Below are 57,671 nucleotides of genomic sequence, written 5' to 3'. Positions count from 1 at the left end.
TACCTGGGGTGACACCGCTTATGAAAGTTATCTGAATACGCTGGAAGTGATTGAAACTTGTGCGGAGTATATTGAGCAGCACCTCGGTAAAAAGGGACCGGTATTTGGCGGAGAAAAGTTGGCTGCCTTGCCGGCAGATGAACGGTTAAAAAAAGCTGCGGAACTGGCGCCGGTATTGCGGGGCTTTTGTTCTTCATATACGAAAATGGTAGGACATTTTACCGACGATGAACGGGTGTTGCAATTCATTAATTCCAACGACCTGGATCGACTGGCCCCGCTGGGCACTTCTTGTCCGGACCATTTCCTGCGTACCAAGATCAGTCCGCTGGTATTGAACCTTGCTCCGGATGAAGATCTGGAAAATGTATCTGCCGTTAAAGAAAAAATAGCTCCGTTGTTTGAAGCATATCGCAATATGTATGCGGACTACTATAATGCCTGCAAGCATCCCAACAGCCCGGCAATGCGCGATCCTAACCCTGTGGTGATTATTTATCCGGGCGTGGGTATGTTTACCTTTTCAAAGGATAAACAAACAGCACGGGTGGCTGCAGAATTCTATACCAATGCCATCAACGTAATGCGCGGGGCTGAAGCCATTTCCGAATATACCTCGCTGCCCCGGCAGGAAGCATTCAATATCGAATATTGGTTGCTGGAAGAGGCTAAACTGCAGCGGATGCCGAAGCCAAAGCCATTAAGCGGCCGTATTGCACTGGTTACCGGAAGTGGTGGTGGTATTGGTAAAGCCATCGCCCGCAAGTTTGCGGAAGAAGGGGCCTGTGTGATTATTAACGACATTAACCAGGAGCGGGTGCAGGAAACAACTGCCGAATTTCAAAAAGCATTCGGCCGCGATGCCGCAGCCTCGGTAATACTGGATGTAACCAGCAATGATTCCATCAAAACGGCGATCGATGAAGCTACCTGCGCATTCGGTGGTTTAGACATTATCGTAAACAATGCCGGTATTAGCATTTCAAAGTCCATCACGGATCATACCATTGAAGAATGGGATCGGTTATATAATATCCTGGTAAAAGGGCAGTTTATGGTTTCCAAACAAGCGGTTGCCGTAATGCGCAAACAGGATATCGGTGGAGATATTATCAATATCGTTTCAAAAAATTCGATTGTATCGGGTCCTAATAATGCTGGCTATGGCTCGGCGAAGGCCGCTCAGGCTCATCTGTCGCGGTTACTGGCCGCGGAACTGGGAGCTGATAAAATTCGTGTCAATTCAGTAAACCCGGATGCCGTTATTGCCAATTCTAATATCTGGGCCGGAGGTTGGGCCGAAGGCCGCGCCAAGGCATATGGTATCACGGTGGAGGAATTGCCGGCATATTATGCAAAACGCACGTTGATGAATGAAATGATCCTTCCTGAGGATATTGCCAACGCCTGCTTTATCTTTGTAAGCGGCCTGCTGAACAAATCCACAGGAAATGTGCTGAATGTAGATGGTGGCGTAGCAGCGGCATTCTTACGATAAAAACGTCTTCATATAACAAGCAATACAAGAGTTGATGATTTTCTAATCGGTCAACTCGTTTTTTTAAGATCTTTAAACGACAAGGGCATTATGAAAATTCGTAGTGCCTGAAAGTCTAAACCGATATAAAGTATTTTTTATGTTACTGACAAAGGCTCAGATTGAGCAGCATAACGACGCCTTGCTGACACAACATCAACGGAATTTTCAATTCATTTCCGGTAATGTTCCGGGAGTGGAGCAGATTATTAAAAAGTTGACCGACTTCCAGGTGGCGATCCCCTCATGGGCGCTTGGAAATGGTGGCACGCGCTTCGGCCGCTTTGCCGGCAGGGGAGAACCGGCTACATTGGAACAGAAGCTGGAAGATGTGGGATTATTGCACCAGTTTAACCGGTCCAGCGGCGCTATTTCACTGCATATTCCCTGGGATATTCCCAAAGATGCCGCAGCTTTGAAGCAACTGGCGGCACAGCTTGACCTGAAGTTTGATGCAATGAACTCCAATACCTTCCAGGACCAGGCCGGACAGGCGCATAGCTATAAGTATGGTTCTTTGCAGCATGTAGATCGTGCGGTACGGAAACAGGCGATCGATCACAATATAGAGGTGATCAAATATGGCGAGGAACTGGGCTCCGAATCGTTAACCATCTGGCTGGCGGACGGTTCCTGCTTCCCGGGGCAACTCAATTTCCGAAAGGCCTTTAATAATACCCTGGAAAGCCTCGGCGAAATTTATGAGGCGTTGCCCGAACAATGGAAGGTATTTGTAGAGTACAAGGCTTTTGAACCGAATTTTTACTCTACCACTGTAGGCGATTGGGGACAGTCGTTCCTGTTTGCCAGCAAGCTGGGAGAAAAGGCCTACACCCTGGTGGACCTGGGACATCACCTGCCCAATGCCAATATTGAACAGATCGTAGCTTTGTTGTTGAATGAGAAAAAACTGGGAGGTTTCCATTTTAATGATAGCAAGTACGGCGATGATGATCTGACTGTTGGGAGCATCAAGCCCTACCAGCTGTTCCTGATCTTTAAAGAGCTGGTAGACGGAATGGATGTGCGGGGCATGGATCATGCTACGGGCCTGGGATGGATGATTGATGCCAGTCATAATGTAAAAGACCCGCTGGAAGACCTGCTCCAAAGCGTGGAAGCCATTAAGATTGCCTATGCCCAGGCCTTGCTGGTAAATGCGGCTCAACTTGAAACCGCACAGGAAAATAACGATGTAGCGCTGGCCCAGGAGTTACTCCAGGCAGCATACCGGACGGATGTGCGTCCGATCCTTGCAGAGGCCCGTTTGCGTGCCGGTGCGGTCCTGGATCCAATTGGTCTGTTCCGTCAGTTAAAAGTACGGGATCAACTGGTGAAAGAGCGGGGGGAAAAGGCCGTAGCGACGGGGTTATAGCAAAGTTTTTTAGCCATCAGCTTTTAGCCTTTAGCCGTTATCTGAGAACAAAGATCTGATAACTGATAGCCAACAGCTGACTACTGATCACTAATATCTGACATAATAAATGAGTGCCATTCCGGGAATAGCGGTATTTGATATCGGAAAGACTAATAAAAAATTCTTCTTCTTCGATGAAGATTATCAGATCGTGGAAGAGGAGGTGCAAAATTTTTACGAGACAAGAGATGAGGACGGATTTCCCTGTGATGATATAAATGCCATTGGCAATTGGGTAAAAAATAAACTGGCAGAAAAACTAAAGGATCCCGCTATAAAATTGCGGGCAGTTAATTTTTCCACTTATGGGGCCAGCTTTGTACACCTGGACGCCTCCGGCCGGCCGGTAGCGCCCTTATACAATTATCTGAAACCGTTCCCCGAAGACCTGGGTGATCTGTTTTATTACCGTTACGGGGGAAGAGAGCAGTTTGCCACTGAAACAGCATCTCCCATTTTAGGAAACCTGAATTCAGGCCTGCAGCTTTATCGCATTAAGGAACAACAACCGCAATTATTTGGGGAAATACGTCAATCGCTGCACCTGCCTCAGTACCTGGGCTTTCTTGTGCACAGGCAGTTATTTTCGGATATTACCAGCATCGGTTGCCACACTGCTTTATGGGATTTCCGGAAGAATGATTACCATCGCTGGGTTGCGGAAGAGGGCATCGGTAGCAGATTGGCGCCTTTGTTTCCTTCAGACGGATCCGTGGATACGGCTATGGAAGGTCAACCGCTAAAATGTGGCGTGGGGCTGCACGACAGCTCAGCGGCTTTTATCCCGTACATGTGTATGATTAAAGATCCCTTTGTGCTTCTGTCTACCGGTACCTGGAGCATTTCCATGAACCCGTTTAATAAAACCCCGTTAACAACAAAGGAACTGCAGCAGGATTGTTTGTCATATCTTACCTACCAGGGAATGCCTCTGAAATCCTCTCGTTTGTTTGCTGGCAACGAGCATGAAGAAGCAGTAAAAAAACTGGCCGCCTTCTATCATTTAAACCCCAGATATTTTCATGGTATCCGTTTTGCCCCGGATCTGGCAGCACCGGCGGATGATGCACCAGTGACCCCGCATTTCGTGTTCTCAGGCGAACAAACGGTAGAAAAGACCTACCACGATTTAATACGACACCTGGTAAAAAAGCAGAAGCATTCTACGGAACTGGTGCTGAATGATACGGGTGTAAAGCAACTTTACATCGACGGAGGCTTTGCACGGAACGAAATTTTTATGAACCTGATGGCAAGGGCTTTCCCGGAATTGGAAGTATATGCGGCATCAGTATCCCAGGCTACCGCCACAGGGGCCGCCCTGGCCATTCATTCAGACTGGAACACAAAAGAAGATGCGGTTCACTTACTGGAGGTAAAGCGTTATACGGTTTAGTATCCGGGGCATTGGATTGTTGCTCCTCTTTGCTCCATTTCTGCCAGTGCCTGTTCTTTTATCAGTTGCTTATCATCCGCTGAGCCAAGCAGGTCCGGACAAACGGTAACCCTGAAGCCCCTTGAAAGCGCGTCAAGCGCGGTGGCTTTTACACAATATTCGGTAAGAAAACCACAAAGCATAAGCCGGTCTATCTGCGTTGCTTGTAAGTGAGCAGAAAAATCTTTTGAAGAAAAACAGCTGTGGTTTGTTTTCTCAAAACGCCGGAACACTTCAATGTTTCCCAGGCTGCTTTGGTGGCCTTCCGTTCCCCGAACACAGGCAGAAAAGCCCGGGCCAAACTGGTTGGGAAGATAGCTGGAATCAACAAGGATAACCCGCCCGGGCTGCGTTTGTTCCAGCAGGATATTAAGCTTTTGAACGACGGTCCAGATATTTTTTAGCAACGGGTGATGTTGTCCGTAAGCGAAGCCCGGTTCTGTAAAGTCTTTCTGGGCATCAATGATAATAATCCGGTCTTTTAACATAGGGCTGCACGGCTTCTGATAAAAGGAATCTATAGCGGTCTTGGGAAAAATATACTTTTTTTAATGGGGCAGTTTATTCCGGAACCGTCCATAGACCCAGGTGCCGGCAATGGCACTCAGGAGCGTGATCATTACCACGGTAGCACCGGTGCCGATCTGCGCAAAGAGCGGACCGGGACAGGCGCCGGTCAGTGCCCAGCCAATACCGAAGATCAATCCTCCAAACACCTGTCCCTTATTGAACTGCTTGGGCTGAATTTCTATCTTTTCGCCATTGATGGTTTTCATATTGAATTTTTTGATCAGCCAGATAGAGACCATGCCCACAACTACGGCGCTGCCGATAACGCCATACATATGGAAGGATTGAAGCCGGAACATTTCCTGTATGCGGAACCAGCTGATCACTTCCGCCTTGGTAAATGCAATTCCAAAAACGATACCTGCAATAAGGAAGCGGACCTGCGATCCATTCTTTGTTGCATCCGAATCCGGAGTTACTGTAAATTCATCCTGTATGGGTTTGGAAAAACCGTTCTTAAGATCTTCTTTAATCATTGCGAAAAAAAATTGAAGTTAGAGGGCCAGAATCCAGGGCAACAATAAATTGGCCGCCAGGAAGCCGCCGATCATAAAGCAAACAGTGGCAACCAGGGAGGGCCATTGAAGGTTGGATAAACCCATAATGGCGTGTCCGCTCGTACATCCGCCAGCATATCGTGTTCCAAAGCCTACAAGAAATCCGCCGGCAATCATCAGGATTGCTCCCTTGACTGTGGGCAGGGAATGCCAGTTAAAAAGATCGGCCGGAACGAGGTTATGATAATCAGTAATACCCCGCTTTGCCAGGTCGGCCGCCAGTTGAGGGGCGATCTTTATTGGCTCCGGATCAGAAAGGAACCGCGCAGCAATCATCCCTCCGAAGAAAATTCCTAGCACAAAAAGCAGGTTCCATCGTTCTTTTTTCCAGTTATACCGGAAAAAAGGAATGCCGGAAGGAATACAGGCGGCACAAATATGCCGTAACGAGGAACTGATGCCAAAGGGCTTGTTTCCGAGTAATAATAGTGCCGGTACAATCAACCCGATCAGTGGCCCGGCCACATACCAGGGCCAGGGTTGTTTTATAAAATCTAACATTTTCAATCCGGATTTAATACGCTAAACTATCAAATATTTTCGAATCGGTTCGTTCGGCGTTTTCCGCAATAAAAGCCCGGTTCAGCTAAACGGATGCTTTTTGGATTGCTGCATTTGACAGATCTGCAACGGCATAAGGGAAATGCAGGTAAAAAAAGCGGGTAACTCCTTGCGTATTCCAGCGTTAAAAAGTTGAACCGCAAAGGGCGCGACGCCTGCGCAAGAGCGCGATGAATAGTTGCACGTATCTCCTTATGTGCATTGCATGGTCCCTTGCATATTCCCGCCTTAAAAAATTGAACCGTAAAGGTCACGAAGCTCGGGCGAAGGGGACGATGAATACAATAAGCGGCAGGGTAACAGCGAATGACGGGCCCGGGAATAAAAAACCATCAAAGCATTCAGCCTGTATCTGATGAACAACAAAGCATCGATTATTGTTATTTTTGTATTTTGCCGGGCCCCGGTGACACAGCACAATTACGACCTGTTTTTTGTGAAATATAAAAGAAACGGCGGATTTGGTTTTAAACAAATATAATGAAACACTTTTTAAAGACCGGGCTCCTGGTCCTGTTGGTAAACGTATCCGGGCTTTGTCGGGGGCAGATCGAAAGCTCCGCGTTTAAATCGATTTATTATGCCATCGGGCAGAAAGATTTTTTTAAGGCCCGCAGCCTTTACGATGAGTATCGTCAGCAACTTTCAGCGGCACACCGGCAGTTTACAGAAGCTGTACTTTGCAACGCCTTTAATCAGCCCCAGGTGTCCAATCAAAAGATCGGTTCGCTTTTAAAAATAAAGCCTGGTTTACCCGATTCGTTGCAACTTCGGTTATACCGGATCCGGGAAGACAATCACATAAAACTGCATCAATATAAGGAGGCGAAGCGCACCTTGCAGGCACTGTTCGCGCAGTATGGGACGATATTGAAGGAAGCCGAGAAAAGTGACCTGGAAAATAATCTGAAGATATGGAAGGCACTGGAAAACGTACCGGCGCAACGGGTGCGGATGCGAAACGGCAGCCGTATAAAAATGGAAAAAGATAAAGCTGGTCTGAATAATCTGAATGTTACCACTGAAAATGACACCTTGAGTTGCATTTTCGATACAGGCGCCAATCTGTCCACGATTATCCGCTCAGCGGCGCAACGGCTGAAGCTGGACGTAATCCCCGCCGGCATAGAAGTAGGCGCCCTTACTGGCAATACCGTAAAAGCAGACCTTGGCGTTTGTAAAGAATTGCGTATCGGCGGCAACATTATCGAAAATGTGATTTTTTTAGTGCTGCCCGATGAGGCATTGGCATTTCCGCAGATTGGTTACCAGATTAATGGAATCCTGGGCTTCCCGGTCATTGAGGCCTTGCGGGAAGTACAGCTAACGCAGGATGGATATTTTATAGTACCCGAAAAAGAAACGGATATGCATGCTATGTCCAATATGGCCATCGACGGTCTGTCGCCTTTAATCCAGATCGATGGCAGGCATTTCACATTTGATACAGGAGCGGATCATACAATCCTGTATCGGCCATTTTTTTTAGAACACCAACAGCAGATTATCCGTACCTGGCAGCCGGTTAAGATCGGCCTGGGGGGGGCCGGCGGCAAAAAGGAATATGAAGGATATAAGATTACACATACCTTTCGTGTCCTGGAAAAAGATGTGCGGCTGGACAGTGTTTCTTTATTAAAAGAATCGATTGGCAAAGAAACGGTTTATGGGAACATCGGCCAGGATCTGATCCGGAGATTTAAAAAAATGACGCTGAATTTTGACCGGATGTTTATTAAATTCGACTAAGACCAATCGGCTACAATAGCGGCCCGACAAAAACATATACAAATGGCACAACGGAAAAATGTTCTAGTAATCATCGGTAGTGCAAGTGCTGATTCCAGCAGCGAAAAACTGGCGTTAAATTTTGCCAGGCAAACAGAAGCTGTATTTACAACCACCGTATACAATGTGTTAAAAACCCTGCCCCATTTTGATCCGGGCCTTTCCGTTGCTAATCCGCCGGAGGCAATTGTTGCGTTGCGGCAGGAAATTGCACAAGCTGATGGGGTATTGATCTGCACGCCGGAATACATCTTCAGTATGCCCAGCGGATTGAAAAATGCGATCGAGTGGTGTGTGGCAACAACGGTCTTTTCAGAAAAGCCGGTTGGACTCATTACGGCATCTGCAAGCGGTGTAAAGGGGCACGAGGAATTAAAGCGGATCATGCAAACAGTAGGCGCTTTGTTTACAGATGCAACTACTTTGCTCATCCAGGGAATAAAAGGTAAACTGAACGGTGAAGGGCATATTACAGATCAAGACACAGAAATGCGGTTCAATCACTTTGTTGATGCTTTTAAAAAGCTTGTAACAGGACAATAAATACCTGCTATGGTTAAAGATCAATCTGTACTAGCCTCCTGGGTTAAGGGGTGGGCCCTGGCTCGCGGGGTTACTGCACCCGTTGCGATACCTGGCGGAGGCTTCCGGGTGAAAGTGGGGTGGACTGAACAAAAGGAACGCTACATTTTTCCGGAAATTACAGAGGCATACATAACGCTGGCGGAAACCGTTACCGAGCCCTGGATTTTTCTGAAGGTTTGTGACCACCCTGATCGTGTAAAGGCCGTACTAAACAAGCACTGGGAGATCCAGCCCCTGGGATATATGATGATATGTACAGATCCCGTTCCGGAAAACAATATTTCCCTGCCTGGGGGGTACCATCTTGAAGTAAAGCCGGATTTTCCGGTGCCGGTGGTAAACGTGCTTACGGATAATGGCACGGTTGCCGCCTGCGGACGGATTGCCCTGACAGATGATGTTGCAATTTACGATCGTATTGTAACCTCGGAGGGACATCGGCGCAAAGGATTAGCTACCGCCGTTATGAAGTATCTTACCGCTATAGCCTGTTCCCGTGGTATTGCAAAAGGCGTTTTGGTAGCAACAGATGAAGGCAGCGTTCTATATGAAACACTGGGATGGAAATTGTTGTCACTGTATACCAGTGCCGTCATTCCCGGAAATAGGTCGTTGAGATCCGGTTAACAAAGCTCTGTTTCAGCATAGAAGGACGAAGGCAAAGACATTGTTTGACTAAAGCCGGTGATGAATGCTGCACGGTTCTGAGTTGTACCTTTGATGTATGAACGAATCACTAGTAAGGCAAATTGAATTTGTTAAAGAGATTGACAAGCTTAAATATGTGTTGCGCCGTACCCGGCTTCTTCATAGTGACCGGCGGGAGAATGATGCGGAACATAGCTGGCATCTGGCTGTGATGGCCATTGTGCTGGCCGAACATGCCAATGAACCGGTAGACCTGTTAAAGGTGTTGAAAATGGTGCTGATACATGATATTGTTGAAATTGATTCGGGGGATGTATTCATTTATGACACACAACAAAACCATACCAATACAGTTGAAGAATTAAAAGCAGCCCGAAGGATCTTTGGTATATTGCCGCAGGCACAGGCGGAAGCGCTGATTGAAGTATGGAAGGAGTTTGAAGCAGGGCAAACAGCAGAGGCAAGGTTTGCCAGGGCGCTTGACCGGCTGGAACCCTTACTGCAGAATACTTCCAATGATGGGGGCACCTGGAAGGAGTTTGATGTACGTTATGATCAGGTGGTTGCTAAAAAGAAAGTCATCGCTAAAGGCTCAGATCAAATTTGGGCCTTTGCCGAAGATCTGCTGAAGCAAAACCTGGAAAAGGGGATCTTAAAAAAATAGCTAGACTTAACCGTAGAAACCGGAAATATGACAACGGCTGTTATGGCTTTATTTCAGGAATAGAGGTGGAGCCTGTTGATATTGTAACGGAAGATGATTATAGAAAAAAGCATACTTATAAACGCCGGCCGGGAACGGGTGTGGGCGGTGCTTACAGCACCCGCACTGATGTTGCAATGGATGGGCGAAGCGGAAATGAAACTGGAGGTAGTTACTCAATGGAAGGTTGGGCTACCATTGGTCATAAAGGGAGTGCATCATCTGCCGTTTGAAAATAAAGGCATTGTTCTGGCCGTTGATACCGGTCGGCGGTTGCAATACAGCCAGATCAGTTCGCTGTCGCGGCTTGAAGAAAAAGAGGTTAATTATTCGGTATTTGAATTTTTGTTAACTTCTGATGGTACACAAACCCGGTTATCGCTTACCATTAAAGGATTCCCCACGGATACGATCTACAAACACCTGGCTTTTTACTGGAATGCAACAGTATTCAAAATAAAGCAGGTGGCCGAAAACGAAGTATCCTGATTTGCCGGGGTTTGTTAATAAGTGTCGTCTTATTTTGTCAGCCACCGTTGCAATAACCCCGGTTTGTGGATCCTGCTGTTCTGAAAGGAAGCAATCTTAAAGTCTCCATTATGCATACAGATGAATACACGGGTATTGATGGATAGCCGGTTTTCGGCAGCTTTTTTGCCAGCGGAATTTTATCCCGCCGGTGGCGATGACAATAGCGGTATCCGGGCTGGCAAATTTAAATTGTACCGGTTTGTAGTGCAGCGTGGCCCGCGGAAGATTTTCAGTTGCGAGCGCCACTGATGCGTGGTGAAATTTTCCTCAACGCCCTTGAGAGCTGACCGTTAAAAGTGATATAATCGCAATCTTCTGTAAAAAATCCGTAAATACTTCGCGGGAGGGGCTTTGGAATACTGCTCCCATTGTTGCAGGTTGCCTTTAATGATCTGCTTTCTCGTTATCTTTTAAACACAGCTAACCGGTAGCTCCGGGGCCTGGAGCCGGTTCTGATAATCTGCAAAACTGTCGGCAAAAGGCGCAATGCACCGCAAGTGGGGGTTACCACACAGGACCAGACGGCTCTTTCCAGTCGTAAGGCAGGAGCTCAGAAAGTGGTACCCGGATGCCATCCTTTACTTCAATAATGGTATGCAAATTGGAACTGGATAGCTGACTGATCAGCTCCCGGCATCTGCCACAGGGCGGAATGGCCTGGCCGTTATCGTTTACGGCAACTATTGCTTTGATCTTATATTCACCGTGCTTCAGCATTTCGGCAATAGCGCTATGTTCCGCGCAAAAGCCCATCGAGCAGGCTGTGTCAATGCTGATACCGGTATAAATGTTTCCATCTGCTGTTTCCAGGGCAGCACCCACACCGGCAATCTGCACAAAGTCATTGAGTCGTTTTTCACCGGTGATGTTCCGGGCCATCTGTTTAAGTTTTTCTATATGCATGTGGTTTGAAGTGGGAAAGAAGAAGCGGAAATGCCAGGAATAACGGGGCCTCTGGCGCTGTGATCACGAAGCCGGGCGGTTTTGCAGGTACCAGTTTACGGCATTGCGTTCTTCTGTTTTAAGAAATGTATCCTTGGCCTCATTGTAAGCATTGCCATCATTCCATTCGCGGGCTGCCAGTTGCTCCTTCAGTTGCTGGTAGGCTGCTTTTACATCCGGATGTGTACGGAGGTAATCCCTGAACGCAATATGCCGGGTCCAGTGTTCCGAAGAAAGGGGCAATATGTGGATATGCGCCAGCCGGTGACGGTGTTCGTTGAGTGCAACGGGAATGGGATCATCTTTCCGGATCAGAACAGGAAGCGATAAAAGGGCCGGATCGGTTTGCAATTTTACGAAGAAGCGGCGATAGGGCATATCCGTATTATACCTTTCGTAATAGATATATCCCTGGTCCATTAGCACATGGGGTATTTGATCAAGATCGTCTGCATGCTTTACACCTATTAGCACATCAATAATTGGTTTGGCGGCAAGTCCTTCCACAGATGTGCTACCGATATGTTCAATTTGAGGGCACCATGATCCGGTAAGACCTGCCAGTTCTTTTTTCAGCGATTCGAAATCTGCCTTCCATCCAGGATTATATAGAACCATATCAATCTTCATGTTGTATATATATGGTTCAAAGGTAACGGTTCTTTAAAAAGAGAATGTCCTGTACAAACAGCGAACGAAGGCAGTTACCAGGAGGGTGCGGAGCTGCGTTTGGGTAACGATGCAAGGGAAGAGCGATGGTTTGCTGACTCAGATAACTATTGTTTGGTTAGATGTGATCATTTGATAATCATCATCTGCTTTGTCGGGAGGTTGTTGCTGATGCGGTATCGCATCCTTTTGCTTTAGCTATGCGATCGGCAATTGCAATGCTGACTAGTTTGCGAATTGTACTTACCTGTAAATACTTTTATATCAGGATTCGATGAGGGAAGAGGAATAGGAATTGGCGCTATCATAATTACAGGCCGGAAAAAAGATTAAAAAAAACAAAATAAATTTGCCTGTTTCAAAATCATCCCTATCTTTGCACTCCCAAATCAAACGGTACATTAAAAATTACCGATAAGTTCTTAGAATACAATTAGTTAGATCAAAAAAAGTTAAAAATAAAGTTTTGATTTTTTTTGGCAGTTTGAAAAGAGATTGTATCTTTGCAACCCGATTAAAAACGGACAGTTCTTAGAAGAGTGTTGAAGAAAAAGAAAAAATAAATTTGGCGGTTTGGAAAGAAGTTCGCAGTTTTGCAACCCCAAAACGTTGACTGATAAAATAGGAAACGGATTTATAAGTTCTTCACACATAATTGGTTATATCGAAAAAAGATTAAAATTTTTTTTGGTAGTTTGGAAAAGAGAAAGTATCTTTGCAACCCCGAAACGGAGTATAAATGAAGAAGAGGGGTTGGTTGATAAGAGTTCTTTTAAGATGATACGGCGTTTAAGGCGCGTAGCTGGTTCAAGTCCGGTGGTATCGGCAAGTTTGTAAGGGTGTCTTTAGGGCATTAATTACAAAAAGATCTTTGAAAGTTTGGAAGCAATAGCACAATTCAGTCACATTAAGTTGTGACAACGAAAAGGTAAGTCAAAGCGAAAATAAAAATCGATTTGACACGTTTAATTTACTTTAGAGAAAATTAGATGTCAGAATCAAAAACTCATTTACAACGGAGAGTTTGATCCTGGCTCAGGATGAACGCTAGCGGCAGGCTTAATACATGCAAGTCGTGGGGTAGAGAGGAGCTTGCTCTTCTTGAGACCGGCAAACGGGTGCGGAACACGTACACAACCTTCCTTTTAGAGGGGGATAGCCCAGGGAAACTTGGATTAATACCCCGTAAGATGTTGGTGAGGCATCTCACTGATATTATAGCAGCGATGCGCTAGAAGACGGGTGTGCGTATGATTAGGTAGTTGGCGGGGTAACGGCCCACCAAGCCTACGATCATTAACTGGTGTGAGAGCACGACCAGTCACACGGGCACTGAGACACGGGCCCGACTCCTACGGGAGGCAGCAGTAAGGAATATTGGTCAATGGACGCAAGTCTGAACCAGCCATGCCGCGTGGAGGATGAAGGTCCTCTGGATTGTAAACTTCTTTTATCTGGGGCGAAAAAGGGCCTTTCTAGGTCAACTGACGGTACCAGATGAATAAGCACCGGCTAACTCCGTGCCAGCAGCCGCGGTAATACGGAGGGTGCAAGCGTTATCCGGATTCACTGGGTTTAAAGGGAGCGTAGGTGGGCTAGTAAGTCAGTGGTGAAATCTCCGAGCTTAACTTGGAAACTGCCATTGATACTATTGGTCTTGAATATTGTGGAGGTTAGCGGAATATGTCATGTAGCGGTGAAATGCATAGATATGACATAGAACACCAATTGCGAAGGCAGCTGGCTACACATATATTGACACTGAGGCTCGAAAGCGTGGGGATCAAACAGGATTAGATACCCTGGTAGTCCACGCCCTAAACTATGGATACTCGACATTTGTGATACACAATAAGTGTCTGAGCGAAAGCATTAAGTATCCCACCTGGGAAGTACGATCGCAAGATTGAAACTCAAAGGAATTGGCGGGGGTCCGCACAAGCGGTGGAGCATGTGGTTTAATTCGATGATACGCGAGGAACCTTACCTGGGCTAGAATGCTGGGAGATCGGTGGTGAAAGCCACTTTTGTAGCAATACACTGCCAGTAAGGTGCTGCATGGCTGTCGTCAGCTCGTGCCGTGAGGTGTTGGGTTAAGTCCCGCAACGAGCGCAACCCCCATCACTAGTTGCCATCAGGTAACGCTGGGAACTCTAGTGAAACTGCCGTCGTAAGACGCGAGGAAGGAGGGGATGATGTCAAGTCATCATGGCCTTTATGCCCAGGGCTACACACGTGCTACAATGGGGAGGACAAAGGGTTGCGACCTGGTGACAGGAAGCTAATCCCAAAAACCTCTTCTCAGTTCGGATCGCAGTCTGCAACTCGACTGCGTGAAGCTGGAATCGCTAGTAATCGTATATCAGCAATGATACGGTGAATACGTTCCCGGACCTTGCACACACCGCCCGTCAAGCCATGAAAGCCGGGTGTACCTGAAGTCGGTAACCGTAAGGAGCTGCCTAGGGTAAAACTGGTAATTGGGGCTAAGTCGTAACAAGGTAGCCGTATCGGAAGGTGCGGCTGGAATACCTCCTTTTTAGAGCAAGCACTTACCGGTGCTATTGTTTCCTGCTTTTAATGTTATTCAGTTCTTTAAATAAGATTTGATGGCCAATTTGGAGTACGGCAATCTAAAGCCAAGGCTGATTATCCGATTATCAGATTGGTTTATTAGAAATAGATCCGTAGCTCAGCCTGGTTAGAGCACTACACTGATAATGTAGGGGTCACCAGTTCAAATCTGGTCGGGTCTACTTAGTGAGGTTGAAAAGTTGATAAGTTTAAAAGTTAATAAGGTTTTATACTTGTTAGCGTGTCAGCTTGTTAACTCATCCACTAAAGATGGGGGGTTAGCTCAGTTGGCTAGAGCATCTGCCTTGCACGCAGAGGGTCATCGGTTCGACTCCGATATCCTCCACAAAAAAATAGTTCTTTTAAGATGAGATAATGACTTAGGGTCTATAGGTTCGTAGCCGGATTATCTACAAATGGTTTTCCTGATTTTCCTTTTGGGAGATGAAAGTAGCCGCAAGTTCTTTGACATATTGGAAAAATAACAAACTGTTAGGAGAGTACCTAACAGCCCCGCGCGAGCGGGGTTCGATCACAATTTTGTAACATCACACTATAATAATTTATGGTTGGTCTGAAGAAATGTGGTCGGGTAACAAAATCTACAACAAACCTAAAAAATAAGTCCAGCAGTGATGCTGGCCTCATTAAAAGAGTTTAATAACTTTTTTAAAGCAATTAAGGGCGTATGGTGGATGCCTTGGGTCTGAGAGGCGATGAAGGACGTGGTAAGCTGCGATAAGCTCGGGGGAGCTGCACACAAGCATTATATCCCGAGATTTCCGAATGGGACAACCTGTTATACTGAAGGTATAACACTCGAAAGAGAGCCAACCCGGAGAACTGAAACATCTAAGTACCCGGAGGAAAAGAAAATAAGACAATGATTCCCTAAGTAGTGGCGAGCGAACAGGGAAGAGCCTAAACCAGCTTCGCGTGCGGAGCTGGGGTTGTAGGACTACTTTTAGAAAGCGTCATCAAGCAGAATTTTCTGGAAAGTTAAGCCATAGCGGGTGATAGCCCCGTAAGCGGAAATTGACGTAGACGTGTAGTATCCTGAGTAGGGCGGGACCGGAGGAATCCTGCTTGAATCTGCCAGCACCATCTGGTAAGGCTAAATACTCCTCAGACACCGATAGTGAACCAGTACCGTAAGGGAAAGGTGAAAAGCACCCTGAATAAGGGAGTGAAATAGTACCTGAAACCGTACGCCTACAAGCGGTCGGAGCAACGTAAGTTGTGACGGCGTGCCTTTTGCATAATGAGCCTACGAGTTACTCCTCACTGGCGAGGTTAAGTTTTTTAAAACGGAGCCGTAGCGAAAGCGAGTCCGAATAGGGCGCTTAGTCAGTGGGGGTAGACGCGAAACTTTGTGATCTATCCATGGTCAGGTTGAAGGTGTGGTAACACACACTGGAGGACCGAACCCGTTGACGTTGAAAAGTCTTGGGATGAACTGTGGATAGGGGTGAAAGGCCAATCAAACTGAGAGATAGCTCGTTCTCCCCGAAATGTTTTTAGGAACAGCCTCGGATTTTAGAAGTGTACTAGAGGTAGAGCTACTGATTGGGCTAGGGGGCTTCACCGCCTACCAAACCCTGACAAACTCCGAATGCTAGTACATATCTCCGGGAGTGAGGCTGTGGGCGCTAAGGTCCATGGCCGAGAGGGAAATAACCCAGAATAGCAGCTAAGGTCCCCAATACATGGTTAAGTTAGACAAACGATGTGAAATTTCTATAACAGCCAGGATGTTTGCTTGGAAGCAGCAATTCATTTAAAGAGTGCGTAACAGCTCACTGGTCGAGAGATTCTGCGCGGAAAATAATCGGGTATTAAACCATGAACCGAAGCTCTATGATTGCCACTAGGTGGTACATCGGTAGGGGAGCATTCTAACGGCATCGAAGGTGTACGGCGACGTATGCTGGAGCGGTTAGAAAAGAAAATGTAGGCATAAGTAACGATAAATAAGGTGAAAAACCTTATCGCCGAAAGTCTAAGGGTTCCTGATCAACGTTAATCGGATCAGGGTTAGCCCGGTCCTTAGTCAAACCCGAAAGGGGTAGACGATGGAAAGCAGGTTAATATTCCTGCGCCTGCTATGCAATAAAAGTGACGGAGCATGTTAGCTGCCTAGTCTGACGGATTAGACGAGTGGAACCTTCGGGTGAAGCGCAGCAGTGAGAGTGCTTCCAAGAAAAGCGAGTATAGCAGCCGGTACCGCAAACCGACACAGGTAGACGGGATGAGTATTCTAAGGCGCTCGGGTGAGCCGTGGAGAAGGAACTAGGCAAATTGACGCTGTAACTTCGGGATAAAGCGTACCACAGCGATGTGGTCTCAGTAAAATGGTTCAACCAACTGTTTAACAAAAACATAGGGCCCTGCAAAATCGAAAGATGACGTATAGAGCCTGATACCTGCCCGGTGCTGGAAGGTTAAGGAAGGATGTTCGGAGTAATCCAAAGCTTCTGACTGAAGCCCCAGTAAACGGCGGCCGTAACTATAACGGTCCTAAGGTAGCGAAATTCCTTGTCGGGTAAGTTCCGACCTGCACGAATGGTCTAATGAGTTGAACGCTGTCTCCTCCACGAGCCCGGTGAAATTGTAGTATCGGTGAAGATGCCGGTTACCCGCCACGGGACGGAAAGACCCCGTGAACCTTCACTACAACTTTGCATTGATTTTGAATTACGGATGTGTAGCATAGTTGGGACGCTATGAAGCGGTGGCGCCAGCCATTGTGGAGCGGTCGTTGAAATACCAACCTTCTTTGATTTAGAATCTAATGACGCGAGTCACACAGTGCATGGTGGGTAGTTTGACTGGGGTGGTCGCCTCCTAAAGAGTAACGGAGGCTTGCAAAGGTTCCCTCAGTACGGTTGGTAATCGTACGCAGAGCGCATTAGTATAAGGGAGCTTGACTGTGAGGCAAACAGGCCGAGCAGGGACGAAAGTCGGCTAAAGTGATCCGGCGGTTCTGTATGGAAGGGCCGTCGCTCAAAGGATAAAAGGTACTCCGGGGATAACAGGCTGATCTCCCCCAAGAGCTCATATCGACGGGGAGGTTTGGCACCTCGATGTCGGTTCGTCACATCCTGGGGCTGGAGAAGGTCCCAAGGGTTCGGCTGTTCGCCGATTAAAGTGGCACGTGAACTGGGTTCAGAACGTCGCAAGACAGTTCGGTCCCTATCTGTGGTGGGCGTTAGTAAATTGCGAGGACATGACCTTAGTACGAGAGGACCGGGTCGTACGTGCCGCTGGTGTATCTGTTGTGCCGCCAGGTGCAGTGCAGAGTAGCTAAGCACGGACAGGATAAACGCTGAAAGCATCTAAGCGTGAAACCTGCCTCAAGATGAGTTTACTTTTAAGGGCCGTCAGAGACTATGACGTTGATAGGCTACAGGTGTAAAGGTGGTAACATCAAAGCCGAGTAGTACTAATTGCCCGTAAGCTTTAATTTTTTTTAGATCTCTTCTGACAGTTTTTTCCAATATGTTAACTTATTAAGTTCTGGGTTGGTCCTTAGTTTTTAGGATTTAAGATTTAGAATTTTTAATTTTTTATGGTGGTTATACCAAGGGTGTTCACCTCTTCCCATACCGAACAGAGAAGTTAAGCCCCTTATGGCCGATGGTACTGCACCACAATGCGGGAGAGTAGGTAGCTGCCATTCTTATTGAGAGCCTCACAGTAATGTGAGGCTTTTTTTTGTGAGTATAGGGGCATGGGCGTGTCCGCCATCCGGCGGATGAATCCCCGCAACATGGCGTACCGGAATCCTACGCCATCCTTATGGACCGGGTATATGCGTAGACCACAATAACGAGAGCGACTCCCCCGCTATTTAACCAAACAGGAACAGCGTGGCAGAGTGGGCGTGCAGAATTTTTTAGGAACAACAGCATGAATGTTTTATATTTGAGTAAGCTTTAATTGTATTTATGACAATTAAATAGACAGGTATCTGCAGATGCCTGGCAGTCAAAAAAAGTATAGTCTTTTAACAAAAAACGATAATATGAAACGCAGCTTGCTTATTGTAGCTCTTCTTTGTTTGCCGCTTCTTTCGAATGCGCAAAAACAGGGAACCCTTACCCTGTCTTTAAGGGATACAGGAACCACCATCAGCCGCCATATCTATGGCCATTTTTCAGAGCACCTTGGTCGCTGTATTTACGACGGCTTTTGGGTGGATCCGGCAATGAACGTTCCAAAAAAAGACAGGATCCGCCTGGATGTAGTGGAGGCATTGAAAAAGATACACATTCCCAATTTACGCTGGCCCGGGGGGTGCTTTGCAGATGAATACCATTGGCGGGATGGCATTGGGCCCAGAAATAACCGGCCGAAGATCATCAATACGCACTGGGGTGGGGTAACTGAAGATAATAGTTTTGGCACACATGAATTCCTGGAGCTTTGCGCACTGCTGGATACAGAGCCGTATATAGCCGGAAATGTGGGAAGCGGAACCGTGGAGGAAATGTCGAAGTGGATCGAATACCTGAATGCCTCCGGGGAAACGCCAATGACCCGGTTACGGAAAAACAATGGAAGAGACCGGCCCTGGAATGTAAGCTTCTGGGGGGTGGGAAATGAAAGCTGGGGCTGTGGTGGTAATATGACGCCGGAATACTATGCCAACGAGTACCGGCGCTATGCAACCTTTGCCCGCAACTATCCCAATGCATCCCTGAGAAAGATAGCGGCGGGGGCCAATTCAGCAGATTATAACTGGACGGAAGTAGTGATGAAGAATATTCCCCCGCACATGATGTGGGGGCTCAGCCTGCATCATTATACCATTCCAACCGGAAAATGGAACCAAAAGGGATCCGCTACAGCTTTTGATGAAAAGGAATATTTCAATACGATGAAGAACTGCCTTTTTATGGATGAGCTGATAACCCGGCATGCAGCTATCATGGATCGGTTTGATCCTGAAAAGCGTGTGGCACTGGTGGTAGATGAATGGGGGATCTGGACTGATGTGGAGCCGGGCACCAACCCGGGATTCCTGTACCAGCAGAACAGCCTGCGGGACGCGCTGATTGCTGCTACCACCCTGAATATTTTCAACAATCATGCAGACCGGGTTCGGATGGCTAACCTGGCACAAACTGTAAACGTGCTGCAGTCGCTGATTCTTACAAAAGGACCGGATATGCTGCTAACGCCCACTTATTACGTGTTTGACCTGTATCAGCAACATATGGATGCCAAACAGGTACCACTAAAGATAGAAGCACCGGAATATGCAAACGGAGGGCAGCAGCTTCCTTCAATAAATGCTTCAGCCTCTGTGGACGCAAAAGGACGTCTTTGCATTACGTTGGTAAATATTGATCCGGCAAACGATCGTATCATCCGGGCTCCGTTGCCAGGATCGAATTATAAAAAAATAAGCGGTTCCATACTCACCGGCACCGCATTTACAGATATCAATACCTTCGAAAATAAAAGAAAAGTGGTTCCAGCGCCATTTACCGGGGCACAATTAAAAGGACAGGAACTTAGCATAAAGCTTCCCCGGCTTTCTGTGGTACAGCTATTGCTGGATTAGCAGCAGGAAGCACCGTTTAAAAATATAGAAGGGCGCTTTGTCCGGAAGGCTGAGTGGTAAAGTTTGGAAATAAATTCAGCAGATCCATCCATAATTTCAAAACTTATTTTATATTGCGCCCCCTTTCGGGATGTAGCGCAGCCCGGTAGCGCGCTTCGTTCGGGACGAAGAGGCCGCTGGTTCGAATCCAGTCATCCCGACAAATTGTTACAACGCAATGGATACTAATCTGTTGCGTTGTGTCATTTTATAGTTTTCTAAACTACTTGTGCATGCTGTATCAAAAAAAAATGATCATGAATACACAAGAAAAAAAATTTTTTGTCGCTTGCATCAAGACCTATGACGACGATCTCTCAAAGCGCTGGCCATTGAACAGGAGGAGCCAGCGGCAAACGGATTGAGCTCCGAAAGGATCGTTGGGTATGGGAACATCCAAATGATAACAAAAAAAAGCGATAACGCCTCGGGACCTTTCTTACCAATTCAATTTTCTAAAACATCCTTGCCATCTCCCCAAAACTTCTTTCATCAATTCGCTTGGCATGTTGGGTTGCTTTTCCCTCTGGATCATAGTCGAACAAGATTTCGGACACGGTTTCGTGCGAATATACTTTTACAAACTTTGTAAGTCTGTTTTTGGGATCATATTCATAACGGGCATAAGCAATCTTAGTCCAATGAAAGGCAGTATCAGTAGATTGATGGCCCTGTTGAAATTTATTATCACAAGACTGTTCCCAAATCTCTTCATAATCTGGATTGCCATTTTATTGAAGCAGGTAATAGTAGTGTTTCCGGAATAGATTCGTGCAGTATTATTTACTGTTGAAGGCATGCTATTTTCATACTTACGTTTTACTTTTTTTAATAGGTTGCCGTTATTGTCAACAAAATAAAGGAGTAACGAGTCGTTGCCATACGGTACACTATCAATTTTTCTGAGATTTTTATATACATGCAATTCCTTTTCTAGGACCCTGAAAGCGGGCTTCCATTTACGATGTGAAATGACACTGATCTGTTACTGCACGTTGCGTGACCTGAACCTGTTTACCGGTTTCGAACGTTTTCAAATCAAAATCCGTTTGAATCTGCGCCCAATGAATTACTGTATTCTGTAATCCTTTTCGGCTACCTCCGATAACCGGAAGTATCCGTAAGCAAAGTTTGTAAAATGGGTCTGATTGATAATATTTCCTTTCACCGAACCGGGTGTTGTTTGAAACGGCCCGGTTCCGGCACCGGATGCCGCTAATAATTTTCTGAAATAATCACAATAGCTCCTGGAAATTCCATACAGCCTGATGTTAAGCACATCTCCGGTCTTCAGCTCCTCGTCTGAAAAATATTCCTGCATCAGGTTGCCATTACTGCGCTCGTCGTCCTTGGCTTTGTAATCCGGGAACGTTGATGCAGGTGATCGAACCTGGTGCAGATAGTAATTCTTTTCGTTTCCATTGTCCTGATAGTAGTAAGTGATCTCAACTTCATCTCCTCCCAACCCTCCGTTGTCATTCTGCGTAATATTTTTCTCTATGTTCGGCACGCCAATGCAGGTTTCGGTTGCGGTATAAATTTCTCCGTTTAAAGCTATTTTTAACGTATAGGTTTCACCGATAACCGGATGAAAATCGGCGCAGATATAGGTGCCCGTTCCGGGGTTTTCTATAAAATGAAAGGCAATGTTTGCTGAATTAGTTATAGTGATTTCCGCTCCGGAAACTGTTGGGAATGCCGCACTATAGTATCCGGTTGTAGTGGAGAGCCTGATTTTTTGTTCATTGCCTGTCGTTCCCTTTACCCAGTCAATCGATGCATCAACGACCAATTTGGGTGCTGCCGTTTCTAAATCTACATCTACTACTTTTGTGCAAGACAATAAAAGGATACCGCATGAAATCATCGGGTATTTAAGTATATTTTTCATTTTTATAATTTAGAATTAAAACCTGAAATTGTACGCCACACCCGGAACAATGCCAAAGATCGATATTCTTTTTGCCTCGCTTAACCCTGTTTCTCTGTTTTGCTCAAACATCATAGATGCAGCGTTGCTTCTGTTATACACATTATAAATACTAAATACCCATTCACTTTTCCACCTTTTTTTGCTATTGGGTTTTGGTGTATAGGTTGCCGATAAATCCAGGTGGTGATAAGCCGGAAGCGAATTGGCATTCCGCACTCCGTAATTCGCAATCGTAATTCCCTGATACTGGTATTTACCGATGGGATAGGTTGCCGCTTTCCCTGTTTGATAGGTAAAAAGGCCTCCCAAATTCCATTTTTTTGTCAATTGATAGGTAGCCGTAAATGAGAGGTTATGCGTCTTATCGTGGTTGGCACGGTACCATTCGCCGTTGTTAATACCCGGCTCTTCTGCAGTTCTTCCCGGTGTTCGCTGCTCTGCCCTGGAAAGTGTGTAGGAAAACCAGCCCGTCAGGTTTCCGGTATGCTTCTTCAGCATCACCTCCAGTCCGTATGCCCTTGCCGCACCGTTTAGCAACACCTGTTCTATGGCTTTACGGGCAATGAGTTCGGCGCCGTCAATATAATCTGCTTTGTTTTTGGTCTTTTTGTAAAAAGCTTCAGTTTCCAAAGAATATTTCCCGTTTTTCAAATTCCAGAAATAACCCAATGCCACCTGGTCGAGGATTTCTGGTTTTAAATATTGGTCACTCGGCGCCCAAATATCGAGCGGGGAGACGGAGGCTGTGTTGGAAATTAAATGGATATACTGACTCATCCGGTTATAACTTGCCTTAATGGACTGGTTGTTATTGATGGCATAGGAAATTGCCAGGCGCGGCTCTAAATTTCCAAAGCCAGTTATCTTTTTGTTTTTCTTATAATAGGTGATCCCTGTGGGCGTTCCCTCTTCATAGATTTGCAACTCGGGATTGAAATACACCGCCTGGTTATCGGCATAATTATTTACATGCTGTTCTCCCAGCTGTTGAAAATTGCTATATCGTAATCCATAAGTCAATGCTATTTTATTTGAAAGCTTTTGTTCGGCGCTGATGTACAGCGCATTTTCCCAGGCGTATTTTTTTTCAATCTGTTCGGCATTGATCGGGGATATAGCATACATAGGCTTTATGCTACCGGGGTTGAATTGGTAATAAATGGAATTAATACCATAATTCAATACCAGCTTATCAGACAGATGATGGCTGAAATTGTACTTTAGGTTATAATTGCGGATATCAGAAGTCCAATCAATGCCGGCATATTTTATTTTGAGGCCATAATTGTACTTGCTGTAAATGATCGATGCATTGGAGAAAAGTTTATCGGAAAAAACATGATTCCAGCGAAGATTAAAAAATGAGTTTCCATAGTTGTTGCTGAAAAAATTGCTAAAATCCATTTTATCCTTTCCAAAATATCCTGAAAGAAAGATCCGGTTATACTCGTTGATCTTGTAATTCAGTTTGGCGTTTAAATCATAAAACGAAACGGCATTGGGGTTGTCTGCCAGCTTTAGAAACAAATGCGCATAAGAAGCACGCCCGGCAACCACAAACGAACTTCTGTCTTTTACAATAGGACCTTCTGCCAGTAATCTGCTTGAAATGGCCCCGATTCCTCCCGCTATATGGTATTCTTTATTATTTCCTTCTTTTTGATAAATATCCAAAACCGAGGAGGTGCGTCCGCCAAAATTAGCAGGGATGCCCCCTTTATATAGTTTCAGATCTTTAATCACATCGGCATTGAAAACAGAGAAAAAACCGAATAAATGCGAAGTATTATAAACAACAGCCTCGTCTAACAGGATCAAATTGCCGTCGACCGAACCTCCTCTAACGTTAAAACCTGTGGCTCCTTCCTGTGCATTGGAAACGCCCGGGAGCTGCAGAATAGCTTTCAAAATATCAACCTCGCCCATAACCGCCGGCATTTTTTTGACAGTAGAGATCGAGAGCTTGTTTACACTCATTTCCGGTACCCGTATATTGCCAACAGAGCTATTGTATTTTATCTGAACTTCATCTAAGGTTTTGCTTTTTTCAGGCATTGCAAAGTCTTTCCTGGTATTTTCCTGCAGGGTAACCTGCTCTTCAACAGGATCAAATCCCACATAGCTGACAACGATTGTATACGTTCCCCTGGGCAGCGTGATCGAATAATAACCATACGCATTGGTTACTGTTGAAATGTTAGCTTCAGGAATGAAAATAGTTGCACCGATTATTGTTTCGGTGTTTGCTTTTACGGTGATTATGCCACTTAATGTAACCTTCTCTTGGGAATAGACGCCGTACGAAATGGCTATCAACAACAGCGTATAAATGATTCTGTATCTCATCTTTTGAAAAATCGATTAAAGAATTGCAATCCGGAAACAAAACTATTTCTTTGGGCGACCGTCTTTTTTTTAATTATAGCAAATGCTGTATCTTTTATAGCAAAATATGCCGGTATGCTACAAAATATAATTTTGATTTTTCGTTTTTGTATTGCCTTCTGATTTCGTATAAAAAGTGCGCATTTTCGTATAAAAGCAGACCTGACCAGGGCTTTAAATGTTAAATTTGTTCTATATAGTTTATAAATGAATGATTTGACCCGGCAACAACTTGTCAGCGAGAACGTGCTTTTTCGTTTCCTGATTTCCCCTGACCGAAGGATCTTCCGGCATCTGCTGCTCATCGCTTTTATAGGCGCTGTATTGTACAACAGTACTTCTGTAATAGCAAACCCTATCATAATATTTCTCTATTTTATTATATTATTCTATGTGAATATGTATGTGCTGGTGCCAAAGCTTTTGTTCAGGAACAGAAATATCGAGTACTGCTTATCCGTGCTCAGCATCCTTGTTATCGTGGCTATTGGGGGGCATTTTTTTAATCCATTTAAAAGAGAAAACGGGTTGAATATTCCGCTTTTTTCCTTTCTTACCGTCCTGTTGTTGGCGGCCTCCGCTTCTATTAAACTGTTTCAGAAGGGAATGATGGATAAGCAATTGATCTATGAGCTGGAGCAGTCGAAAACTTATGCGGAATTGAAACAATTGAAAAACCAAATCAACCCGCACTTCTTGTTCAATATGCTAAATAATGCCAATGTTCTAACCAGGAAAGATCCCGGAAAAGCATCGCAGGTTCTAATGAAGTTGAGCGATTTGTTGCGCTACCAGCTTTATGACAGCGCAAGAGATAAAGTGTTGCTGACTTCAGATATTCATTTCCTAGAAGATTTTTTGAACCTGGAAAAAGTACGGCGCGATAGTTTTGATTTTCTGATTTCAAAGGAGGGCGATTTGAGCGGTGTGCAAATTCCTCCGCTGCTATTCATTCCATTTGTTGAAAATGCAGTAAAGCACAACAATGATGCAACAAAAACGTCCTTTGTAAACCTGTATTTTGATGTCAGAAATGACGCGCTTTTCTTTAAATGCGTCAACTCCAAACCTGTGCACAGGTCTGCTAATAACACGGGCGGATTAGGGTTGGCAAATGTCAAACGAAGGCTGGAGCTTTTGTTTCCCGGAACACACCGCTTACATATTGAAGATGATTCAGATTGCTATTGCGTTACCTTAATTATAGAGCTATGACTTGTGTTGTAATCAATGAAGAGCTGACAACCGAAAACGTAATAAAAATGTTAATTAGCGCAACAAATGATCTGATATTGCTGGCGTCGTTTAACAATACATCCGGGGCTTCAGCATTCCTGTCCAAAAACACTGTAGATTTGGTGTTCTTAAATATTCAAATGGATGCGTCAAAAAGCTACCGGTTTATCAGGACAATTCCGCGGGAAACGTTTGTGATCTTTATTTCCGTGTTTCCTGCAGCCGCCGTTGCTACGTATAGGCCCGATGCTGCGGTTGCATCAAAATCAGCGCGGTTTCAAAAAGGAGTTGATATGGCAAGAATTTATTCCGGGATGGCGGGAAAAGGAAATTCAAATATCGCAGACGATTATTTCGTTCTATAATAAAGGTGTAGCGTTATGAACTGTATTATTATCGATGATGAGCCGTTGGCAAGAGAAGCCATAGAGATGTTGATCGATCAAACAGATGGATTAGATCTGATTGGCTCGTTCGGCAGTCCTGAGACCGTTACAGGTTTTTTGGAAAACAATACTGTTGAATTAATTTTTCTTGATATACAGATGCCCGGCGTTAACGGGATTGAATTTGCACGAACGATTCCAAAAGAGACTTTTGTGATTTTTACAACCGCCTATTCTGAATTTGCTACGGACAGCTACGAAGTTGATGCGATTGACTATCTTATAAAGCCCGTGAAATTAGAACGTTTTCAAAAGGCTGTTGAAAAAGCGCATACGTATTCCAAACTGTTCAAGGCGGATTATGCCAATAACAATATCGAACAGGTAGCAGACGATTTTTTCTTTGTAAAGGCTGACCGGAGAATTTTTAAAGTCTATTTCAATAATATACTTTTTATTCAGGGTTTAAAGGATTATGTGGTGATGCACAGCGAAAATCAGCGAATCATTACGGCGATGAATATCAAAACGATCCATGATCAATTACCAAAGGATATGTTTGTCAGAGTCAGCAAGTCCTATATCATTAATGTTAAGCATATCGGTTCCGTGGATAATAATACGGTGTACATAGGTTCAAATGAAATTCCCATCGGGAATATTTACAGGGATTTCTTTTTCAGCGAATTTATCACAAAAAAAATGGTGAGCAGGTAGCGCTGCTGGGAATACAAACTATTTCATTTTATATAATGTTCCCGTTTTGGAGCACTGTGAGCTTCATTGGCTTCCAAAGCGATATTCAGCTCGGAATGTATAGAGGGCCCATCTCATAGCGATACTACTAACTTCAGGAACCCATCCGACACCATACCTGGTCGTCAAAATAATCCGCCTTAAATCATTAAACCCGGTCGGTTCCCTGGTTGGTTCTATTTTATATTATTTGAGCCGGCTTTTAATGTCCGTAACTGACAAGCCCGTTCCGGTTCTGTTCGGCCGTTTCAAGCAAGGGCAGTAATTTTATTACGTCATGGTCGGCTTGCAGATGGTTTCTAAATATATACTGAAGGATCTGTTGAATCGATCCTGTATCTAGCCTGAAGTCAGAGTAAAAAGCATATTGCTTGTCCAGAATGCCTTTGTTTTTCAGGTTATTAAATGTCCGGTCATCTAGTGCTCCAGCAGATTCCAATCCCGCCTGTTCGGGATCTTCCGGCTGAACTTGCCCATCTTTTATAATGTAAAAATCTAACATCTTTATTTTATGTAAAGGAGTCTTTTTCATAACGAAGATAGTTTGAAACGCTTTATGAATTGCCGGTTAGGTTAGGCCGCCAGCCGGTTTGATGGCAGCGGCTACGGGGTCCTGAACTGTCATATTTTCTTTAAAAATGTCAATTTGTATTTTCAAAAAGTCATTTTCTTCTGCTGGCATTTCATTTGAATGCACACTTTCAGAACTTAAAAACGAAAGATCGTTACCGGTTGTTCACCGGTTTTAAATTGTATAACAGTTTAAATTTTAGTAAAATGATTTATCGTTTATTGTCAGGCACCCCCGTTTCGTTGGTGGGCATCAGGGCTTCACCTGACCCCGGTACCATACGGTACACCGTTTCAAATCAAGCGTAGATAATCCCTGTCAGCGGGATACGAAAATAGATTGTGTAAAACATTAAAATCGGAGGTTTATTATGACACCTGCAAGAAGAAATCGCAATTTAATACCTTTCTTCCCTTTTTTAGATGATTTGTTCAGCCGGGAATTGTTTAACTGGGGAAACAGCAATTTTTCGTCAACCCTCACCACCGTTCCATCTGTAAATATTAAAGAGTCTGCAGACAGCTACGAAGTGGAGGTGGCTGCTCCTGGTATGGAAAAGAAAGATTTCCAGGTTGCCCTGGAAGGGAATACGCTCACAATATCTTCATCCAAGGACCAGCAGCAGGAGGAAAGCAACGACAATTACGCGCGGAAAGAGTTCAGCTATCAGTCGTTTCAGCGGACCTTTGAGCTGCCCAAGGATGTGGTGGACCAGGAAAAGATCGAAGCCCGCTATGAGAATGGCCTGCTTCGTTTAACCATTCCTAAATCTGAAAGCGCCAAAAAGAAGGCGCCCCGGGTTATAGAAATACAATAACAGGAAGCGGCTGCCTCTAAATTGAGACAGCCGCTTTTTATTTAATAGAGACCAAACCTGTGATTCAGCGCTGCAGGATCTGCCGGGGAGTTTTTAGTTTCTTATTTTCTCAGGCAGCGAACACTGCGGCAGGCCGTGCCCGGGGGCATGCTTCGGTTTTGTACCTACAAACAGTGATCCTGTTTCAAATGCTCATCATACATTCATACACGAACAATGGGTACCGGTTGGTTCTTAAAAAGAAGCCCGGGGATTGCCCCGGGCTTCCTTTTATTGATCCTGTTGAAGATGATACCAGAAGTTTTATTAAACAGTGCTTCCGGCTATGTATTTATTGGCCTTGTCTTCCTTAAACCGGGCCAGTTTGCCATCCCAGTGTAATGTTTCATTCGGGAATCGCGCGGCGATCACACCCAGGAGAATCACCTCAGTCAGTTTTGCTGAGTAGGAGAAGGGCGCGCTGCATTTGGCTTTACCCAGGCAGGCATCCACAAACTCGTGGTAATGCTTGGGCGTTTCTGCGTCGTAGCTGGTAGTGGGTTTGCCTGCTGCTCCGTTCGGATCATATTTTTTAAGATCAATTGGTTCGAATTTGCCATTTACGATCAGTTTGGGTAGCTGCATAAAGTGGGGTAATAACAGGCGCTGCCCGTTTTCACCGATAAACATGGCGCCCTGGTCGGGTAATGCCTCACCGCCCGGCAGTTCCAGTTCTGCTTGCATTTCCGGGGCTCCCTTGCCGTCATACCATACCCATTCAAGGGTTTTAGCGGTATAAGGGGTTCCGGGGAATACGTAGGTTACGTGGTTTTTTTCCGGATGCCCAAATGCATTAGGTGCCCGGCATTCATTTTTAACGGTCAGTGGTACGCCTAATTTTAGCGCATTGTAGGGGGTGTCAAAAATATGAACGCCCATGTCGCCCAGGGTGCCGCAGCCATAATCGATGCATTTCCGCCAATTGCCGGGATGATAGTATCCCTGTTTGTAGGGGCGTTTTTTTGCAGAACCCAGCCAGAGATCCCAATTCAGTCCTGCCGGCACCGGATCGCTTCCCTGGGGTTCTTCACCGTCATAGCCCCATACTTTAGGCGACCAGGCAATAACTTTTTTTACTTTCCCGATAATTCCCTTCTGGATTAATATGGTGGCTAGTTTATAGTCGTAGAAGGAGTGTACCTGGATGCCCATTTGTGTTACCAGTTTCTTTTGAGCAGCTACGGCATCCATTTTCCGCGATTCCGCGATATAATGGGTTAATGGTTTCTGACAGTATACGTGTTTATTCAGTTCCATCGCCATTAACGAAACAGGTGCGTGGGCATGGTCGGTGGTAGATACCACCACTGCGTCAATATCTTTACCCATTGTTTTAAACAACTCCTTGTAGTCGGTAAATGTTTTTGCATTCGCATGTGCTGCTTTTGCTTTATTCAGGGCGGTTTCATCTACATCACAAAGCGCTACAATTTCTACCAGGGGATGGGAGGCAATCGCTAACAGATCATTGGTGCCCATTGAACCCAATCCGACCTGAGCCACTCTTAATTTTTTTCCCGCATTGAATGCGGATCCGGGAAACGGAAGCATAAAAGCGATTGTTCCGGCAGCAGTAGCCTTTATAAAACTCCTTCTTTTCATATGTATATTTTTTTATAGTTATTCACAATGATTATTGCAACGGTTTAACGCGGATGTTTTTAAACCACAAAGAGCTTCCATGGTATTGAAGGCCGATATAACCTGTTTTGAACGTTCCGTACTTGTCGCTCTTGGCCCATTTCCCCGCTTTTTTACGGGCATACCAGTCCTCCGACCAAGGTTCAAAACTCAACAGTTTTACGCCGTTCAGCCAATGCTCGGTCCGGCCGGGCGCCACTACGATCTTTGTGGTGTTCCATTGGCCCACGGGATGCAGTAGTTTATGGGCTTCGTCGGTTGTATGCATGGCATAATCGGCACCGGTCTTTTGCCAGTCTTGTAATTGTTCCGGATGCTCGGCACCAAATTGGGCATTGTAGTCTTTCAGGTCGGGGTGCATGCTTGCAAAATTCTCATCGTCGATCAGCTGGTATTCCGGGCTGATGCTGGATGGGGAACCATGTCCCTCTTTTACATGGTAGAAGATCCCGCTATTGCCGCCCCGCGCAATTTTCCAGTCGATGGTCAGTTCAAAATATTCAAACTCCTGGCCGGTGAAGATTACGTCGCGACCGCCTTTATAAGAGGGGTCCGGTTGGGCATCATTGTTCATCCACAGCATGCCGTCACTGATCGTCCAGCCCGGAGGGAGCCGGTTGCCGTCGTAGCCCCGCCATTTAGAGGCATTATTTTTATCCAGCAGGTTGATCGTTTTTTGACGGCGCTCGAAAGAAACGGGCGCCGGTTCTCCGGTAGAGCGCCCCGGAGCCTTAGTTCCCAGTATTACAAAAGCGGGAAGCAGGAATAGATATAATGACGGAAATAATTTCATAAAAGCGAATGATAGGCAAGAAATGAATAAATACTTAGTTTTTTTCGAAACAGTCGCTAAAATAGTAAAATAACTTATAAAACCGGCAGATAAATTGTTGTACAAACGTTTGAAAGGGATGTCTGGTGCTGCGGGAACGGATTTCCGGCAATCCGGGCAGGTCGGCGGTTGTAGAAAGGGATGGATGCCATGTGCAGGCTATGGATTGTGCGCCTCGTTGCTGAAGGTTGATACCTGCCATAAAAAAAGCCGCATCCTGGCAGGGATGCGGCTTGGGAATATTAAAAAGGTGATTAATATCTGTACAGCTCCGGTTTGAACGGACCTTCGGCCGGGATGCCCAGGTATGCAGACTGTGCAGGAGTAAGTGTGTCCAGTTCCACACCGATCTTCGCCAGGTGTAACCGTGCTACTTTCTCATCCAGGTGTTTGGGAAGCACATATACCTTGTTCTCATATTGATCATTGTTGGTCCACAATTCTATCTGAGCCAGGGTTTGGTTGGAGAAAGAGTTGCTCATTACAAAGCTGGGGTGCCCCGTGGCGCAACCCAGGTTTACCAGGCGGCCTTCGGCCAGTAAAATAATGTCTTTGCCATCAATATTGTAAAGATCCACCTGGGGTTTAATCGTATCCTTGGTTTGACCGTAGTGCTGATTTAACCAGGCTACGTCGATCTCAATATCAAAATGCCCGATATTGCAAACAATGGCTTTATCTTTCATGGCTTTAAAATGCTCTCCGGTGATCAGGTCGCGGCATCCGCTGGCTGTAACCACGATATCGGCTTCTTTCACTGCGTCGATCATCTTCTTTACTTCATAGCCGTCCATTGCAGCCTGAAGTGCGCAGATTGGGTCAATTTCGGTTACGATCACACGGCATCCGGCACCGCTTAAAGAAGCTGCAGATCCTTTACCCACATCCCCGTAACCACCCACAACAGCCACCTTTCCTGCCAGCATTATGTCTGTAGCGCGGCGGATGGCATCTACCAGTGATTCTTTACAGCCATATTTGTTATCAAATTTGGATTTTGTAACCGAATCGTTCACATTAATCGCGGGCATAGGAAGCGTGCCTTTTGCTACTCGTTCATATAAACGGTGTACGCCGGTGGTGGTTTCTTCGCTGATCCCTTTTACATGCTGTACCAGTTCGGGGTAGGTATCCAGTACCATATTGGTAAGGTCGCCTCCGTCATCCAGGATCATGTTCAACGGACGGTCTGCACCGCCAAAGAACAGGGTTTGTTCAATACACCAGTCAGCTTCCTGCTGGGTTTGTCCCTTCCAGGCAAATACGCCGATTCCTGCAGCAGCAATAGCGGCAGCGGCATGATCTTGTGTAGAGAAAATATTACAGGAACTCCATTTTACTTCAGCACCCAGGGCTACCAGTGTTTCAATCAACACCGCAGTTTGAATGGTCATATGCAGGCAACCGGCAATACGTGCACCTTTTAAGGGCTGGGAACCGGCATATTCTTTACGGATGCTCATCAAACCGGGCATTTCTGCTTCGGCCAGGCGGATTTCTTTGCGGCCCCATTCGGCGAGGCTGATATCAGCAACTTTGTATTTCAGGTCAAAGTCTATCTGGGTTTTTGTTACGGTGGACATATTGTAAGTTTTTTAAACAACAAAGATAAGACTTAGTAAAAAACACTATGTTAATTCTCGCTAATAAGTGATATTTCCTGTAAAGTATTATATTTATGGGTAAAAATGCTACATATAAATGAAGCGAATCCCAAAAACAGAAGAATCGGCTATGCCGCAGACGCCTCCGGACCTGGATGGCAAGGACCTTGAAATTTTGAAGCTCCTGCAGGAACATGCGCGGATGTCGGTAACGGAAATTGCCTCCCGGGTGCACCTGAGTCCAACGCCTGTGCATGAGCGGATCCGCCGGCTGGAGGAGCGCGGCGTGATCCGGCAGTATGCAACGCTACTGGATGCTCAAAAACTGGATAAGGGGTTGATGGTGATCTGTTATGTTTCGCTGAAACAACACGATAAAAAAGCCGGGTTAAAATTTATACAGGCCATTAACGGACTGGATGAAGTAGTAGAGTGCTACAGTATTTCCGGCGAGTTCGATTTTATGCTGAAAGTGCTGGCAAAAGATATGGCGGGCTTTTATGATTTTCATGTGAACCGGTTGAGCCAGGTAGAAAACCTGGGGCATGTGCAAAGCGTGTTTGTGATGGGGGTGATCAAACAAACGCATAAACTGATCTTTTAAACAGGGGGATGGCAACCAGCTTTAAAAGAAATCGCCCCTGCTTTATAAAACAAGGGCGATTATAGCGGGATGGCGCTTATCCTTTTTTCTTTACATCTACCAGCTCTACCTCAAATATGAGCACGCTTCCTCCGGGAATCGTGGGAGGAGCGCCCCGTAATCCATATCCCAGCTCATAGGGAATAAAGAATTTATATTTCGATCCTTTGTTCATCAATTGCAGGCCTTCGGTCCAGCCTTTGATAACAGCCGACACCGGAATGGTCAGTGGCTCTCCGCGGTCATAAGAGTTGTCGAATTCGGTACTGTCCAGTAACGAGCCCTTGTAGTGACAGATGGCTGTGTCTTCGGCAGCCGGTTTTACGCCGGTGCCTTCCGTTAATACGATATATTGCAGACCGCTGGCTGTTGTTTTAACGCCAGGTTGGGTTTTGTTTTTTTCGAGAAACGTGCGGCCGGCATTAATGGTAGCCTGCGACTGGGCTTCTTTGGCTTTCTCTGAATAAGCCATCATAACGCTTGTCAGCGTCTCATCACTCAGCACTGGCTTTTTGCCGCCAAATGTGGCTTTCATGGCATCCATCATCACGTTGGTATTCAGGTCTCCGATATCTTTTTTAATGGATTGGGCAATATTGACACCGATGGCATAGCTGGCTGAATCGGCCAGTGTTTTTAAAGCAGGGGCAGTGGTGGAAACGGGGGCCGTTACCGGTTTTTTTACCGTTGCCGTTTTGGGTTTGGGCTTTGCCTGGGCAAAAAGGGATACGCTGCCTGCAGTCAGTAACCCGATAGTGAGCACATACTTCATCATTTCTTTGTTTTACACGCTGTGAAAATTAGATTCTTTTTAGATTGAAACGGTAAATATAGCGACCCTTTTTGATAATTTTAATGCAGAACAGTATGTAAGTTTGTTAATAATGCAGAACCTGCATCAATAGTAACATATGGAACGTTTTATTCAAGCATTACAGATCCGCTGGGCCGACCTTGACCTGAACGGACATTTACGGCATAGTGTTTATTACGACTGGGGCGCCTATTGCCGGATCAGCTTCCTTTCTAAAAAGGGGTTGACTACGGCGAAGATGACTGAACTGCATGTGGGACCGGTTATTTTCCGGGAGGAATGTGTTTTTAAAAAAGAGATACGGCTGGAGGATACCGTTACGATCGACCTTGAATTAACCCAGTCCCGGAGGGATTTCAGCCGCTGGGCCATGCGGCATCATATTTATAAAGAAGCGCAAATCCTTGCGGCCGTCATTACGCTTGAAGGGGCGTGGATCGATACCCTGAAGCGGAAACTTACCGTTCCTCCTTCGGTGGTTGCGGCTGCATATGGAGCAATGCCGCTGGCAGCGGATTTTAAATGGCTGGAACCATCGGAGTAAAACCGGCTGTTTGGAAGCGGCCGGTTTTACGGCTGCTCCCGGAATGCCCTTGGAGCAATGCCGGTATGGGATTTGAAAAAGTTGGAAAAATTGGCTGTATCATAGAACCCCAAGTCATAGGCGATTTCCTTGATGCTTTTGCCCGAAATGCCCAGCAGGCGCTTGGCTTCGAGGATAAGCCTTTTTTGAATCAGCTCATTTGCCGATACAAATAAGAAGCGTTTACAGAGTATGTTGAGGTAATTTGGGGTGATGTTGAGCTGCCGGGCATAATAGGCAACGGATCGTTGTTCGCGGAATTGTTCATTAATCATGGTGGTATACCGGATGATCAGCGGATTGGATTTCATTTTCTGAATGATCTCGAATTGCGCTTCCTGTTCTTTCCCCAGTAGCTGAACAATTAATTTACTTCGCGTATAAATAATGTCCAGATTGGGACGTGGAGCCCGCAGCTCTTCATCCAGCTGCTGGAACTCATGATAAAAAATCCCGAAACGATCCTGGGGAAGGGATAATACCGGGTGTTTGTAATAAAACAACGGGCTGAAGTTGAGGTAATTGATCATGGATTGAAAAATGGCCTCGCTGATCATCAGCTGAAAGCCGGTAGTTGCCCTGTTCAGGTTCCAATGATGCACCTGACCGGGCAATAATACGTGGAGCTGGTGGTTGCTTACCTGATGCTCTGTAAAATCAATGGTGTGGCTGCCGCTGCTTTGGTCAATCAGAAAAAATAAATAAAAGTCATGCTTATGGGGCCTGGTGATCCGGTTGTTGCCTTTAAGCACGTGGTTTAATATAGTGATACCATTTACATCGCGAAAGGTAAAGGCATCCAGGTTCAAAACGGGAATATCGGCAGGCATGGTTTTTTGAATATTTCCTAAATATAGGAAATCGTTGCAACCTGCAGAAACGTCCGTTCTACTGCTTAAAGAAGCCGGGGTGTTATGGTGGCAGCGCCGGACAACTGGGATCGGCATTCGTTTGGCCACCAGGATTCATCGCTTAAGGTCCGGTGCAACGCAGCTATGACGTGGGAGAAAAGACATATAACAAAAAGGCCCGCCCGGAGGCAGACCTTAGGACACGAATATTCTATTTATTATATCCCCGGCTCGACATGGGTAGTCGGTGTATGAACAATATCGAAATACACCGCCTTATTTGCTGCATTTGGATAGATCCTGTATGTAAATTCTGTCCTGGCCAGTACGGTGATCTCTACCTCACGTCTGAATAATTCAGTACCAGCATCGTTCCTGGCGATAATAAATCTTGTTTTACCATCCGGCGAAAGCCACCAATCTCCCTTCATTTTAGGAGAATTGTCTAAATTATACATCGTGAACTTAGTACTGGCTTTGAAATAGGCAAATCCAACAAAGTTCTTCACATTGTCATCGGTAAGGGCCACCTGGGCTCCCTGTGCATTTTTGGCGCTGGTAGTTTCCCAGGCAGTCGATGCCAGTATTTCACTGGGTGTTTGAGCCGGAACAGGAGTTTGATCCTTATCTTTTGAACAGGCGGTGAAAAGGCTGAGGAAAAGTGCGGATGCCGCCACAAATACTGAAATTCTCATTACTATATATTTTGTTTACTGCAAAGCTATTTCGCGATTGCGGCAAAAAAATATCAGGAATATTCCAGTTGTTGTGCAAATTATAACCGGGATGGTTTTATGCTTGGTTTAACAAATGAAAAACCATCCTGGTTTTTATTCATCTTCTTCGAACCCGAAATGCTCATATTCGCCGGTAGCGGACCCCAGCATGCTTCCGAAAAGATCCTTAAATTCAACTTTTGTTTCAAAAAGTTTTTTGCTGATCAGTGAGTAGGAAGAAAGACCAAAAAGCACAAACTCCATTAATAGCGCAGCCTGCAATTCATTGGCTCCGGCGAAATATTTCTTTACCAGCGCGTAAAGCCCGTCTACCTGGTAGAGCTGCTGTACTTTATTGTTATCGGTAGTATTGAAATCAATATTGAGCGTATTGCCTTTGTCGAACCAGTTAATGATCGGTTTGTAGGGGTTGTCATCGGCTTTGCTCTGCACGGATGGCTTCCCCGTATTTTTCCGTTTGCTCAGTTGCTCGGGGTTGGGAAAATACTGGATAAATTGCGAACGGATGGCTTTGTCTACCAGGTTCATTGCTACCTGGAAAGGGCCTTCCTGTTCCCCCTCATATACCAGCTCTACTTTTCCGGTGATGGAGGGGATGATGCCCGACAGATCGGAGATCCAGACCTGGGTGGAGTTTTCATTGTTGACCAGTGCCCTGCGCTCGGCGGTACTGACGGCGTTTTCAAAGGCTGAAATCGTAAGCCGGGCGCTGACGCCGCTTTTTTTATCTACCAGCTCGCTGTTACGGGCTTCAAAGGCTACCTGCTCAATCAGTCGTTTTACAAGATCGCTGACCTTTACCCGTTCTTTTTGCGCTTCGTGAATGCCGGCTTCCTGCTCGGTGATCTCCAGCGCATGTTCCAGGGTGCGGGGATAGTGTGTTAAGATCTGGCTTTGTATCCGGTCTTTTAAAGGCGTTACAATGGAACCACGGTTGGTATAGTCTTCCGGGTTGGCCGTAAATACAAAAAGGATATCGAGAGGCAGCCGGAGCTTGAATCCCCGTATCTGGATGTCGCCCTCTTCAAGAATGTTGAACAAGGATACCTGGATGCGTGCCTGCAAATCGGGCAGTTCATTGATCACAAAGATGCACCGGTTGCTACGGGGAATGATGCCGTAGTGAAGCACCCTTTCATCGTCAAAGCTCAGTTTCAGATTGGCGGCTTTAATGGGGTCAATGTCCCCGATGAGGTCGGCAACGCTTACATCCGGTGTGGCTAGTTTTTCGCCATAACGCTGGTCTCTGCTGATCCAGGCAATGGGAGTATCGTCTCCTTTTTCGGCAATGAGGTCCCTTGCATATTTGGAAATGGGATTCAGCGGATCATCATTGAGGTCGCTGCCTTCCACCACAGGAATGTATTCGTCCAGCAATGCCGTCATCTGCCGTGCCATCCGGGTTTTGGCCTGGCCGCGTAAGCCCAGAAAAAGGATATTGTGTTTGCTCAGCAGGGCCCGCTCCGTTTCGGGGATAACCGAATCTTCGTACCCCACGATCCCGGGGAAGGAGGTGTCGCCTGTCTGCAGTTTCTTTATTAAATTCTGCCTGATTTCTTCCTTAATAGACTTTGATTGATATCCGGATGCTTTTAGTGCGCCTAATGTTTTAATCACGAGTGAATATTTTAGTAAGAAGTGTTTAGTGAAATGTATTGGTGAAATGTTGTGGGAAGAATACGTTTAAAACACGGTCTTTGACCGGCCGCTTTCAAAATCCTTAAAAATAAAGGAACCGAGGTTGTCGAGTGAAGCAAAATAGGCCTTACCATGGTTCATCTCTGTAAATTCCTGAACAAAGCGCTGCAGGTAGGGATCCGTTGCGATCATAAAGGTGGTAATCGGGATCTTTAATTTTTTACCTGCGGCGGCCAGGTTCATGCAACGGTTCACCACTTTGCGGTCTAAACCAAAACTGTTTTTATAGTATCGCTTTCCGATCTTGAGGCAGGTGGGCTTCCCGTCGGTAATCATAAAGATCTGTTTGTTTGGATTTTTTCTGCGCCGTAAAAGATCCATTGCCAGTTCCAGTCCGGCCACCGTATTGGTGTGATAAGGCCCCACCTGCAGGTAAGGCAGATCTTTTATTTCTACCGGCCAGGCGTCATTGCCAAATACCACAATATCCAGTGTGTCTTTGGGATACCGGGTTGTGATCAGCTCGCTTAGCGCCATGGCTACTTTTTTGGCGGGCGTGATGCGGTCCTCACCATAAAGGATCATTGAATGAGAAATATCGATCATCAATACAGTGGAGGTTTGCGTTTTGAAGTCAGTTTCCCGGATGCTGAGATCATCTTCGCGGATATGGAATGCATCAATGCCATGATTGATCTGTGCATTGCGGATGGATTCTGTAAAATCGATTTGCTCCAGCATATCTCCAAAACGGAAGGGCCGGGTTTCAGGGTTCAGCTCATCCCCCTGGCCGGGTTTAAAGGTCTTATGATCGCCCTTCCCGGCTTTTTTGAGTTTGCCAAAAATTTCCTCCAGGCTTTTTTTCCGGATGCCCTGTTCTGTTTTGGGAGTGATTTTTATTTCGCCTTTTTGCTGGTCTTCGGTAATATAGCCTTTTTGTTTCAGGTCTTCTATAAAATCGCCCATTCCGTAATCATCATTGCCCAGCTGATATTCCTTATCCAGCTCATTTAGCCATTGAAGCGCTTCTGCAGCATCTCCGCTGGTGTATGTAAGCAATTGCATGAAAAGGTCGAGCATTTTTTCAAACGGGGTTTTGCCCTGATTGTCAGCAGCGAACCCGGAGAATTGGATACCTCTCATATATTAAATGTAAAACTATTTTTCTAAAAACAACTTGGTGCTGCCGGAAGTTCCGGAATATAAGCCTGGGTTAGGAACTTACCCCTTTTATAACATTCTGAATGTTGAAAGGTTGCAGCAAAAAAATCCCCTCCACAGGGGAGGGGATTGAGATTAGTATGAATCTGTTCCTATTTTTTTGAGGTATCCGAGGCAGCGCTTTTGCCAGCGCTGTCAGCAGCCTTTGCAGGCGCGTTTTCTTGGGGCATTAGCTCCTGTACCGGCGTTTTTTCGCCTTTCTTTAATGGATCGTAGTGCGATTCGATGGCTTCCGCAGCAGCCTGGGTAATCTCGTTCAGCGGATCTTCAATATTGGCTAAGCCCTGGAAGTATTCCGGCTTTTCTGCCTTGAGATAATTGTAGTATTTGCGCTGATCGGCCAGGTCTTTTTTAATAGATGCAATAACCTTACGCGCCATATCCAGTTTTCCAGCCTTATAGAAGGCTTCTGCGTACATCAGCCCGGTTTGATTGTGCTGATTATAGCGGCTGGTCATGGCATAGGGCAGGTTTTCGGGAAGGATACCGGCCTCTGCTTTATTCAGCAGTTTCACCGCTTCTTCTTTTTTGCCGGCATCGGCGAGGTTTCCGGCGGCTTCCGCAAAAATACTCCGGATATTCAGCAGGTACTGGCGGTTTACTTCATCAAAGTAAACGCCTTTCTTATTGGCTCCGCCAAATTCAAATTTAGTCAGGAGGTTTTTGGCCATCACGTCTTCGTTGTTGTCACGGATGGAAGTGCCGCCAGCGCGCATCTGCCGGTAGGCCTGATCCACGATCCAGTTGGCCTGTGGCGCTTTAACGGTGAAGGGCACCAGCCGGTAGGTTAAACCATCCTTCCTGAGATTTTGTCCAAAACCCAGTTCTCCGTAAGGGGCTGTAAAGTAAACCGGCCGTTTCCACTGGTTGGAGGCAATAATGCTGAGTACCATCAGGTCATTGCGCTGGATTCCGCTTCTGGATGCGGGGATCTCAAATGCCCATTGGTCCGGAACGCTGTCGGTTGGGTTGGCCGTTCCGTTTTTGTGTACAATGTCCTTATTCACCGGCACGAAGAATTTGCGGAAAGGCAGGATCGGCGATCCTACATCACGTCCGGTTTCCGGGTCTTCGGTACGGGCTCCGATAAAGGTTTTGATAACATCATATAAGGGGTACACGTTATTCGGATCGATGTTTTGCCCCGGCTGCGGTTGCCGGAATGCCAGGTATTCGCGGTTATGACCTTCGATTTGTTCCGGGCTCAGGATCACATCCACTGAATCGGCATCGTTTATTTTATAACGCAGCTGGTTGATGTACCAGTCAATACCCAAAAGACTGGTATTGATGATGCGGATATCGGGCCTTATGTTTTCCACTTCCTGCGCATACCAGAGCGGGTAGGTATCGTTGTCTCCAAAAGTAAACAGGATCGCATTTGGAGCACAGCTTTCCAGGTAATCTTTGGCCAGGTCCGGAGCCATGGTCTTTTCACTCCGGTCATGGTCATTCCATCCCTGCTGGGCCATAAGACCCGGAACGGCCAGACAAAGCAATGCGATCAGTACATTTGCTGTTCGGATATTGCTTCCACCTGACGAAAGCGCCCGGGCTGCAAATGCAACAATGTATACCACAGCAGCATAGATGACTGCAGCCCCCAGGCTGGCAATGATGATCGCTCCAAAAGTGCTGGACATACTGCTGAGCGCGGTGATCAGGAAGGTGCCTGAAGCCCCGTATACCAGTAGTTTCTGAAAGGATTCCTTGTCTTCCTTTTCGAGCGCGGAACGCAGCAGGGCTACCACTGATAAACCGATCCATATCGCAAAAGCATAGAAAGAACCTACATAGGCATAATCCCGTTCACGCGGCTGATTACCCGGCTGATTCAAATACAGCACAATCGCCATACCGGTAAAGAAGAATAACAGGAAGGTAACCACCCAGTCTTTCCGGTTTTTCAGAAACTGATATACGAATCCGATGATGCCCAATACAAAAGGCAGCATGTAAAGGACATTATGTGCCTTGTTTTGTTTTAAGCTTTCCGGCAACTGGCCCTGGTCGCCCAAGCGGGCATTGTCCATGATTGAAATACCGGAGATCCAGTTTCCGTCTCTTTTATTGCCATAGCCCTGCAGATCGTTCTGTTTGCCAGCAAAATTCCACATAAAGTAACGCATGTACATAAAACTGGTCTGGTAGCTCATAAACCAGTTGATGTTATCGGCGTAGCTGGGGGCGCCATACGATCCCTGCCCGGTATTGGGGTCAGGTTTGGCCAGTCCCAGCCAATCGGCATAGAAATCGGCGTGTCCCTGTTCGTTGCTTGAGTCCCATATCCGTACAAATAATTGTTTGTCGGAGCTCTTGTAACGTACACTTCTGTCTCTTCCGATGGGGATATATTTGTTTTCCCCTTTTACATATTTCATTTCCCCCTGGTCATAGGGGCTGCCGTTTTCGTCATAGTCTACTTCTGCGGCGTAGTGAGCTCCATAAAACAGAGGTTGTGTTCCGTATTGCTCCCGGCTGAGGTAATAAACGAGGTTAATGGGATTGTCTACATTATTCATGTCGATGGCCGGGTTGGCGCTGCTTCGTATGATATTGGTGAAATACATGAAATAGCCCAGCATCATAAAGGAAAAGCACCATAAAAAGAGTTTCATGATCTTAAGCGCTGTTGGCCGAATAAAGTATCCCAGCACCGCACCTACAATCAGCAGCAAAATGATCTTTACAGCGGCCATGGTGCCACCAAAGGCAAAAGGCAGGAAGGCCAGTAAGAAAAAGCCGGCCGTCCATAGAATGATTGCCGTTTTTGATACACCGGGTTTGAACCGCAGCCCGATGGCTACCAACAAAGCGATCAGAATAAAATACACCGTAAAGCCAGAGAAGAACGGCATGCCGAAGCTGTTCACAAACATGATGTCAAACAAGCCGGCCGCTTTCATGCTGTACTGGATGATGGCCACCTGTATGATTCCGGTAATGGCACATCCAATCAGGAAAGCCGCCACGGAACCTTTTACGGAAGGCGTATACCGGCGGTAGTAATAGATCATTACGATGGCAGGAATGGTGAGCAGGTTGAGCAGGTGTACGCCAATGGATAAGCCCATCATGAAAAACAGGAATACAATCCAGCGGTCGCTGCGCGCCCGGGCGTCTTCATCGGCACCAGCCAGCTCATCGGCGTGTTCCCATTTGAGCATTGCCCAAAATACCAGGCCTGTGAAAAAAGAAGACAGCGCATAAACCTCACCTTCAACGGCACTATACCAGAATGAATCGGTAAATGTGTATGCGAGGGCACCAACGGTCCCCGCGGTCATTACGGTAAAGATCTGCTGACCGGTAAGCGACTCGCCGGATCCTGCGAACATCTTCCGCGCAAAATGCGTGATCGTCCAGAAAAGAAACAGGATGGTAGCCGCGCTTACCAATGCGCTCATAAAGTTTACAGCATTGGCAGCTGTTTGCGGATTATCTCCAAAAAGGAGGATAAAGATCCGCCCCAGCAGGCTAAACATCGGTGCGCCCGGAGGGTGTGCCATCTGTAATTTATAGGCCGTAGCAACAAATTCACCACAATCCCAAAGCGAGCCGCGGGCTTCCCGGGTTAGTGAATACGTGAGGGTAGCAATGGCAAAAACCACCCAGCCGGTTAGGTTGTTTACTTTTCTGAAATTCATGTTAAAACGCGTCTTTTTTTCAATGATGACAAAAATAGGGATAAAGAAGTCATTTTGGTTGAATGTCAGTTAGTATTACAGATATTTTATAACTATAAAAAATCGGGCGAAGCGACCGGATAATGCCGTTTTTTGATAACGGATCAAAATGGGAAAAATGAACCGCGAAATGTGGGTGTTTATGTATCCGGGGTAAAGCCGTTTTTCCATTTTTGGGCAAGGTGCACTGCGGTTTCCAGCATTGCTGCATTCCAGTGTTCGATCTGCCAGTCGGAATTTGCCAGTATGGAGGATTCCAGTTGACCACGGGCTTCGGCTTCCGAACCTGCTTGCTCAAGAATAAGGGATAGCGTGGTTTGTTGCTGGTATAACAGACGATTTTCTACAGGCGCAGTGTTTGGCCGGAAGGATGGAGGCTGGAATGTATTGATTGGAGCGGCCTTTAAAGAAGCTGCCTTTACAATGGCCTGCATTTGCAGAAAATCATCCCGGAAGGCAACCCTGCTTGCTTCACTCCTGAGGCCGGTTCCCAGTTGCTCCAGCACCACAAATTTCAGGTTTGGACAGCGCGGAATGGTTTTGCGTAAAAAATCAAAAACAGTATCCGGCACTTTTTCATCATGGGTATCGCGCCGTATGATGGTTGAAGGAACGGCAACGGACGGTTCCCAGCTGCCGCCGGAGATATGAATCTCTCTTACGCGATTCAGAGGATAATATGCCAGTATGGATTCAAAATCAACATTAAAATTATGTATCTGGCAAAAAAGATTGTGTAAATCCAGGATGATAAAGCCGTTGACGGGTTCCACCAGTTTTTCTAAAAATACCCCGTGTCGTTTGACATCATCAAGGGAATATGAAAAAGCAAGATTTTCCAGACCTACTGGGCAACGGCAGGCCTCCTGGATGCGTTGCACGCGGTCAATGCCGATCGCTAATGTGACCGGTGAAAAGGGAATGCTAAGTGGGGCACCATGATGAAAATCCTTTCCAGTCATGAATCCAAAATGTTCTGTAATATGCTCGAAATGGTAATCCGCTGCATATTTTTTCAGACTTTTAAGCCATTGCTCCTGCTCCGGCAGCCATTTCCCGGAAAAGATGGAAAAAAAATACCATGGCCGATCAGGCGATTATCCCGGCTAAAGGCAGTGAGCAGCGCCTTGAACCATTCGGGTAGTTCCCGGCGTTGATGCAGGGCATCGAACGACCATTCAATGGCGTCCACCGATCCGGATTCAAACAGGGGCAGGCATGCAGATAAAATATCCGCATCTAGGTTGCAGGCAATAGTGCTATGAATTTCGGCCATTGGTCAGCGAAGTATTACCCCATACCACATGCCGGACAGGAAAAAAGGGGCAGTTTATCTTTCTTTTCTTTTTCTTTTGCTGCAGCCAGCTTTTTGTCCTCTTTATTTTTTGAGCAGGAGGGTGCTACATTAACGGCAACAGCAGCGGCAATCAGTAGCAGTAGTGATTTTTCAAGTTTCATATTATTGGTCTTAAACAAAGATACGCATTTCAGAAGGAAGGAAAGCCGGCTGATTATTACCGGTAGGGATTGCCATACCATGTATTGTTAATCTCCTGTACGAAATCTTCTATCTGCCGGTCAAATGGATCCTTCCGGATATCATAGTCTTGCTTCAGGTCGCTCCCATAAAAGAACGCTACGGTTTGGTACACGCGTGCATTCAATCCTCCTTTGTATTCCCGGATGATCTCATAACAGTCGGAGCCGGTTTGACGGTAAATCAGTTTCATCAGTACCTTACCCTGGTATACAGAAAGGTTGGAGAGAGGATCGGAAAATTGTTTTTTTAACTCTTTTTCTTTTGATTTGATGATCGCCTTACGGGCTTTTTTGTCTGTAACGCCCTGCAACTGACGACTGATCTGATTAATGGTAGCACCGGCAATACGGGCGTAGGGGTAACATACGTATACCGCGTTCCGCAGACGGCTCCATTCTTTTTTGACTTTTTCCAGTTGCGCCGGGGGAAGTTTGGAGATCCATATATTGGGCTCTTCTGTGTAGGGCATCATTTTAAAGGAATTATAGTCGGGGCCGTACCAGATGGCTGCTACTTTTGTAGAGTCCCTGGGCCCCCAGTCTTTCATGATCTCCTGCATGGAAGGCATTGGAGGAATGCGTACCGTATCAATTGTTTGCGCAAGTGCAGTAGTCTCAAAAGCAAATGGCGTTAACATGGATACGGCCAGTATAACCAGGTATCGATATCGTTTATTCAATACGCAAATTTAATATTGGTACACTGAACTTCGTAAAGTAACCAAAGATAGCGCTGTTTTTGGGTGTTAATATTAATTTAATTTTTTTTAAGGTTATTTTTGGGAACTTGCTGGCCCGATATTAATTTGAATGACAATCCATAATTAAGGAAACCTATCCGTGTATATGAAACCTTTGAAAACTGCTTTTTTCTTTGTCGCCGCTATCTATGTTCAGTACACTGCGGCGCAACCGGGCACACTGCCGGATGGTCTTAAAACAGCAATCCCCAAAGGCTGGGTATCGGATACGCTCATCATGGGCGATCTGAATAAAGACCGGCTGCCTGACCTGGTGTGGGTGATCCGGAATACCAGTGCAGCAAACTTTAAAATCCATAGCGGACTGGGGCAGGATACACTGGATCTGAACCCTCGCCGGTTATTGATTTATTTCAAAGAAGGGGATGGCTACCGGAAAATTTTAAATACGGATCAATTCCTTCCTTCTGTGAACAGTGCGGATAATCCCTGCCTGTCTGACCCCTTCGCCGATGGCAGCATTGGAATCGTTAAAGGAGTGTTGAAAATGGGGTTTCATTACTGGCTGAGCTGCGGCAGTTATGAAGTTACCGATTGGAATTATACGTTCCGGTTTCAAAACGGAAGGCTTGAATTGATTGGACTGGATGTGTCGTCGCTACACCGGGCAAGCGGAGAAACTTCAGCAACCAGTTATAACTTCATGACCGGTAAAAAACAGGAGATTTTTGGCGGAAATGAGTTTTTTCCTGAAAAAGATCATCCTCAGGAACGTTGGTCCGTACTAAAAAAGCATCCGTTGCTCAACCTGGCTGTAATGACAGATGAGACTGTCAAAAACAGGGAGTGGTAGGACCCTGTAATTTCCAGGCGGCAACGGTGCCCTTCTGAACGCTGAATGCTGAACGCTCATCTCTTATTTTTTATGTCTTGCCTCCAATACCTGTAAGACGTCTTTTAGCTCAACCCCTTTGGCTTGCAGAAGTACCAGGTAGTGGAACATCAGGTCGGCCGCTTCTCCAAGAAACAGCTCCTGGTTGTTATCCTTTGCTTCGATCACAATTTCAACCGCTTCTTCACCCACTTTCTGGGCGATCTTATTAATGCCCTTTGCAAACAGGGAGGCGGTATAGGATTTTTCAGTGGGATTGTTTTTCCGGTCCCGGATCACCTTTTCCAATGCCTGCAATGAAAACGTATCATTAGCCGTTCCAAAGCAACTGGTGGTTCCGGTATGACAGGTAGGCCCTTGCGGATCGGCTTTAATGAGCAGGGTATCTGCATCGCAGTCTTCCAGGATCTCTTTTACAAGGAGAAAATTATTGGAAGTTTCACCCTTGGTCCAGAGGCGTTGTTTACTGCGGGAATAAAAAGTGACTTTACCTTCCGATTTCGTTTTTTCCAGTGCTTCAGCGTTCATAAATCCCAGCATCAGCACCTCCTGGGTGGCAGCATCCTGGATGATCACCGGTGCAAGGCCGTCGGAATATTTTGAAAAATCAATCATTTTTTAAAATTTAATGTCAAGTTTCAGATTCAAAGTTCCAGGTTAAAATTTCAACTATTGCAAATTATAACCGGACGGAAATATGGTTTGCTTTTAAATAATTTTTTAATGCGCCGATCTCTATTTCACCAAAATGAAAAATGCTGGCGGCCAGTGCAGCATCTGCGGCGCCTGTTTCAAATACTTCTTTAAAATGCGACATGGTTCCGGCGCCGCCGGAGGCAATCACGGGTATAGGGAGCGCCTGGCTGATTTGCCGGGTAATATCGATGGCAAATCCGCTTTTGGTGCCATCGTTTTCCATAGAGGTCAACAGGATTTCACCGGCACCCAGGTCGGTTACTCTTTTAGCCCATTCGGTTGCGATGAGGTCCGTGGCATTCCGGCCTCCGTGGGTAACCACTTTCCAAACGCCATCGAATAGTTTGATGTCGATGGCTACTACCACGCACTGGCTGCCGAAGTTTCTGGCCAGGTCACTTACCAGCTGCGGGGTTTTTACGGCTGAAGTGTTGACCGAAATCTTATCGGCGCCATGCTCCATTAATACAGATACATCGTCTACGGTATTGATGCCTCCTCCAACCGTAAACGGAATATTAATATGCGTGGCAATGTTGCGTACCAGTTCTGATAAGGTTTTGCGCTTGTCAACAGTTGCCGTAATGTCAAGAAATACCAGTTCGTCGGCGCCTTCCGTGCAATAACGCATGGCCAGTTCCACCGGGTCGCCGGCATCCCGGAGCTGTACAAAATTGGTGCCTTTAACGGTACGGCCGTCTTTGATATCCAGGCAGGGTATGATTCGTTTTGCGAGCATGATGCTGATTTGAGATTTCTGATTTCCGGTTTGATCTTGATGGCTTCAAACCTTGCATATCTATAAGTTATTAAATCGGGCCAGATCCTTCAAACTGATCTTTCCTTCATAGATCGCCTTCCCCACAATAGCCCCATGGCAGCCAATGGCCTGCAGGCTTTCCAGGTCCTGTAAGCAGCTGACGCCGCCGCTGGCGATCAGTTTCAGGTCTTCTACTTCGTCCAGTATTTTTTTATACAGATCATCGGCGCTGCCCTGCAGAAGACCGTCCTTACTGATATCGGTGCAAAAGAACTGTTGAATGCCCTTGGTACGGTAATGTTTCAGGAAGTTGAAAATGTTGATATCCGTAGCTTCGGTCCATCCTTTGATCATGATCTTTTCGTTCAGCACGTCCGCGCCCAGAATGAATTTTTCAACGCCAAAGGCTGTCAGCCAGTCCTGGAATACCACGGGCTTTTTAACCGCCATGCTACCCACGGCGGCATAAGCTGCTCCCGAGCTAAAGGCGATTTGCACGTCTTTTTCGCTGCTGATCCCGCCGCTGAAGTCGATGATGAGCCCGGTTTTACCGGCGATGGTTTCCAATACCTTCCAGTTGGCAACACGGCCAGCCTTCGCACCGTCAAGGTCTACCAGGTGCAGGCGTTTTAAACCGGCATCTTCAAACTGAAGCGCTACTTCCAAGGGGTTTTCGTTGTATACTTTTTTCTGAGTGTAATCGCCTTTGCTTAACCGTACGGCTTTCCCTTCTATGATGTCTATTGCGGGTATAATTTCCATTATAATGCTAAAAAATTTTTTAAGATCTGTTCGCCGGCTTCTGCGCTTTTTTCCGGGTGAAATTGCACGCCATAAAAATTGTCCCGGTGCAGGGCGCTGCTGAATTCCGTCGCATATAGCGTGGTAGCAATGGTGCCGGGGTTCAATGCCGCATAGTAACTATGTACAAAATAACACCAGGAATCCTGAGGCACATTTTTGAATAGCGGATCATTGTTGATATGAATCCGGTTCCAACCCATTTGCGGGATTTTTAAATCGGGGCTGATAAATTTTTTAACGGGCACATCAAAAATGCCCAGACAGGTTGTGTCGTTTTCTTCGCTATGCGCACAGAGTAATTGCATGCCCAGGCAAATCCCCAGCAAGGGTTGGCGGGCTTCCCGGATCAGCTGGTCCAGTTTCCGTTCTTTCAGGTAGTTCATTGCCGTGCTGGCTTCCCCTACACCCGGGAAGATCAGTTTGTCTGCCGAACGGATCGCTTCCGGATCATCCGTAACGGTAGCCGTTACGCCAATGCGTTCGAGCGCAAAGAGTACCGATTGAATATTTCCGGCATTGTATTTAATAATAACTGTTTTCATTCTTTGTCTGACGTTTGAGGTTTGGTATTTGAGGTTCAACATCAAACCTCAAACTATAAACGGTTCTACAACATGCCCTTCGTACTCGGCAGCTGATCATTGCCTGGTATTCGTTTGATGGCCATCTTAATAGCTTTTGCCAGGGCTTTAAAAATGGCTTCTATTTTATGATGCTCGTTCTCGCCTTCGGCCTTGATGTTCAGGTTCATCTTTGCTGCATCGCTGAGCGATTTAAAAAAATGATAAAACATTTCCGTGGGCATTTCGCCGATCTTTTCACGTTTGAAGGAGGCATCCCAAACCAGCCAGGGACGGCCGCCAAAGTCCAGTGCCACCTGTACCAGCGCGTCATCCATGGGCAAACAGAAACCATAACGCTCAATACCGGCTTTATTACCCAACGCCATCGCCAGCGCTTCTCCCAGGGCAATGGCGGTATCTTCGATGGTATGATGCTCATCTATATGCAGATCACCTTTGGTAACTACACTAAGATCCATACCGCTGTGACGGCCCAGCTGGTGCAACATGTGGTCAAAAAAACCAAGTCCAGTGTCAATTGCACATTGCCCTGTGCCGTCAAGATTGATATTGATTTTTATTTTTGTTTCATTGGTATTGCGCTCGTGTTCCACTACTCTCGATTGCAACTGCAGCAATGCATAAATATCCTGCCAACTGGTGGTTTTTAAGGCAATGGTGGGTTCCAGCTCTTTCAGAGAGTCCGAGATCTCAGCGGCGCCCAGGTTCTCATCCTGTACCAGCCAAATGCCTTTGCAGCCCAGGTTCTTTGCAAGCTGGATGTCGGTAATGCGATCGCCAATCACATAAGAGCCTGTAAGGTCGTAGTCCGGGTTGTTAATGTATTTTGTAAGCATGCCGGTGCCCGGTTTACGGGTGGGCGCATTTTCTTCAGGGTAAGACCGGTCGATAAACACCTCACTGAAATGAATGCCGTCAGCTTCCAGGTTGCGCATCACGAGGTGCTGGGTAGGCCAGAAAGTTGCTTCAGGAAAGGCTTCAGTACCCAGCCCGTCCTGGTTGGTCACCATCACCAGTTCATAATTCATTTCCTTTGCTATTTTTCCCAGCCAGGTAAACATACCCGGATAAAAGGTCACCTTATCGATGGAGTCTAACTGATAGGTGGGGGGCGCTTCGTAAATCAGGGTTCCGTCCCGGTCGATAAATAATATTTTTTTCATTATTTTTTTTTGATACCTGACTGTAGTGCTGCTATCTGCATTCTTGCGTCGCACACTTGAGCGGCGGTACTGTTATCGATTTGTTTTATGCAAAAGTTCCAAAAACTTATGAATCTGTTTCTATTTTTTATACGCTTTCAGCGTGCTTATCAGTACGGCATTTTCCGCTGCTGTGCCCACCGTAATGCGCAGGCAGTCTTCGCATCCGCGAACATTGCTGCGGTTGCGTACAATGATCCCGTTTTGCTGCAGGTATTTAAAAATTTCATTGGCCCCGGTCATTTTTACCAGTAAAAAGTTGGCATCCGACGGATATACTTTTTGTGTATAAGAAAGCCGGTTTAATTCCTCCTCCAGCCAGCTGCGTTGTTCAATGCAATCGCGGATCCAGGCATTGACCTGGTCAACATGTTGCAATCCCTGCAGGGCCAGTTCCTGGGTGGCAATATTAATATTGTAAGGGTACTTTACATGATTCATTAACCGGATGATCTCCCGGCTGGCAAAGGCCAGGCCCAGGCGTAATGCAGCCAGCCCCCAGGCCTTGGAAAGGGTTTGCAATACCACCAGGTTGGGGTGGTCGGCTAATTGCAGCGAAAGGGTTTTTTGCCGGGCATAGTTGATGTACGCTTCATCTACCACCACAATGCCGTCAAAATTATTCAGGATCACTTCTATATCCTGGCGGTTGATGCTGTTGCCGCTGGGATTGTTGGGAGAGCAGATGAAAATGATCTTGGTGTATTCGTCTACGGCATCTGCAATCGCCTGTATATCCATCTGGAAATCGGTATTCAGCGGTACTTCTTTTACCTTTACATTATTGATCGCAGCTGCCACACTATACATGCCATAGGTAGGTGGCAGGGTGATGATATTGTCGAAGCCGGGCTCACAAAAAATGCGGATCAGTACATCGATGGCTTCATCGCTGCCATTTCCTGTAAAGATGTTTTCTACCGGAAGTCCCTTGATGGCACTGATACGTTGTTTGAGCCGGGTTTGCACCGGGTCCGGGTAACGGTTCAGCAGTTCATGCTGATTGTTGATATCGAGGGTTACCGGTGAACCGATGGCATTTTCATTAGCGTCCAGCATTACACTGGCTTCACCACTGAACTCATGACGGGCGGTAGAGTAGGGGGCAAGATTCTTAATGTTTTGCCGGACCAGGTATTCTAAATTAAACTCCATATTGCTCATATCTGATTGCTCATTTCTGATTTCTGATTGCTATTTGCCGATTCTTACTTTAACGGCATTGCTGTGTGCCTGCAATCCCTCGGCTTCGGCCATGGTAATTACAGTTGCAGCAATATTTTTCAAACCCTTTGGGGTTAGTTGTTGAAAGGTGATCTTTTTATAAAAACTATCCAGTGAAACGCCACTGTATGCTGTAGCATAGCCGTTGGTTGGCAACGTATGGTTGGTGCCACTGGCATAGTCACCTACGCTTTCAGGAGAATGATTGCCGATAAAAACCGAGCCGGCAGTCGTGATATCGTTTAAAAGTGTACCGGACACCTTACAGGCCAGGATCAGGTGTTCGGGGGCATAGAAATTGGAAAGGTCAATGGCTTCTTTTAAGTTTTTTACTACTACGATCCGGGAATGTTCCAATGCCCGGGCGGCAATTTCTTTCCGGGGGAGGTTTTTCAGCTGTGCTGTAACCGCCTTTTCAATCTTTCTGACGATACCGGCCTGCGTGGTAATACAGATCACCTGCGAGTCGGGGCCATGCTCGGCCTGTGCCAGCAGGTCTGCCGCTACAAAATCCGGATTGGCTGTCTGGTCGGCTATGACCAGTACTTCTGAAGGTCCCGCCGGCATATCGATTGCCACGCGGTTTTGCACGAGTTGTTTGGCGGTGGTAACGTACTGGTTGCCCGGACCGAAAATTTTGAAAACCTGCGGAATGCTTTCTGTGCCATAGGCCATGGCGGCAATGGCTTGTGCACCTCCTATTTTAAATATTTGCTGAATACCACAGAGTGAAGCCGCATAAAGAATCGCCGGATGTACCTGTTGTGCTTTGTTGCAGGGAGTACATAATACCACTTCCTTGCAGCCGGCCAGACGGGCAGGCAGGCCCAGCATCAGCACGGTAGAAAATAACGGCGCCGATCCCCCCGGAATATATAAACCTACTTTTTCAATGGGGCGGCTTTCGCGCCAGCAGGTAACGCCTTCCATTGAAACAATTTTTTGACGAGATTCCTTTTGAGAGCGGTGAAAGGTTTCAATATTCTTTTTAGCCTGCCTTAAAGCGGCTTTTAATGGTGGGGTAATGTGTTTGACGGCTTCTTTTATTTCGGCCGGAGTTACGGCAACAGATGTCAGTGCAACGCCGTCAAACTTTTTACTAAGGTCCCGCAGCGCTGCGTCGCCTTTCTTTTGAACCGCAGATAAGATCTCCGTTACAGCCGGAATGAGCCTCCGGTCGTCCTGAAGCGGACGAGCACCAATCTCAGGCCAAAGGTCACGGGTTGGATATTTATAGACTTTCACTTTGTAATGTTTGAAGTTTAATGTCTAAAGGTTCCATGTTCAACTTAAACATTGAACCTTTAACTAACAGGATTTATTCAATCATTTTCTCGATCGGGATGATCAGGATTCCCTCAGCGCCGGCCGCTTTCAGGTTTTCGATCACATTCCAAAAGTCGGATTCGCTGATCACAGAATGTATCGAACTCCAGTCTTTTTTGGCCAGCGGCACAATGGTTGGACTGTTGATGCCGGGCAGGTAGGCGCAGATCTTTTCAATACTTTTATTGGGCGCATTCAACATAACGTATTTGTTGTACTTCGCTTTTCTTACCGAGCGGATCCGGAACAGCAATTTTTCCAGCAGCTGTTTACGGGCAGGACTGAGTTTTTTGCCGGAAATCAGCACGGCTTCTGATTTAAGGATGGTTTCAAACTCAAACAGTTCATTGCTGAACAGCGTGCTGCCGGAACTTACCAGGTCGCAGATGGCATCGGCCAGTCCGATACGCGGAGCAATTTCCACCGACCCACTGATGACATGAATGTCGGCTTTTATCTTGTTTTGCTTCAGCCATTTGTTGAGAATGAACGGATAACTGGTGGCGATCTTCATGCCATCGAGGTCTTTTATGGCCAGCTTTTTCCGGGTCTTGGGCAGCGCAATGGAAAGGCGGCATTTGCCATATCCCAGTCGTTCCACAATTTCAGTCGCCTTGTTTTTTTCAAGGACTACGTTTTCGCCAACAAAGCCGATGTCGGCAACACCGTCCTGAACATATTCGGGAATGTCGTCATCCCTGAGGAACAGGATCTCTGCATCAAAATTTTCGGCATTGATCTTTAGTTGGTTGTTACCATTGGGCACACCAATGCCACATTCTTTTAACAGTTTCAACGAATCTTCGCTGAGCCTGCCCGACTTTTGAACCGCAATTCTTAATTTTTCCAGCATGGTTTTTATTTTTTTTTAAACAAAAAAGGCTTACAACATTTGTAAGCCTTTTTCTATAATATGGATACATAACACCACCGGGCTTACATGGGTAAGTCTGTAAAATGGTGATGGATATGTACTAAAATTTTCATTGCGGTGCAAATATATACGAAAATTATGATTTCCCACTTTTTTGGTAGAAAAATTTAAGCGGAGAAATTCAGCTACAGCAGAAAATGCCCTATCTTTAAATTTTTAAAAAGGATACATGTTACAACTTACCAAGCCCCTTGCTTTTATTGACCTGGAGACCACAGGAGTGAACCTGGGTTCCGACCGCATCGTAGAAATTGCCATTGTAAAAATACTGCCCGACGGAACGCGGAATGTAAAGAGAAAGCTGATCAATCCGGAAATGCCCATTCCCAAAGCAAATACGGACATACACGGGATTACAGACGAAATGGTGAAGGATGCGCCTACATTTGCGCAGGTGGCGCAGGAATTGAAACAGGTGCTGGATGGTTGTGATATTGCGGGCTACAACTCTAACCGTTTTGATGTGCCGCTGCTGGTAGAGGAATTCTTACGGGTTGGGGTGGATTTTGATATGCGTGGGCGCCGGTTGGTGGATGTACAGAATATCTTCCACAAAATGGAACAACGCACGCTGGCTGCTGCCTACCGGTTTTATTGCGATAAGGTTCTGGATGGTGCGCATTCTGCAGAGGCAGATGCTTCTGCCACACATGAAGTGCTGATGGCTCAAATTGCCCGGTACCCGGAATTAGGCACCTCTGTAGAGTCGATCAATAAAACTATTGGTGAAGAAGTGATCGTGGATTTTGCCCGCCGGTTTGTTATGGACAATGGTGTAGAGGTGTTTAACTTTGGAAAATATAAAGGGAAAGCTGTTGCAGATGTTCTGAAGGCAGAGCCTCAATATTACGATTGGATGATGAAGGGAGATTTTCCGCAGCACACCAAACAAAAACTGACGGAGATCTTTACGCGCAGCAAGCTAAAAAAGAACTAGACCCAAGGGGCTTTCAATGTATTTACAGAATAAGGGACAGCGTGGATAAAATTGTGATCATACCCACCTATAATGAAAAAGAAAATGTTGCCCGGATCATCAAGGCTGTGATGGACCTGGAGGGCGACTTTCATGTGCTGATTGTTGATGACGGATCCCCTGACGGTACGGCGGATATTGTAAGAGTATTGCAGGAACCTTATAACGGGCGGCTATTCCTGGAGGAGCGCCGTGGGAAATTAGGGCTGGGTACCGCTTATATCCATGGATTTAAATGGAGCCTGGAACGAGGATATCAGTTCGTGTTTGAGATGGATGCTGACTTTTCGCATAACCCCAAAGACCTGGTTCGCCTGTATCAGGCCTGTGTGGAAGGAGCCGATCTGGCCATTGGAAGCCGGTATGTAAAAGGAGGAGGAATCGTAAACTGGCCTGCGGACCGTGTATTTATTTCCAAAGGCGGCTCATTATATACACGTATTATTACCTGGATGCCGGTAAAAGATCCTACGGCTGGTTTTATGTGTTACACAGCAAAAGTGTTGCGCGCCATTAATTTTGATAATATCAGTTTTGTAGGATATGCATTCCAGATTGAGATGAAATATGCAACCTGGAAACTTGGGTTTAAGATTAAAGAAGTACCCATTATCTTCCAGGACCGCACGGAAGGCCAATCAAAAATGAGCAAGGGTATTCTGAAGGAAGGGATATTGGGCGTATTGAACCTGCGCTGGCAAAGCCTGTTTAAAAACTACCGAAACAGGGTTTCAAATAATTGATGCAATCAGTGTTATGTATAGTAAGCATGAGGCCGCTTTAATTAAAAAAGAATTCTGGACCTCATTGGGAATGTATCTGAAGCCGGTTTTAAATGCCAGTGGTCAGAAGATCAACTGGATTAACTATAAAACAGGTATCAAAGGGATTTATTTCAGGACCGATGTTACAAAAAAGGCTGCGAGCGTGGCCGTGGAATTGACGCATGCTTCGGAAACAGATCGCTTCGCAGCATTGGAGAAACTGACATCGCTGCGGCCGGTTTTTTCGGAAATGGCTGGTGATGGCTGGGCTTGGCAAAGAGAAGTATACGACGAGTCTGGCCGGCCGATTTCACGAATCATCATTCAAAAGGAGCACGTAAATATTTTCGATAAGAACGATTGGCCGGCAATCATATCATTTTTTAAACAGCATTTAATCGCGCTGGATGCTTTCTGGCATATGGCTAAAGATTATTTAGAAGATTGACGGGCGTCGGTAGACTATATGCAAAATGCGCTTAAAAATGGAAAAAATGAAACGAATAACGACGGGTTTGCTGACCACGGTAATTTTACATACCATGATAAATGCCCAACAGGAAATTCCCTTGTATACCGTGGTTCCCAACAGCAAACCTGCAGAGAACCTTGAAAAATCAGTGACGGGTACGGATGGTATTACGCGAATCAGTAATGTATCTGTTCCAACGATAACCGTATATAAAGCAGCAGGGGGCACCGGTAAACAACCGGCTGTAATCATTTGTCCCGGTGGCGGATATGCTATCCTCGCCGTAAGTCATGAGGGAATAGATGTTGCCAAGGCCTTTAATGAAATGGGGGTGACCGCCTTTGTTTTAAAATACCGCTTGCCGGATGACCGCATTATGGAGGATAAATCGATCGGGCCGTTACAGGACGCGGAGCGGGCTACCCAATGGGTGCGTGAACATGCAACTGAATATAACATCGATCCACATAGAATTGGGATTATGGGCTTCTCAGCGGGGGGGCATCTGGCATCTACACTCTCCACGCATTACGGGGAAACAGTGATTGCTAATCCCAGGAAGACCTCCCTGCGCCCGGATTTTTCGATATTGATCTACCCGGTGATTAGCTTTAGCGACAGCATTGGTCATCGGGGGAGCCGCGAGCGCCTGATTGGGAAAGCTCCGGCAGCAGCAGCCATTCAAAAATATTCCAATGAACGCCAGGTAAATAAAAAAACACCTCCTGCATTCCTGGTGCATGCAAAAGACGATCGTACTGTACCCTGGCAAAATAGTGAACAATACTATGAAGCCCTGCAGAAAAATAAAGTGAAGGCCCGTGTGTTTTACTATGAAAGGGGAGGGCATGGATTTGGAATGCATAATAAAACTTCCGATTTGAAATGGATGGATGCGCTAAAAGAGTGGCTTAGGGACCAACATATTCTTTAAAGCGACCGGTGGTATCGGCAAATGACCGTACCCCGGAGAATGAACAAATTGTTGTAACTTAGAAGGGCAGCCGGCAGCTGTATTGTTTAAACTGTTACAATGAAATATCCAGTAAAAATAAGATCGATCGGTCATGTAACCCACGATGTGCTAAGGATACGGGTAGATAAACCCGAAGAACTGGTGTATGTGCCTGGCCAGGCTACAGAAATTTTTATCGATCGTGAAGGTTGGCTGGAGGAGGGCCGGCCATTTACATTTACCTCCCTGCCTGATGATGATTACCTGGAATTTACAATAAAGACCTACCCCGAGCGGAACGGGGTTACGGCCCAGTTGCTGCAGCTGCAGGCAGGGGATGGGCTATTGCTGAATGATGTGTTTGGTGAGATTACCTACAAAGGCGAGGGCACATTTATAGCCGGCGGGGCAGGCCTAACACCCTTTCTTGCCATTTTACGTCAACTTGAAAAAGAGCACCACATCGAGAACAACCGGTTGCTTTTTGCTAATAAAAGGAAAGCGGATATCATACATGAGGAGGAGTTGCGCCGGCTTCTTGGAGCAAATTTTGTAAATATACTTTCTGATGAAACGCTTCCGGGATATGAGCATGGTTATATTTCCGGTGCGCTGCTTAGAAGAATGATCTCTGACAGTAATAGCTATATTTATTTGTGTGGCCCGCCGCCGATGATGGACGCCGTGGAACGGGAATTGCAGGTTCTGAAGACAGATCCGGGGCGTATTGTTAAAGAAGGTTTTTAGCCGGTTGCAGCAATGGTTCCGGCAGGGAAAATCATTACACAAACAAATTTTACCCGACTCCTGATATTACCTTAAGTATATAAATGCTGATTACGATGCGAATGCTGATGTTCTGCGGATTGCTGTTTACGCAACTGGGCCTGTTTGCCCAACAACCGGTAACACCTTTTTTTGATTCTTTGGGGATTGTTGCAAAGGATGCCAGGCTTCAAAAAATAAGCGACCAGTTTTCATTTACGGAGGGGCCGGTTGCGGATAAGGCAGGGAATATTTATTTTACCGATCAGCCTAACGATAAGATCTGGCGATACAACCTGGACGGAACGCTTACCGAATTTTTGCCAGCCTCCGGCAGAGCTAATGGATTGGATATCGATGCCCGGGGTAATATTATCGCCTGCGCCGATGCGGAAAATCAACTGTGGTCCATTACTCCTGCCGGAAAAGTTACGGTACTTCTACGCGATGTGAACGGCAAAAAGCTGAATGGTCCCAATGATCTCTGGATCGATAAAAAAGGGGGAATCTATTTTACCGATCCATATTACCAGCGAAAATACTGGACGCGTACCGAGCCGGAGATACCGCAGCAGAAAG

51 protein-coding genes, 3 tRNA genes and 3 rRNA genes (1 of these 57 running past the window's edge) are annotated in these 57,671 nt (G+C 46.2%); 28 read left to right on the top strand and 29 right to left on the bottom strand.

The features are described from left to right. The 3 genes from LL912_RS00285 to LL912_RS00275 form a co-directional block, all read left to right on the top strand. On the top strand, positions 1 to 1,498 hold the 3' portion of the coding sequence (locus LL912_RS00285; protein WP_235551548.1) for a bifunctional aldolase/short-chain dehydrogenase. Its footprint begins 623 nt before the window's first position; the window shows 1,498 of its 2,121 coding nt (coding positions 624-2,121); the start codon falls outside the window, past its left edge; its stop codon occupies positions 1,496 to 1,498. Positions 1,499 to 1,637: 139 nt separating this feature from the next. Further along, positions 1,638 to 2,912 carry an L-rhamnose isomerase gene (locus LL912_RS00280; protein WP_235551547.1) on the top strand — a complete coding sequence of 425 codons (1,275 nt, stop codon included), beginning with the start codon at positions 1,638 to 1,640 and terminating at the stop codon, positions 2,910 to 2,912. Positions 2,913 to 3,021: 109 nt separating this feature from the next. Beyond that, positions 3,022 to 4,350 carry an FGGY-family carbohydrate kinase gene (locus LL912_RS00275; protein ID WP_235551546.1) on the top strand — a complete coding sequence of 443 codons (1,329 nt, stop codon included), beginning with the start codon at positions 3,022 to 3,024 and terminating at the stop codon, positions 4,348 to 4,350. On the opposite strand, the gene LL912_RS00270 is transcribed toward LL912_RS00275, so the two are convergent. The 3 genes from LL912_RS00270 to LL912_RS00260 are packed head-to-tail and all read right to left on the bottom strand — an operon-like array spanning position 4,347 to position 6,017. Then, on the bottom strand, positions 4,347 to 4,877 hold the full coding sequence (locus LL912_RS00270) for a cysteine hydrolase family protein (RefSeq protein WP_235551545.1): 531 nt from the start codon (positions 4,875 to 4,877) through the stop codon (positions 4,347 to 4,349). The two genes, LL912_RS00275 and LL912_RS00270, sit on opposite strands and share 4 nt — an antisense overlap. Positions 4,878 to 4,937: 60 nt before the next feature. After that, entirely contained in the window at positions 4,938 to 5,435 is a 498-nt protein-coding gene (locus LL912_RS00265; RefSeq protein WP_235551544.1) for a DUF6691 family protein, read from the bottom strand. Between the two features lie 18 nt (positions 5,436 to 5,453). Further along, positions 5,454 to 6,017, bottom strand: a complete 564-nt coding sequence (locus LL912_RS00260; RefSeq protein ID WP_235551543.1) for a YeeE/YedE family protein — start codon at positions 6,015 to 6,017, stop codon at positions 5,454 to 5,456. 540 nt (positions 6,018 to 6,557) lie between these two features. Between LL912_RS00260 and LL912_RS00255 the strand changes: the two genes are divergently transcribed. From LL912_RS00255 to LL912_RS00235, 5 genes are all read left to right on the top strand, one after another. Continuing rightward, complete coding sequence (locus tag LL912_RS00255; RefSeq protein ID WP_235551542.1) at positions 6,558 to 7,826, top strand: retropepsin-like aspartic protease; 1,269 nt, start codon at positions 6,558 to 6,560, stop codon at positions 7,824 to 7,826. A gap of 42 nt (positions 7,827 to 7,868) precedes the next feature. Next, positions 7,869 to 8,408, top strand: coding sequence for an NADPH-dependent FMN reductase (locus LL912_RS00250; protein WP_235551541.1), 540 nt, complete (start codon positions 7,869 to 7,871; stop codon positions 8,406 to 8,408). Positions 8,409 to 8,417: 9 nt separating this feature from the next. Next, positions 8,418 to 9,077 carry a GNAT family N-acetyltransferase gene (locus LL912_RS00245; RefSeq protein WP_235551540.1) on the top strand — a complete coding sequence of 220 codons (660 nt, stop codon included), beginning with the start codon at positions 8,418 to 8,420 and terminating at the stop codon, positions 9,075 to 9,077. Between the two features lie 97 nt (positions 9,078 to 9,174). Further along, positions 9,175 to 9,762 (top strand): HD domain-containing protein, encoded by a 588-nt coding sequence (locus LL912_RS00240; RefSeq protein WP_235551539.1) that lies wholly within the window; start codon positions 9,175 to 9,177, stop codon positions 9,760 to 9,762. Between the two features lie 93 nt (positions 9,763 to 9,855). Next, entirely contained in the window at positions 9,856 to 10,290 is a 435-nt protein-coding gene (locus LL912_RS00235; protein WP_235551538.1) for an SRPBCC family protein, read from the top strand. Positions 10,291 to 10,836: 546 nt separating this feature from the next. Here LL912_RS00235 and LL912_RS00230 read toward each other — a convergent pair. Beyond that, the gene (locus tag LL912_RS00230; protein ID WP_235551537.1) at positions 10,837 to 11,211 is read right to left on the bottom strand and encodes a cytidine deaminase family protein; all 375 of its coding nucleotides are present in this window, start codon (positions 11,209 to 11,211) and stop codon (positions 10,837 to 10,839) included. 87 nt (positions 11,212 to 11,298) lie between these two features. Beyond that, entirely contained in the window at positions 11,299 to 11,904 is a 606-nt protein-coding gene (locus LL912_RS00225) for a GrpB family protein (RefSeq protein WP_235551536.1), read from the bottom strand. 1,051 nt (positions 11,905 to 12,955) lie between these two features. Here LL912_RS00225 and LL912_RS00220 point away from each other — a divergent pair. The 7 genes from LL912_RS00220 (at position 12,956) to LL912_RS00190 (ending at position 20,286) form a co-directional block, all read left to right on the top strand. Beyond that, positions 12,956 to 14,482: ribosomal RNA gene (locus tag LL912_RS00220) — 16S ribosomal RNA — on the top strand. Positions 14,483 to 14,624: 142 nt separating this feature from the next. Beyond that, positions 14,625 to 14,699, top strand: a tRNA-Ile gene (locus LL912_RS00215). Between the two features lie 90 nt (positions 14,700 to 14,789). After that, positions 14,790 to 14,863: transfer RNA gene (locus tag LL912_RS00210), tRNA-Ala, on the top strand. A 322-nt stretch (positions 14,864 to 15,185) separates the two neighbouring features. Continuing rightward, positions 15,186 to 17,983: ribosomal RNA gene (locus LL912_RS00205) — 23S ribosomal RNA — on the top strand. Between the two features lie 101 nt (positions 17,984 to 18,084). Beyond that, positions 18,085 to 18,196: ribosomal RNA gene (gene rrf / locus LL912_RS00200) — 5S ribosomal RNA — on the top strand. Together the 16S, 23S and 5S rRNA genes with 2 tRNA genes alongside form the textbook arrangement of a ribosomal RNA operon. Before the next feature lie 345 nt (positions 18,197 to 18,541). Beyond that, positions 18,542 to 20,086, top strand: coding sequence for an alpha-N-arabinofuranosidase (locus LL912_RS00195; RefSeq protein WP_235551535.1), 1,545 nt, complete (start codon positions 18,542 to 18,544; stop codon positions 20,084 to 20,086). Between the two features lie 126 nt (positions 20,087 to 20,212). Next, positions 20,213 to 20,286: transfer RNA gene (locus tag LL912_RS00190), tRNA-Pro, on the top strand. Between the two features lie 908 nt (positions 20,287 to 21,194). On the opposite strand, the gene LL912_RS00185 is transcribed toward LL912_RS00190, so the two are convergent. Both LL912_RS00185 and LL912_RS00180 read right to left on the bottom strand, forming a co-directional pair. Continuing rightward, positions 21,195 to 22,016, bottom strand: a complete 822-nt coding sequence (locus tag LL912_RS00185) for a DUF4249 domain-containing protein (protein WP_235551534.1) — start codon at positions 22,014 to 22,016, stop codon at positions 21,195 to 21,197. A gap of 15 nt (positions 22,017 to 22,031) precedes the next feature. After that, complete coding sequence (locus tag LL912_RS00180) at positions 22,032 to 24,404, bottom strand: TonB-dependent receptor (RefSeq protein WP_235551533.1); 2,373 nt, start codon at positions 24,402 to 24,404, stop codon at positions 22,032 to 22,034. Positions 24,405 to 24,650: 246 nt separating this feature from the next. Here LL912_RS00180 and LL912_RS00175 point away from each other — a divergent pair, with 246 nt between their 5' ends. The 3 genes from LL912_RS00175 to LL912_RS00165 are packed head-to-tail and all read left to right on the top strand — an operon-like array spanning position 24,651 to position 26,782. After that, positions 24,651 to 25,658, top strand: coding sequence for a sensor histidine kinase (locus tag LL912_RS00175; RefSeq protein ID WP_235551532.1), 1,008 nt, complete (start codon positions 24,651 to 24,653; stop codon positions 25,656 to 25,658). Further along, a complete protein-coding gene (locus LL912_RS00170; protein ID WP_235551531.1) occupies positions 25,655 to 26,044 on the top strand; it encodes a hypothetical protein in 390 nt (129 codons plus the stop codon). The genes LL912_RS00175 and LL912_RS00170 overlap by 4 nt, the downstream gene beginning before the upstream one ends. Positions 26,045 to 26,059: 15 nt before the next feature. Continuing rightward, on the top strand, positions 26,060 to 26,782 hold the full coding sequence (locus LL912_RS00165) for a LytR/AlgR family response regulator transcription factor (protein WP_235551530.1): 723 nt from the start codon (positions 26,060 to 26,062) through the stop codon (positions 26,780 to 26,782). Positions 26,783 to 27,023: 241 nt separating this feature from the next. Here LL912_RS00165 and LL912_RS00160 read toward each other — a convergent pair whose 3' ends face one another. Further along, on the bottom strand, positions 27,024 to 27,353 hold the full coding sequence (locus LL912_RS00160; protein ID WP_235551529.1) for a hypothetical protein: 330 nt from the start codon (positions 27,351 to 27,353) through the stop codon (positions 27,024 to 27,026). A gap of 409 nt (positions 27,354 to 27,762) precedes the next feature. Here LL912_RS00160 and LL912_RS00155 point away from each other — a divergent pair, with 409 nt between their 5' ends. Further along, positions 27,763 to 28,209, top strand: coding sequence for an Hsp20/alpha crystallin family protein (locus LL912_RS00155; protein ID WP_235551528.1), 447 nt, complete (start codon positions 27,763 to 27,765; stop codon positions 28,207 to 28,209). Between the two features lie 306 nt (positions 28,210 to 28,515). On the opposite strand, the gene LL912_RS00150 is transcribed toward LL912_RS00155, so the two are convergent. The 3 genes from LL912_RS00150 to ahcY all read right to left on the bottom strand — a co-directional run bounded on the left by LL912_RS00150 (position 28,516) and on the right by ahcY (position 32,304). Next, positions 28,516 to 29,850: a Gfo/Idh/MocA family protein gene (locus LL912_RS00150; RefSeq protein WP_235551527.1), complete on the bottom strand. Its 1,335-nt coding sequence runs from the start codon at positions 29,848 to 29,850 to the stop codon at positions 28,516 to 28,518. Positions 29,851 to 29,881: 31 nt separating this feature from the next. Beyond that, positions 29,882 to 30,682, bottom strand: coding sequence for a 3-keto-disaccharide hydrolase (locus tag LL912_RS00145; RefSeq protein ID WP_235551526.1), 801 nt, complete (start codon positions 30,680 to 30,682; stop codon positions 29,882 to 29,884). Between the two features lie 293 nt (positions 30,683 to 30,975). Continuing rightward, positions 30,976 to 32,304, bottom strand: coding sequence for an adenosylhomocysteinase (gene ahcY, locus LL912_RS00140; RefSeq protein WP_235551525.1), 1,329 nt, complete (start codon positions 32,302 to 32,304; stop codon positions 30,976 to 30,978). Between the two features lie 118 nt (positions 32,305 to 32,422). Between ahcY and LL912_RS00135 the strand changes: the two genes are divergently transcribed. Beyond that, positions 32,423 to 32,929, top strand: a complete 507-nt coding sequence (locus LL912_RS00135; RefSeq protein WP_235551524.1) for an Lrp/AsnC family transcriptional regulator — start codon at positions 32,423 to 32,425, stop codon at positions 32,927 to 32,929. 76 nt (positions 32,930 to 33,005) lie between these two features. Here the strand turns inward: LL912_RS00135 and LL912_RS00130 are convergent, their stop codons facing one another. Beyond that, positions 33,006 to 33,743, bottom strand: a complete 738-nt coding sequence (locus tag LL912_RS00130; RefSeq protein WP_235551523.1) for an FKBP-type peptidyl-prolyl cis-trans isomerase — start codon at positions 33,741 to 33,743, stop codon at positions 33,006 to 33,008. Between the two features lie 136 nt (positions 33,744 to 33,879). Here LL912_RS00130 and LL912_RS00125 point away from each other — a divergent pair, with 136 nt between their 5' ends. Then, on the top strand, positions 33,880 to 34,326 hold the full coding sequence (locus LL912_RS00125) for an acyl-CoA thioesterase (RefSeq protein WP_235551522.1): 447 nt from the start codon (positions 33,880 to 33,882) through the stop codon (positions 34,324 to 34,326). Between the two features lie 26 nt (positions 34,327 to 34,352). On the opposite strand, the gene LL912_RS00120 is transcribed toward LL912_RS00125, so the two are convergent. The 9 genes from LL912_RS00120 to LL912_RS00080 all read right to left on the bottom strand — a co-directional run bounded on the left by LL912_RS00120 (position 34,353) and on the right by LL912_RS00080 (position 44,717). Beyond that, positions 34,353 to 35,195 carry a helix-turn-helix domain-containing protein gene (locus LL912_RS00120; RefSeq protein ID WP_235551521.1) on the bottom strand — a complete coding sequence of 281 codons (843 nt, stop codon included), beginning with the start codon at positions 35,193 to 35,195 and terminating at the stop codon, positions 34,353 to 34,355. A 239-nt stretch (positions 35,196 to 35,434) separates the two neighbouring features. Next, positions 35,435 to 35,911, bottom strand: a complete 477-nt coding sequence (locus LL912_RS00115; RefSeq protein ID WP_235551520.1) for a DUF4822 domain-containing protein — start codon at positions 35,909 to 35,911, stop codon at positions 35,435 to 35,437. Between the two features lie 135 nt (positions 35,912 to 36,046). After that, positions 36,047 to 37,570: a magnesium chelatase gene (locus LL912_RS00110; protein ID WP_235551519.1), complete on the bottom strand. Its 1,524-nt coding sequence runs from the start codon at positions 37,568 to 37,570 to the stop codon at positions 36,047 to 36,049. Positions 37,571 to 37,636: 66 nt separating this feature from the next. Continuing rightward, positions 37,637 to 38,734 (bottom strand): vWA domain-containing protein, encoded by a 1,098-nt coding sequence (locus LL912_RS00105; RefSeq protein WP_235551518.1) that lies wholly within the window; start codon positions 38,732 to 38,734, stop codon positions 37,637 to 37,639. Between the two features lie 170 nt (positions 38,735 to 38,904). After that, entirely contained in the window at positions 38,905 to 42,459 is a 3,555-nt protein-coding gene (locus LL912_RS00100; protein ID WP_235551517.1) for a glycosyltransferase family 117 protein, read from the bottom strand. 179 nt (positions 42,460 to 42,638) lie between these two features. Continuing rightward, positions 42,639 to 43,481 (bottom strand): multinuclear nonheme iron-dependent oxidase, encoded by an 843-nt coding sequence (locus LL912_RS00095; protein WP_235551550.1) that lies wholly within the window; start codon positions 43,479 to 43,481, stop codon positions 42,639 to 42,641. Positions 43,482 to 43,513: 32 nt separating this feature from the next. After that, positions 43,514 to 43,774: a hypothetical protein gene (locus LL912_RS00090; protein WP_235551516.1), complete on the bottom strand. Its 261-nt coding sequence runs from the start codon at positions 43,772 to 43,774 to the stop codon at positions 43,514 to 43,516. Between the two features lie 14 nt (positions 43,775 to 43,788). Next, positions 43,789 to 43,956 carry a chryseobasin-related MNIO class RiPP peptide gene (locus LL912_RS00085; RefSeq protein WP_235551515.1) on the bottom strand — a complete coding sequence of 56 codons (168 nt, stop codon included), beginning with the start codon at positions 43,954 to 43,956 and terminating at the stop codon, positions 43,789 to 43,791. Between the two features lie 56 nt (positions 43,957 to 44,012). After that, positions 44,013 to 44,717 (bottom strand): DUF4294 domain-containing protein, encoded by a 705-nt coding sequence (locus LL912_RS00080; protein ID WP_235551514.1) that lies wholly within the window; start codon positions 44,715 to 44,717, stop codon positions 44,013 to 44,015. A 166-nt stretch (positions 44,718 to 44,883) separates the two neighbouring features. Here LL912_RS00080 and LL912_RS00075 point away from each other — a divergent pair, with 166 nt between their 5' ends. Next, entirely contained in the window at positions 44,884 to 45,591 is a 708-nt protein-coding gene (locus LL912_RS00075) for a hypothetical protein (protein WP_235551513.1), read from the top strand. Between the two features lie 63 nt (positions 45,592 to 45,654). Here the strand turns inward: LL912_RS00075 and hisIE are convergent, their stop codons facing one another. The 8 genes from hisIE to hisG form a co-directional block, all read right to left on the bottom strand. Then, entirely contained in the window at positions 45,655 to 46,245 is a 591-nt protein-coding gene (gene hisIE / locus LL912_RS00070; RefSeq protein ID WP_235551512.1) for a bifunctional phosphoribosyl-AMP cyclohydrolase/phosphoribosyl-ATP diphosphatase HisIE, read from the bottom strand. Between the two features lie 64 nt (positions 46,246 to 46,309). Beyond that, positions 46,310 to 47,065 carry an imidazole glycerol phosphate synthase subunit HisF gene (gene hisF, locus LL912_RS00065; RefSeq protein ID WP_235551511.1) on the bottom strand — a complete coding sequence of 252 codons (756 nt, stop codon included), beginning with the start codon at positions 47,063 to 47,065 and terminating at the stop codon, positions 46,310 to 46,312. Between the two features lie 60 nt (positions 47,066 to 47,125). After that, the gene (gene hisA, locus LL912_RS00060; protein WP_235551510.1) at positions 47,126 to 47,848 is read right to left on the bottom strand and encodes a 1-(5-phosphoribosyl)-5-[(5-phosphoribosylamino)methylideneamino]imidazole-4-carboxamide isomerase; all 723 of its coding nucleotides are present in this window, start codon (positions 47,846 to 47,848) and stop codon (positions 47,126 to 47,128) included. Then, complete coding sequence (hisH, locus tag LL912_RS00055) at positions 47,848 to 48,432, bottom strand: imidazole glycerol phosphate synthase subunit HisH (protein WP_235551509.1); 585 nt, start codon at positions 48,430 to 48,432, stop codon at positions 47,848 to 47,850. The genes hisA and hisH overlap by 1 nt, the downstream gene beginning before the upstream one ends. 65 nt (positions 48,433 to 48,497) lie before the next feature. Beyond that, the gene (gene hisB, locus LL912_RS00050; RefSeq protein WP_235551508.1) at positions 48,498 to 49,637 is read right to left on the bottom strand and encodes a bifunctional histidinol-phosphatase/imidazoleglycerol-phosphate dehydratase HisB; all 1,140 of its coding nucleotides are present in this window, start codon (positions 49,635 to 49,637) and stop codon (positions 48,498 to 48,500) included. Positions 49,638 to 49,757: 120 nt separating this feature from the next. After that, complete coding sequence (gene hisC, locus LL912_RS00045) at positions 49,758 to 50,831, bottom strand: histidinol-phosphate transaminase (protein WP_235551507.1); 1,074 nt, start codon at positions 50,829 to 50,831, stop codon at positions 49,758 to 49,760. A gap of 39 nt (positions 50,832 to 50,870) precedes the next feature. After that, entirely contained in the window at positions 50,871 to 52,145 is a 1,275-nt protein-coding gene (gene hisD / locus LL912_RS00040; RefSeq protein ID WP_235551506.1) for a histidinol dehydrogenase, read from the bottom strand. A gap of 73 nt (positions 52,146 to 52,218) precedes the next feature. Next, complete coding sequence (gene hisG / locus LL912_RS00035; RefSeq protein ID WP_235551505.1) at positions 52,219 to 53,079, bottom strand: ATP phosphoribosyltransferase; 861 nt, start codon at positions 53,077 to 53,079, stop codon at positions 52,219 to 52,221. 250 nt (positions 53,080 to 53,329) lie between these two features. On the opposite strand from hisG, the gene LL912_RS00030 reads away from it, so the two are divergent. The 6 genes from LL912_RS00030 to LL912_RS00005 all read left to right on the top strand — a co-directional run. After that, a complete protein-coding gene (locus tag LL912_RS00030; protein WP_235551504.1) occupies positions 53,330 to 54,097 on the top strand; it encodes a 3'-5' exonuclease in 768 nt (255 codons plus the stop codon). Between the two features lie 41 nt (positions 54,098 to 54,138). Next, complete coding sequence (locus LL912_RS00025) at positions 54,139 to 54,879, top strand: polyprenol monophosphomannose synthase (protein WP_235551503.1); 741 nt, start codon at positions 54,139 to 54,141, stop codon at positions 54,877 to 54,879. Positions 54,880 to 54,892: 13 nt separating this feature from the next. After that, positions 54,893 to 55,348 (top strand): DUF4268 domain-containing protein, encoded by a 456-nt coding sequence (locus LL912_RS00020; protein ID WP_235551502.1) that lies wholly within the window; start codon positions 54,893 to 54,895, stop codon positions 55,346 to 55,348. A 46-nt stretch (positions 55,349 to 55,394) separates the two neighbouring features. Further along, positions 55,395 to 56,306, top strand: a complete 912-nt coding sequence (locus LL912_RS00015; RefSeq protein WP_235551501.1) for an alpha/beta hydrolase — start codon at positions 55,395 to 55,397, stop codon at positions 56,304 to 56,306. A gap of 99 nt (positions 56,307 to 56,405) precedes the next feature. Next, a complete protein-coding gene (locus LL912_RS00010; RefSeq protein WP_235551500.1) occupies positions 56,406 to 57,074 on the top strand; it encodes a ferredoxin reductase domain-containing protein in 669 nt (222 codons plus the stop codon). Between the two features lie 95 nt (positions 57,075 to 57,169). After that, positions 57,170 to 57,671: SMP-30/gluconolactonase/LRE family protein (locus LL912_RS00005; protein ID WP_235551499.1), on the top strand; the 502-nt coding region annotated here is incomplete at its 3' end.

Origin of the sequence: Niabella agricola (genome assembly GCF_021538615.1) — a bacterium.
GTDB classification, from domain to species: domain Bacteria; phylum Bacteroidota; class Bacteroidia; order Chitinophagales; family Chitinophagaceae; genus Niabella; species Niabella agricola.
Note: the sequence above shows the minus strand (reverse complement) of the source record. Positions and strands in the feature narration are given on the sequence as shown.

Bases quoted from the DNA above. Each gene is read 5' to 3' on its own strand.
- LL912_RS00160 (WP_235551529.1), bottom strand. From the start codon at position 27,353: ATGAAAAAGACTCCTTTACATAAAATAAAGATGTTAGATTTTTACATT.
- LL912_RS00105 (WP_235551518.1), bottom strand. From the start codon at position 38,734: ATGAGAGGTATCCAATTCTCCGGGTTCGCTGCTGACAATCAGGGCAAA.
- LL912_RS00235 (WP_235551538.1), top strand. From the start codon at position 9,856: ATGATTATAGAAAAAAGCATACTTATAAACGCCGGCCGGGAACGGGTG.
- hisB (WP_235551508.1), bottom strand. From the start codon at position 49,637: ATGAAAAAAATATTATTTATCGACCGGGACGGAACCCTGATTTACGAA.
- hisA (WP_235551510.1), bottom strand. From the start codon at position 47,848: ATGGAAATTATACCCGCAATAGACATCATAGAAGGGAAAGCCGTACGG.
- LL912_RS00250 (WP_235551541.1), top strand. From the start codon at position 7,869: ATGGCACAACGGAAAAATGTTCTAGTAATCATCGGTAGTGCAAGTGCT.
- hisG (WP_235551505.1), bottom strand. From the start codon at position 53,079: ATGCTGGAAAAATTAAGAATTGCGGTTCAAAAGTCGGGCAGGCTCAGC.
- LL912_RS00085 (WP_235551515.1), bottom strand. From the start codon at position 43,956: ATGAAACTTGAAAAATCACTACTGCTACTGATTGCCGCTGCTGTTGCC.
- LL912_RS00010 (WP_235551500.1), top strand. From the start codon at position 56,406: ATGAAATATCCAGTAAAAATAAGATCGATCGGTCATGTAACCCACGAT.
- LL912_RS00170 (WP_235551531.1), top strand. From the start codon at position 25,655: ATGACTTGTGTTGTAATCAATGAAGAGCTGACAACCGAAAACGTAATA.
- LL912_RS00195 (WP_235551535.1), top strand. From the start codon at position 18,542: ATGAAACGCAGCTTGCTTATTGTAGCTCTTCTTTGTTTGCCGCTTCTT.
- LL912_RS00090 (WP_235551516.1), bottom strand. From the start codon at position 43,774: ATGGCCGAAATTCATAGCACTATTGCCTGCAACCTAGATGCGGATATT.
- LL912_RS00075 (WP_235551513.1), top strand. From the start codon at position 44,884: ATGAAACCTTTGAAAACTGCTTTTTTCTTTGTCGCCGCTATCTATGTT.
- ahcY (WP_235551525.1), bottom strand. From the start codon at position 32,304: ATGTCCACCGTAACAAAAACCCAGATAGACTTTGACCTGAAATACAAA.
- LL912_RS00275 (WP_235551546.1), top strand. From the start codon at position 3,022: ATGAGTGCCATTCCGGGAATAGCGGTATTTGATATCGGAAAGACTAAT.
- LL912_RS00030 (WP_235551504.1), top strand. From the start codon at position 53,330: ATGTTACAACTTACCAAGCCCCTTGCTTTTATTGACCTGGAGACCACA.
- LL912_RS00245 (WP_235551540.1), top strand. From the start codon at position 8,418: ATGGTTAAAGATCAATCTGTACTAGCCTCCTGGGTTAAGGGGTGGGCC.
- LL912_RS00180 (WP_235551533.1), bottom strand. From the start codon at position 24,404: ATGAGATACAGAATCATTTATACGCTGTTGTTGATAGCCATTTCGTAC.
- LL912_RS00280 (WP_235551547.1), top strand. From the start codon at position 1,638: ATGTTACTGACAAAGGCTCAGATTGAGCAGCATAACGACGCCTTGCTG.
- LL912_RS00115 (WP_235551520.1), bottom strand. From the start codon at position 35,911: ATGAGAATTTCAGTATTTGTGGCGGCATCCGCACTTTTCCTCAGCCTT.
- LL912_RS00130 (WP_235551523.1), bottom strand. From the start codon at position 33,743: ATGATGAAGTATGTGCTCACTATCGGGTTACTGACTGCAGGCAGCGTA.
- LL912_RS00260 (WP_235551543.1), bottom strand. From the start codon at position 6,017: ATGTTAGATTTTATAAAACAACCCTGGCCCTGGTATGTGGCCGGGCCA.
- LL912_RS00175 (WP_235551532.1), top strand. From the start codon at position 24,651: ATGAATGATTTGACCCGGCAACAACTTGTCAGCGAGAACGTGCTTTTT.
- LL912_RS00020 (WP_235551502.1), top strand. From the start codon at position 54,893: ATGTATAGTAAGCATGAGGCCGCTTTAATTAAAAAAGAATTCTGGACC.
- LL912_RS00265 (WP_235551544.1), bottom strand. From the start codon at position 5,435: ATGATTAAAGAAGATCTTAAGAACGGTTTTTCCAAACCCATACAGGAT.
- LL912_RS00155 (WP_235551528.1), top strand. From the start codon at position 27,763: ATGACACCTGCAAGAAGAAATCGCAATTTAATACCTTTCTTCCCTTTT.
- hisIE (WP_235551512.1), bottom strand. From the start codon at position 46,245: ATGATTGATTTTTCAAAATATTCCGACGGCCTTGCACCGGTGATCATC.
- hisH (WP_235551509.1), bottom strand. From the start codon at position 48,432: ATGAAAACAGTTATTATTAAATACAATGCCGGAAATATTCAATCGGTA.
- hisF (WP_235551511.1), bottom strand. From the start codon at position 47,065: ATGCTCGCAAAACGAATCATACCCTGCCTGGATATCAAAGACGGCCGT.
- LL912_RS00145 (WP_235551526.1), bottom strand. From the start codon at position 30,682: ATGAAATTATTTCCGTCATTATATCTATTCCTGCTTCCCGCTTTTGTA.
- LL912_RS00015 (WP_235551501.1), top strand. From the start codon at position 55,395: ATGAAACGAATAACGACGGGTTTGCTGACCACGGTAATTTTACATACC.
- LL912_RS00225 (WP_235551536.1), bottom strand. From the start codon at position 11,904: ATGAAGATTGATATGGTTCTATATAATCCTGGATGGAAGGCAGATTTC.
- LL912_RS00135 (WP_235551524.1), top strand. From the start codon at position 32,423: ATGAAGCGAATCCCAAAAACAGAAGAATCGGCTATGCCGCAGACGCCT.
- LL912_RS00230 (WP_235551537.1), bottom strand. From the start codon at position 11,211: ATGGCCCGGAACATCACCGGTGAAAAACGACTCAATGACTTTGTGCAG.
- LL912_RS00125 (WP_235551522.1), top strand. From the start codon at position 33,880: ATGGAACGTTTTATTCAAGCATTACAGATCCGCTGGGCCGACCTTGAC.
- LL912_RS00240 (WP_235551539.1), top strand. From the start codon at position 9,175: ATGAACGAATCACTAGTAAGGCAAATTGAATTTGTTAAAGAGATTGAC.
- LL912_RS00270 (WP_235551545.1), bottom strand. From the start codon at position 4,877: ATGTTAAAAGACCGGATTATTATCATTGATGCCCAGAAAGACTTTACA.
- LL912_RS00120 (WP_235551521.1), bottom strand. From the start codon at position 35,195: ATGCCTGCCGATATTCCCGTTTTGAACCTGGATGCCTTTACCTTTCGC.
- LL912_RS00185 (WP_235551534.1), bottom strand. From the start codon at position 22,016: ATGAAAAATATACTTAAATACCCGATGATTTCATGCGGTATCCTTTTA.
- LL912_RS00100 (WP_235551517.1), bottom strand. From the start codon at position 42,459: ATGAATTTCAGAAAAGTAAACAACCTAACCGGCTGGGTGGTTTTTGCC.
- LL912_RS00255 (WP_235551542.1), top strand. From the start codon at position 6,558: ATGAAACACTTTTTAAAGACCGGGCTCCTGGTCCTGTTGGTAAACGTA.
- LL912_RS00165 (WP_235551530.1), top strand. From the start codon at position 26,060: ATGAACTGTATTATTATCGATGATGAGCCGTTGGCAAGAGAAGCCATA.
- LL912_RS00150 (WP_235551527.1), bottom strand. From the start codon at position 29,850: ATGAAAAGAAGGAGTTTTATAAAGGCTACTGCTGCCGGAACAATCGCT.
- hisC (WP_235551507.1), bottom strand. From the start codon at position 50,831: ATGGAGTTTAATTTAGAATACCTGGTCCGGCAAAACATTAAGAATCTT.